Origin of the sequence: Methanoregula sp., from assembly GCF_028679125.1 — an archaeon.
GTDB lineage: Archaea > Halobacteriota > Methanomicrobia > Methanomicrobiales > Methanospirillaceae > Methanoregula.
In genome coordinates this window covers 57,672-114,374 of record NZ_JAJRCG010000008.1, presented here as the reverse complement: position 1 = coordinate 114,374, position 56,703 = coordinate 57,672, and the positions used below count along the sequence as shown (strand labels likewise).

Annotated in this window: 55 protein-coding genes (2 of these 55 running past the window's edge); 38 read left to right on the top strand and 17 right to left on the bottom strand. The window is 55.2% G+C overall.

All coding sequences use genetic code 11. The annotated features are described in order from the left end of the window. The 3 genes from LUQ43_RS07585 to LUQ43_RS07575 form a co-directional block, all read right to left on the bottom strand. A protein-coding gene (locus tag LUQ43_RS07585) for a glycosyltransferase family 2 protein (RefSeq protein WP_299965847.1) crosses the window boundary here: on the bottom strand, positions 1-393 show its 5' end (the start). Its footprint begins 723 nt before the window's first position; 393 of the gene's 1,116 nt are visible here — the first part of the coding sequence; its start codon is at positions 391-393; its stop codon lies beyond the left edge, outside the window. Between the two features lie 22 nt (positions 394-415). After that, positions 416-1,948 carry a glycosyltransferase family 39 protein gene (locus LUQ43_RS07580; RefSeq protein ID WP_299965844.1) on the bottom strand — a complete coding sequence of 511 codons (1,533 nt, stop codon included), beginning with the start codon at positions 1,946-1,948 and terminating at the stop codon, positions 416-418. A 106-nt stretch (positions 1,949-2,054) separates the two neighbouring features. Continuing rightward, positions 2,055-2,912 (bottom strand): nucleoside 2-deoxyribosyltransferase, encoded by an 858-nt coding sequence (locus LUQ43_RS07575; RefSeq protein WP_299965841.1) that lies wholly within the window; start codon positions 2,910-2,912, stop codon positions 2,055-2,057. Positions 2,913-2,943: 31 nt separating this feature from the next. Here LUQ43_RS07575 and LUQ43_RS07570 point away from each other — a divergent pair, with 31 nt between their 5' ends. The 7 genes from LUQ43_RS07570 (at position 2,944) to cgi121 (ending at position 10,330) form a co-directional block, all read left to right on the top strand. Further along, entirely contained in the window at positions 2,944-3,435 is a 492-nt protein-coding gene (locus LUQ43_RS07570; protein WP_299965838.1) for a DUF367 family protein, read from the top strand. Positions 3,436-4,049: 614 nt separating this feature from the next. Next, positions 4,050-5,081: a type II glyceraldehyde-3-phosphate dehydrogenase gene (locus LUQ43_RS07565; protein WP_299965835.1), complete on the top strand. Its 1,032-nt coding sequence runs from the start codon at positions 4,050-4,052 to the stop codon at positions 5,079-5,081. A 25-nt stretch (positions 5,082-5,106) separates the two neighbouring features. Continuing rightward, the gene (locus tag LUQ43_RS07560; RefSeq protein WP_299965832.1) at positions 5,107-6,048 is read left to right on the top strand and encodes a tyrosine--tRNA ligase; all 942 of its coding nucleotides are present in this window, start codon (positions 5,107-5,109) and stop codon (positions 6,046-6,048) included. 96 nt (positions 6,049-6,144) lie between these two features. After that, the gene (locus tag LUQ43_RS07555; protein ID WP_299965895.1) at positions 6,145-6,873 is read left to right on the top strand and encodes a serine protein kinase RIO; all 729 of its coding nucleotides are present in this window, start codon (positions 6,145-6,147) and stop codon (positions 6,871-6,873) included. Positions 6,874-6,939: 66 nt separating this feature from the next. After that, positions 6,940-7,485, top strand: coding sequence for a KH domain-containing protein (locus tag LUQ43_RS07550; protein WP_299965829.1), 546 nt, complete (start codon positions 6,940-6,942; stop codon positions 7,483-7,485). Between the two features lie 147 nt (positions 7,486-7,632). Beyond that, entirely contained in the window at positions 7,633-9,798 is a 2,166-nt protein-coding gene (locus LUQ43_RS07545; protein ID WP_299965827.1) for an ATP-dependent DNA helicase, read from the top strand. A 22-nt stretch (positions 9,799-9,820) separates the two neighbouring features. Further along, positions 9,821-10,330, top strand: coding sequence for a KEOPS complex subunit Cgi121 (gene cgi121, locus LUQ43_RS07540; protein WP_299965823.1), 510 nt, complete (start codon positions 9,821-9,823; stop codon positions 10,328-10,330). 110 nt (positions 10,331-10,440) lie between these two features. On the opposite strand, the gene LUQ43_RS07535 is transcribed toward cgi121, so the two are convergent. After that, positions 10,441-10,929 (bottom strand): MogA/MoaB family molybdenum cofactor biosynthesis protein, encoded by a 489-nt coding sequence (locus LUQ43_RS07535; RefSeq protein ID WP_299965821.1) that lies wholly within the window; start codon positions 10,927-10,929, stop codon positions 10,441-10,443. A gap of 664 nt (positions 10,930-11,593) precedes the next feature. Between LUQ43_RS07535 and LUQ43_RS07530 the strand changes: the two genes are divergently transcribed. The 11 genes from LUQ43_RS07530 to LUQ43_RS07480 all read left to right on the top strand — a co-directional run bounded on the left by LUQ43_RS07530 (position 11,594) and on the right by LUQ43_RS07480 (position 21,727). Beyond that, on the top strand, positions 11,594-12,886 hold the full coding sequence (locus LUQ43_RS07530; protein ID WP_299965819.1) for an ORC1-type DNA replication protein: 1,293 nt from the start codon (positions 11,594-11,596) through the stop codon (positions 12,884-12,886). A 6-nt stretch (positions 12,887-12,892) separates the two neighbouring features. Further along, a complete protein-coding gene (locus LUQ43_RS07525; protein ID WP_299965817.1) occupies positions 12,893-13,384 on the top strand; it encodes an Lrp/AsnC family transcriptional regulator in 492 nt (163 codons plus the stop codon). A 9-nt stretch (positions 13,385-13,393) separates the two neighbouring features. After that, the gene (locus LUQ43_RS07520; protein WP_299965815.1) at positions 13,394-14,551 is read left to right on the top strand and encodes an aminotransferase class I/II-fold pyridoxal phosphate-dependent enzyme; all 1,158 of its coding nucleotides are present in this window, start codon (positions 13,394-13,396) and stop codon (positions 14,549-14,551) included. Positions 14,552-14,661: 110 nt separating this feature from the next. Beyond that, positions 14,662-15,675 carry an adenylosuccinate synthetase gene (locus LUQ43_RS07515; RefSeq protein ID WP_299965813.1) on the top strand — a complete coding sequence of 338 codons (1,014 nt, stop codon included), beginning with the start codon at positions 14,662-14,664 and terminating at the stop codon, positions 15,673-15,675. Then, positions 15,672-15,851, top strand: coding sequence for a methytransferase partner Trm112 (locus tag LUQ43_RS07510; protein WP_299965810.1), 180 nt, complete (start codon positions 15,672-15,674; stop codon positions 15,849-15,851). The genes LUQ43_RS07515 and LUQ43_RS07510 overlap by 4 nt, the downstream gene beginning before the upstream one ends. An 11-nt stretch (positions 15,852-15,862) precedes the next feature. Continuing rightward, positions 15,863-16,423: a hypothetical protein gene (locus LUQ43_RS07505; RefSeq protein WP_299965806.1), complete on the top strand. Its 561-nt coding sequence runs from the start codon at positions 15,863-15,865 to the stop codon at positions 16,421-16,423. Further along, entirely contained in the window at positions 16,405-17,346 is a 942-nt protein-coding gene (cbiB, locus tag LUQ43_RS07500; protein WP_299965804.1) for an adenosylcobinamide-phosphate synthase CbiB, read from the top strand. The genes LUQ43_RS07505 and cbiB overlap by 19 nt, the downstream gene beginning before the upstream one ends. Then, positions 17,343-18,239, top strand: a complete 897-nt coding sequence (gene pdxS, locus LUQ43_RS07495) for a pyridoxal 5'-phosphate synthase lyase subunit PdxS (protein WP_299965802.1) — start codon at positions 17,343-17,345, stop codon at positions 18,237-18,239. The genes cbiB and pdxS overlap by 4 nt, the downstream gene beginning before the upstream one ends. Then, the gene (gene pdxT / locus LUQ43_RS07490; RefSeq protein WP_299965799.1) at positions 18,229-18,834 is read left to right on the top strand and encodes a pyridoxal 5'-phosphate synthase glutaminase subunit PdxT; all 606 of its coding nucleotides are present in this window, start codon (positions 18,229-18,231) and stop codon (positions 18,832-18,834) included. Before pdxS ends, pdxT begins: the two co-directional genes overlap by 11 nt. A 222-nt stretch (positions 18,835-19,056) precedes the next feature. Beyond that, positions 19,057-21,261: an adenosylcobalamin-dependent ribonucleoside-diphosphate reductase gene (locus LUQ43_RS07485; protein ID WP_299965798.1), complete on the top strand. Its 2,205-nt coding sequence runs from the start codon at positions 19,057-19,059 to the stop codon at positions 21,259-21,261. Between the two features lie 151 nt (positions 21,262-21,412). Beyond that, positions 21,413-21,727, top strand: a complete 315-nt coding sequence (locus tag LUQ43_RS07480; RefSeq protein ID WP_299965796.1) for a hypothetical protein — start codon at positions 21,413-21,415, stop codon at positions 21,725-21,727. A gap of 77 nt (positions 21,728-21,804) precedes the next feature. On the opposite strand, the gene LUQ43_RS07475 is transcribed toward LUQ43_RS07480, so the two are convergent. Continuing rightward, complete coding sequence (locus LUQ43_RS07475; protein ID WP_299965794.1) at positions 21,805-23,139, bottom strand: serpin family protein; 1,335 nt, start codon at positions 23,137-23,139, stop codon at positions 21,805-21,807. A 157-nt stretch (positions 23,140-23,296) separates the two neighbouring features. Here LUQ43_RS07475 and aqpZ point away from each other — a divergent pair, with 157 nt between their 5' ends. Next, positions 23,297-23,995, top strand: coding sequence for an aquaporin Z (gene aqpZ / locus LUQ43_RS07470; protein ID WP_299965792.1), 699 nt, complete (start codon positions 23,297-23,299; stop codon positions 23,993-23,995). Between the two features lie 14 nt (positions 23,996-24,009). Here the strand turns inward: aqpZ and LUQ43_RS07465 are convergent, their stop codons facing one another. Continuing rightward, on the bottom strand, positions 24,010-24,723 hold the full coding sequence (locus LUQ43_RS07465; protein WP_299965790.1) for a DNA alkylation repair protein: 714 nt from the start codon (positions 24,721-24,723) through the stop codon (positions 24,010-24,012). A gap of 278 nt (positions 24,724-25,001) precedes the next feature. On the opposite strand from LUQ43_RS07465, the gene LUQ43_RS07460 reads away from it, so the two are divergent. After that, complete coding sequence (locus LUQ43_RS07460) at positions 25,002-25,871, top strand: hypothetical protein (RefSeq protein WP_299965788.1); 870 nt, start codon at positions 25,002-25,004, stop codon at positions 25,869-25,871. A gap of 89 nt (positions 25,872-25,960) precedes the next feature. On the opposite strand, the gene LUQ43_RS07455 is transcribed toward LUQ43_RS07460, so the two are convergent. Then, complete coding sequence (locus LUQ43_RS07455; protein ID WP_299965786.1) at positions 25,961-26,335, bottom strand: helix-turn-helix domain-containing protein; 375 nt, start codon at positions 26,333-26,335, stop codon at positions 25,961-25,963. Positions 26,336-26,506: 171 nt separating this feature from the next. On the opposite strand from LUQ43_RS07455, the gene LUQ43_RS07450 reads away from it, so the two are divergent. The 10 genes from LUQ43_RS07450 to LUQ43_RS07405 all read left to right on the top strand — a co-directional run bounded on the left by LUQ43_RS07450 (position 26,507) and on the right by LUQ43_RS07405 (position 38,480). Then, positions 26,507-27,100, top strand: a complete 594-nt coding sequence (locus tag LUQ43_RS07450) for a flavin reductase family protein (protein WP_299965784.1) — start codon at positions 26,507-26,509, stop codon at positions 27,098-27,100. After that, positions 27,101-27,919, top strand: a complete 819-nt coding sequence (locus LUQ43_RS07445) for a nitroreductase family protein (RefSeq protein WP_299965782.1) — start codon at positions 27,101-27,103, stop codon at positions 27,917-27,919. Positions 27,920-27,926: 7 nt separating this feature from the next. After that, positions 27,927-28,958: an NADH:flavin oxidoreductase gene (locus LUQ43_RS07440; protein WP_299965780.1), complete on the top strand. Its 1,032-nt coding sequence runs from the start codon at positions 27,927-27,929 to the stop codon at positions 28,956-28,958. A gap of 21 nt (positions 28,959-28,979) precedes the next feature. Beyond that, positions 28,980-29,759: a carboxymuconolactone decarboxylase family protein gene (locus LUQ43_RS07435; RefSeq protein WP_299965777.1), complete on the top strand. Its 780-nt coding sequence runs from the start codon at positions 28,980-28,982 to the stop codon at positions 29,757-29,759. Between the two features lie 16 nt (positions 29,760-29,775). Continuing rightward, a complete protein-coding gene (locus LUQ43_RS07430; protein WP_299965775.1) occupies positions 29,776-30,429 on the top strand; it encodes a flavodoxin family protein in 654 nt (217 codons plus the stop codon). A gap of 37 nt (positions 30,430-30,466) precedes the next feature. Continuing rightward, positions 30,467-31,033, top strand: a complete 567-nt coding sequence (locus tag LUQ43_RS07425; RefSeq protein WP_299965773.1) for a nitroreductase family protein — start codon at positions 30,467-30,469, stop codon at positions 31,031-31,033. 20 nt (positions 31,034-31,053) lie between these two features. Continuing rightward, positions 31,054-31,623 carry a flavodoxin family protein gene (locus tag LUQ43_RS07420; RefSeq protein WP_299965770.1) on the top strand — a complete coding sequence of 190 codons (570 nt, stop codon included), beginning with the start codon at positions 31,054-31,056 and terminating at the stop codon, positions 31,621-31,623. An 838-nt stretch (positions 31,624-32,461) separates the two neighbouring features. Then, positions 32,462-33,775 (top strand): NCS2 family permease, encoded by a 1,314-nt coding sequence (locus tag LUQ43_RS07415; protein WP_299965768.1) that lies wholly within the window; start codon positions 32,462-32,464, stop codon positions 33,773-33,775. 108 nt (positions 33,776-33,883) lie between these two features. Then, positions 33,884-35,887 (top strand): M3 family metallopeptidase, encoded by a 2,004-nt coding sequence (locus tag LUQ43_RS07410; RefSeq protein WP_299965766.1) that lies wholly within the window; start codon positions 33,884-33,886, stop codon positions 35,885-35,887. Positions 35,888-35,954: 67 nt separating this feature from the next. Next, on the top strand, positions 35,955-38,480 hold the full coding sequence (locus LUQ43_RS07405) for a PAS domain S-box protein (protein WP_299965764.1): 2,526 nt from the start codon (positions 35,955-35,957) through the stop codon (positions 38,478-38,480). 303 nt (positions 38,481-38,783) lie between these two features. On the opposite strand, the gene LUQ43_RS07400 is transcribed toward LUQ43_RS07405, so the two are convergent. After that, positions 38,784-39,644: a GyrI-like domain-containing protein gene (locus tag LUQ43_RS07400; RefSeq protein ID WP_299965762.1), complete on the bottom strand. Its 861-nt coding sequence runs from the start codon at positions 39,642-39,644 to the stop codon at positions 38,784-38,786. A 139-nt stretch (positions 39,645-39,783) separates the two neighbouring features. Here LUQ43_RS07400 and LUQ43_RS07395 point away from each other — a divergent pair, with 139 nt between their 5' ends. Both LUQ43_RS07395 and LUQ43_RS07390 read left to right on the top strand, forming a co-directional pair. Further along, on the top strand, positions 39,784-39,966 hold the full coding sequence (locus tag LUQ43_RS07395) for a YHS domain-containing protein (RefSeq protein ID WP_299965760.1): 183 nt from the start codon (positions 39,784-39,786) through the stop codon (positions 39,964-39,966). Positions 39,967-40,122: 156 nt separating this feature from the next. After that, entirely contained in the window at positions 40,123-40,917 is a 795-nt protein-coding gene (locus LUQ43_RS07390) for a hypothetical protein (RefSeq protein ID WP_299965758.1), read from the top strand. Between the two features lie 497 nt (positions 40,918-41,414). Here LUQ43_RS07390 and LUQ43_RS07385 read toward each other — a convergent pair whose 3' ends face one another. The 5 genes from LUQ43_RS07385 to LUQ43_RS07365 all read right to left on the bottom strand — a co-directional run bounded on the left by LUQ43_RS07385 (position 41,415) and on the right by LUQ43_RS07365 (position 44,592). Next, on the bottom strand, positions 41,415-41,579 hold the full coding sequence (locus tag LUQ43_RS07385; protein WP_299965756.1) for a hypothetical protein: 165 nt from the start codon (positions 41,577-41,579) through the stop codon (positions 41,415-41,417). A gap of 275 nt (positions 41,580-41,854) precedes the next feature. Continuing rightward, positions 41,855-42,010, bottom strand: a complete 156-nt coding sequence (locus tag LUQ43_RS07380) for a hypothetical protein (RefSeq protein WP_299965753.1) — start codon at positions 42,008-42,010, stop codon at positions 41,855-41,857. 75 nt (positions 42,011-42,085) lie between these two features. Then, positions 42,086-44,041, bottom strand: a complete 1,956-nt coding sequence (locus LUQ43_RS07375) for a V-type ATP synthase subunit I (protein ID WP_299965750.1) — start codon at positions 44,039-44,041, stop codon at positions 42,086-42,088. 39 nt (positions 44,042-44,080) lie between these two features. Then, the gene (locus LUQ43_RS07370; protein ID WP_299965747.1) at positions 44,081-44,401 is read right to left on the bottom strand and encodes a V-type ATPase subunit subunit G family protein; all 321 of its coding nucleotides are present in this window, start codon (positions 44,399-44,401) and stop codon (positions 44,081-44,083) included. Between the two features lie 8 nt (positions 44,402-44,409). Then, positions 44,410-44,592, bottom strand: coding sequence for a hypothetical protein (locus tag LUQ43_RS07365; protein WP_299965744.1), 183 nt, complete (start codon positions 44,590-44,592; stop codon positions 44,410-44,412). A 178-nt stretch (positions 44,593-44,770) separates the two neighbouring features. Here LUQ43_RS07365 and LUQ43_RS07360 point away from each other — a divergent pair, with 178 nt between their 5' ends. Beyond that, entirely contained in the window at positions 44,771-45,889 is a 1,119-nt protein-coding gene (locus LUQ43_RS07360; protein ID WP_299965742.1) for a DUF1646 family protein, read from the top strand. A gap of 43 nt (positions 45,890-45,932) precedes the next feature. Continuing rightward, positions 45,933-46,466, top strand: a complete 534-nt coding sequence (locus LUQ43_RS07355) for a HEAT repeat domain-containing protein (protein ID WP_299965740.1) — start codon at positions 45,933-45,935, stop codon at positions 46,464-46,466. A 59-nt stretch (positions 46,467-46,525) separates the two neighbouring features. On the opposite strand, the gene LUQ43_RS07350 is transcribed toward LUQ43_RS07355, so the two are convergent. From LUQ43_RS07350 to LUQ43_RS07335, 4 genes are all read right to left on the bottom strand, one after another. Next, positions 46,526-48,886, bottom strand: a complete 2,361-nt coding sequence (locus tag LUQ43_RS07350) for a hydrophobe/amphiphile efflux-3 (HAE3) family transporter (RefSeq protein ID WP_299965738.1) — start codon at positions 48,884-48,886, stop codon at positions 46,526-46,528. A 94-nt stretch (positions 48,887-48,980) separates the two neighbouring features. Then, entirely contained in the window at positions 48,981-50,312 is a 1,332-nt protein-coding gene (locus tag LUQ43_RS07345) for an S-layer protein (RefSeq protein WP_299965736.1), read from the bottom strand. 11 nt (positions 50,313-50,323) lie between these two features. Further along, positions 50,324-51,685, bottom strand: coding sequence for an S-layer protein (locus LUQ43_RS07340; protein WP_299965734.1), 1,362 nt, complete (start codon positions 51,683-51,685; stop codon positions 50,324-50,326). A 137-nt stretch (positions 51,686-51,822) separates the two neighbouring features. Beyond that, positions 51,823-53,211, bottom strand: coding sequence for a PAS domain S-box protein (locus LUQ43_RS07335; protein ID WP_299965732.1), 1,389 nt, complete (start codon positions 53,209-53,211; stop codon positions 51,823-51,825). Positions 53,212-53,453: 242 nt separating this feature from the next. Between LUQ43_RS07335 and LUQ43_RS07330 the strand changes: the two genes are divergently transcribed. From LUQ43_RS07330 to LUQ43_RS07315, 4 genes are all read left to right on the top strand, one after another. Next, positions 53,454-54,089, top strand: coding sequence for a hypothetical protein (locus tag LUQ43_RS07330; protein ID WP_299965730.1), 636 nt, complete (start codon positions 53,454-53,456; stop codon positions 54,087-54,089). Positions 54,090-54,305: 216 nt separating this feature from the next. Next, the gene (locus LUQ43_RS07325) at positions 54,306-54,551 is read left to right on the top strand and encodes a hypothetical protein (RefSeq protein WP_299965728.1); all 246 of its coding nucleotides are present in this window, start codon (positions 54,306-54,308) and stop codon (positions 54,549-54,551) included. A gap of 215 nt (positions 54,552-54,766) precedes the next feature. Continuing rightward, positions 54,767-55,588 (top strand): PEGA domain-containing protein, encoded by an 822-nt coding sequence (locus LUQ43_RS07320; RefSeq protein ID WP_299965726.1) that lies wholly within the window; start codon positions 54,767-54,769, stop codon positions 55,586-55,588. A gap of 161 nt (positions 55,589-55,749) precedes the next feature. After that, positions 55,750-56,703: the 5' portion of a DNA-directed DNA polymerase II large subunit gene (locus LUQ43_RS07315; protein WP_299965724.1), read on the top strand. 2,964 nt of this gene lie beyond the right edge of the window; 954 of the gene's 3,918 nt are visible here — the first part of the coding sequence; its start codon is at positions 55,750-55,752; its stop codon lies beyond the right edge, outside the window.

Here is a 56,703-nt window from a genome sequence, read left to right as displayed (position 1 = left end):
CCACTTTTTGATCCCCCCGCCTTCCATGTACCGGCTGCCGATCACCACATCGTTGCCGGCCCGGATCTCATCATACATCTTCGCGATAAGGGCCGGGGGATGGGACATGTCCGCATCGATCACCACAAAGATCTCCGATGAGGCATGGAGAAACCCGTCGGCAACCGACTGCGAGAGGCCGTGATCGGAGGTCCGGACCAGCAGGTTCACGTTGGTTTTCGTTCCCTTCAGTTCATTGACAATGGCAATCGTATTGTCAGGGGAGTTATCATCAACAACCAGGATTTCGCCGTTGAGGGCGTTTTTCCGGAAGACCGCGTCTACTTCCGTGATGATGGTCCTGATATTCGCCTCTTCCTTGAATGTGGGGATGATGACGGTGAGGTCGTACATGGTGGGTCAGACGGATGATACTTCAGGAATTCGTGAACAGATAGATGCCCGAGGTCACTTGTGCACCTTTCGCATGTTCCTGCAGCCAGGCTATGGAGTCTCCCGAGGGATCGGCAGAGCTGATGTCCCCGGTCACGACATAAAATACCGTATTATTGACATTACTGCCTGCAACGGCAGCCAGCTGCTCCGCACTTGAGGCACCGTACTCGAAGGTTTCCTCAGTGGCATTGGAGTAGTAATAATCAAACGGCTGGCTGATATACCCGGGAACAAAGACTATGGCATCCCCGGGCTGGGCTGCCTGCCGGACTTGCCCGGCAAATCCTCTCCAGTCCTCCTTGGAATAGGATGTGTAATAACTGGAGAAGAACGGGGTGGTGACACTGAGCAGGACCAGTAACGCGATGAAACCATACACCACACCCCGGTTGCTGATCAACCCGTAAACGGGTTTGTAGGCAAGGGCAATCCCGATGAAATACACCGGGACCAGGATGATAAGATAGCGGGGCACCATCGGGATCTTGTACGAGAGAAACCAGCTGATGGCAAAGGGCAGGACCATGAGCGCCACAAGGAAGATGCCTTTGTTCCTGTCAAGGTGGAATGCCTGCATGACACCCACCACGAAGAGGAGCAGGAAGAGGAACATCACCATCGCAGAGAAACCGGAGAGCTGCTGGAAGGTTGTTATGATCACATCGGCACCCTGCAGGCCAAACGAGGGGCCCCCGGTTGTCCTGCTGGTAAAGAGCTGAAGTGCGACAAAGAGCAGCGGCAGGCTGACAACGACAAAGACTACCCCGGCTGCAACGAGGTATTTGATCTCCCGGATATCCTTCCTCAGGTCGGGGATCTTAACGATAAGAGCGTACAGGAGAAGGGAGCCCGTCACGACAATGGTATAGAAATGAGCCCAGAGGGCCAGTGCAGAAAGAACGCCGAAGAGCAGCCAGGATGACAGCTCATTGGTCTTCATGGCTTTGAGGAAGAAAACCATGGCGAATGCAATGAAGAAGAGCCCCAGGGAGTAGGCCCGGGCTTCCTGGGAGTAGAAGAGCAGGAACGGGGAGATGGTGCATATCGCTGCCGCAATGATGCCGACATTCCGGTCAACAAACTCCTTTCCGATGAGATAGATGAGCGGGATGGTCAGGATACCTGCAAGCGCCGGCACAAACCTGAGAACAACCTCGTTGTTCCCGAACATGAGCATGAAATGCTCGATCCAGTAGAAGAGGGGGGGGTTGAACTCCCCGCCGGTTGTTGCCTGCCAGATCGCGGGAATCGACTTGATGGCGAACTGGTAGGTCGAGGCTTCATCCAACCAGAGGGAGTTGAAGCCGAGATTGACAAACCGGAGGATGGCGCCGATGATCGTGAGGGAGAGGAGGATCTGGACGTACCGGCTGTGGATAAGGATATTTTTCACGGAGGCAAAGGAAAGGTTCCGAAACGAAAATCCGGGCGCAACAAAACCGTCATCCAGATCGCAGATACTGTTGCCGGTCTTTTTCTTCCGGTCTTCCCGCTCCTCACGTTTCTTCGCCATGACAACTCAGTATTATTGCGTAAATATTCCCATATAGTTTGTTGCACTGTGTTTTCCGGGGATTTTTAAGGATTTAATCCCGTGTCGCAGGTATCCGGTAATGATATTATCGATCTTCTTTCACCAGCAGCGGGGCGTTGAGGGCTGCCAGCAGGTGTTCCTGTGTGGTGACGACCGTGGACGCCTGTTCGAGCATCAGGTTGACCCGTTCGCAGGCACCGACATGGCGGAAATCCGTCCTGAGGGCTATCACCGGTTTCCCTTGTGCAAACGCGTATCCCATCTCCCACGCGGTGCCGGAATCAGCATCCGCACCATCGATGATGGCAACCACGATGTCGGCCTCTTCAAGGGCTTTTTTGTTGGCGGCAAAGAGCCGGTCCTGCACGTTCTGGATCCGGCCCGCTGAATCGTCACCCAGCTCCTGCGGCAGGTGGACAGAGAAGAGGTTCTCTTTCAGGAGCCTTCCAATGTGGGCATTATAGGAGCGTTCGGCTTCCGAGAAGAGCGGTGCGGCGAGATAGACCCGGTAGCGGGAGAACGTGATTGTATCGATGGCAGGGATCCCGGGAAACCGGGAGAGGAAGACACCCCGCCCGGCCCGTTTTGGAGGTTCATCGCCCCTGCTTCCGTAATACGTACTGGTCACCCCGCAGGTAGGCGATGAGTTGACCCCGATAATACAGAGCGGCGGCCCATTCTTCGAGATGATATCGCTGACCTGTTCTTCCAGATTGTCCAGCAGCCGGGAAAATGCAGGGCTGTCCAGTCGTTCAAGGAAGGTGCCCGGCTTCCGGGCAGGGCCCAGAAAGATCGTCTCCGGGCAGGGCAGCGGGATCATTGTTATCCCGAAGGCATCACAGCGTACTTTCGTGCGCTCAAATGCCTCGATATCCGAAGGTTTCGTGATGCCGTCAGCACGGAGTGTCGGGTTGAGTATGCAGGGACTGCAGAGCACGTACATTATTTAGAGTGTTGACACGCACAGATGATCAATGATACCCCTGTTTGCCTACCGGGACAACAGCTGCGATCCCCGTAAGTGCACGGTCAAGAAACTGGAGCGGGCGGGATTTCTCAAGATTTTCAAGACCCTGTCACAGGTCCCCAGGAATACCCTGATCCTCGATCCCACAGCAGAGCAGGCATTGTCTCCCGCGGACCGGTTCGTAAAATCCATTACGGTGCTGGACTGTTCGTGGGAGGTGCTGGATACCGGGGCTATCAGTTCGTGGCGGATACGCAGGGCGCTCCCGTTCCTGATGGCGGCAAATCCCGTCAATTTCGGCAAGCCCTGCAAACTCACCTCGGTTGAGGCTGTTGCAGCAGCACTCTATATCATGGGCGAACAGGAGCGGGCGGGCGAGCTCCTCTCGAAGGTGAACTGGGGAATCCGGTTCCTTGAAGTGAACAAGGAACCGCTGGAACTCTATGCTTCGGCCAGGGACAGCACGGAAGTTGTCAGGTACCAGGCGCTGTTCATCTGAGCCCATCCAGATTTTTTCTTTTTTTATTCAGGAGACCCGTATTTTACCTGCTAAAACCGCGGGGATGTTTCGTGTATTCAGGTAGATCTTCCGTGTTCCAGCGAAGAAGTTCGCCGGAAAAATCTGGGAGAAATGCTGCTACAACCCATCGTACAGGGAGAAATTTTTCTGTACCCACGCGACCCCCCTCACCCTCCAGCACCACGCCCATTCCAATTTTATGACGTGAAACTGATGCTTTTTTGTTCAAAACCAGGAACCGCTGAGGGGGGGTCGCGTGGGTACAGTTGTATCTTTGCAGTCCGCGACTGAAGGTCAGGATTAAAAATTTATGACGTAAAATCACATAACCGCCCCGGGGCCGGGCCGGAAAAGTGTACCCATGCGACCCCCCCATCACCCGTTCTTTTGATCGTGATTCTCATGGGGAAACCGGTTTCGAAACCTATGCCAGCTCCCCTCCCGCGCCAGGGTGTCTCCCGGAGGAGGCGGAGTGCGTTGGGATAGTGAGATGCAAGAATTTTCAGGATCGGATCGTATCCTGTCATTTTTGTCTGGTGGACGACGCAAACATTTCGCATAGTTTTTTCTATTCCGGCGCAATGTACGATTGTATGATCAAGGTTGCCATCAACGGGTACGGGACCATCGGTAAGCGCGTTGCCGATGCAGTGGCTGCTCAGAAAGACATGAAGGTGGTCGGCGTCTCCAAGACACGCCCGAGTGCCGAGGCCTTTGTTGCAAAACAGCGGGGATACCCGCTCTATATCGCTGATCTCTCGAAGAAGGAGGCATTCGAGAAGGCCGGCCTCAAGGTCGCCGGCAGTGTCGAGGAGATGTGCAAGGCGGCAGATGTCGTGGTCGATGCAACGCCCGGAAAAGTCGGTGCAACGAATAAGGCGATGTACGAGATGCTCGGGAAGAAGGCGCTCTGGCAGGGTGGCGAGGAGCACGAACTGGCCGGGTTCTCTTTCAACTCCTCCTGCAACTACAAGGACGCAATCGGACGGCAGTTTGTCCGGGTGGTCTCCTGCAATACCACCGGCCTCTGCCGGATCATCAATGAGATCGACAAGGAGTTCGGGGTCACCCACGTCCATGCCATCATGGTCCGGCGCGGGTCCGACCCGGGCGAGATCAAGAAGGGACCCATCGATGCAATTGTCCTGGATCCGGTCACGGTTCCGAGCCACCACGGCCCGGATGTTCTCTCAGTGCTGCCCCACATCTCCATCACCACCATGGCCATGATCGTCCCGACCACGATGATGCACATGCACGCGATCCAGATGAGCACGAAGAAGCCTGTCAGCAAAGAGCAGGTCATCGGGCTCATCAACAAGCACCCCCGTCTCGGCCTCATCAAGAAGGCTGCCGGCATCAAGAGTACCGCCGAACTCAAGGAGTTCGCCATGGACCTTGGCCGGCAGCGCTCCGATCTCTGGGAGAACTGTATCTTCGAGGACTCTATCTATGCGAGCAAGAACGAGCTCTGCTTCTTCCAGGCCATCCACCAGGAAGCAGATGTTGTTGTCGAGAACGTTGATGCGATCCGCGCAATGATGGGCGGGGAGAAGGATGCGGCCAAATCCATCGCCGCAACGAACGCAGCCCTCAATTTCAAAACCATCCAGAATAACCATTAACTCCCGGCATCACCCATATTTTTTAATGGACGCATACGAGCGTGTTACCCGGAACACTGTCGAAGTCGTCACCGATGACGATCTCCGGGCGTTACTTTTACAACCCACAAAACGGGTTTATGCCGGTTACGAGCCGAGCGGCGAGATCCATCTCGGCCACCTTGTCACGATCAACAAACTCGTGGATCTCCAGGCTGCCGGTTTTGAAGTCACCGTGCTGCTTGCCGACCTCCATGCCTTCCTGAACCGGAAAGGAACCATGGAGAAGGTCGGGGAGCTTGCCGAGTACAACAAGCGCTGTTTCGAGGGGCTGGGCCTGAAGAACGTGAAGTATGTCCTGGGATCCGAGTTCCAGCTCAACCGGGAATACCAGCTGCTGGTGCTCCGGCTCGCGCAGGAGATCACCCTGAACCGGGCCACCCGGAGCATGGACGAGGTCGGGCGGCAGATGGACAACCCGACGGTCTCACAGATGGTGTACCCGATCATGCAGATGGCCGACATCGCCCTTCTGGGCGCTGATGCTGCGGTCGGGGGGATCGACCAGCGCAAGATCCACATGCTCGCCCGCGAGCACCTGATCCACTTCGGGTACAAGGCACCGGTCTGCATTCATACGCCGATCTTAAACGGGCTTGACGGCAAGAAGATGTCCTCATCACAAGGCAATTATATCTCTGTCGCTGACACAGAAGATGAGATACGGAAGAAATGCCAGAAGGCATTCTGTCCTCCCGAGATAGCTGAGAATCCCATCCTCCAGATCTTCCAGCACCATGTCTTCCCCCGGCTACCTGAGATAACAATCAGGAGACCGGAGAAGTTCGGCGGCGACCGGGTGTTTGCCAGCTATGCTGAGCTGGAGGCTGCATATGGTAAAGGTGAGGTCCACCCGATGGATCTCAAGAAGGCCTGCGGGGAAGGGCTCGTCGAGATCCTTGCCCCAGTCCGTGACTATATCCAGTAATCCGATAGATAATCCTGATATACCCGGTGGCACCGCGTGAAAAAGGAAACCAACATTGATAAAGAACTGGACCGGTTCGACCAGCGGCTCGAAGAGATGGGGATCCGCATCAAGGATGCCAACAATTTCAAGGTGCGGGAGGATGTCTTTGATGAGGTTACCCTCCTCGCACTCTACAAACTGGTACACAAGAAGTGGTTCTCCGTTCTCGGCGGCTCGATCAGTACCGGTAAAGAAGCCAATGTCTTCTATGCTGAACGGGATGGGGTGGGCGTTGCCATCAAGATCTACCGGATCCAGACCGCCAATTTCACCACGATGAGCTCCTATATCGTGGGAGACCGGCGTTTCTCCCATGTAAAAAAGGCAAAAAAGGAGCTGATCTTTGCCTGGACAAGAAAGGAGTTCTCCAACCTTGTCCGGGCCCGGGATGCCGGGATAGATGTTCCCGAACCCCTGGTCTGGGACCGGAACATCCTGATCATGTCCTTCCTGGGCGAGGGCGAGATCCCATATCCCCAGCTCCGCAATGTTAAACTGGAGGATCCTGCGGAGACGTACGCCCAGATTATGAGTACGATCGATACTCTTTACAAGAAAGCCGAGCTGGTGCATGCTGATTTAAGCGAGTTCAATATATTATACAGCGACAAACCATATCTCATAGATATGGGCCAGTCCGTCACCCGTGATCACCCCCGTGCCCTCCCGTTCCTGATGCGGGATATCAGGAACATCAACCGGTTCTTTAAAAACCGCTGCGATGTCCGGAACGATGTTGAGATCTTCAATGCGGTGACCGGGCTGAATGCCGCGGAGCCGTGACGTTCGATCACGGGTATCGCCAGTGTATCCAGGGAATTATTACAAAATACCAAGGGGAGATTTGACATGGAGCAGGAAGTAAAAATTAACGGAACCAGGGTTGGCGTCCTGATTGGCAAGAGTGGCGCAACCAAAAAGGAACTGGAAACTCGGACCCACACGACCATCACCATCGACAGCAAGGAGGGGATTGTCAAGGTGGAAGGGACCGAAGAGAATACCATCCCGCTCCTCAGGGCTGTGGAGATCATCAATGCCATCAACCGCGGGTTCTCACCCGAGCGGGCATTCCAGATGATCGAGGATGAGGATCTCCTGCTCGAAGTGATCGATCTGTCCGGTATGGTAGACACCCCCCGGCAGCTGGACCGGCTCAGGGGCCGGATCATCGGCAAGGATGGCAGGGCCCGGGAACAGATCGAGGATATGACCGAAGTGGAGGTCTCCGTGTTCGGCAAGACGATCGCCCTGATCGGCTATCCCGAACCATTAAAGACCGCACGGGCTGCGATCGACATGTTGATCGAGGGTGTGCCCCACGAGAATGTCTTTGCATTCCTGGACAAGAAGAAGAAAGAGTCCAAGCAGGATATGATCAGTTATTACTATTGATTTGCCATTAAAATCTCGAGATCGTATATATGCGTTATGCTACATTTCCAGTGGAGAATAATTCCATTTATTCATTAGTTTTATCCAAACAAACCAAAATTCTCTTTGTTTTCAGTGGAATTGATGGGGTTTTGCACAGGGTGTGACATGCAGATTGGTGAACTCTCTCTTCCGGAAAACCTGAAACAGTACTATCTCAGTGCCGGGCTCTTAGACCTTTATCCCCCTCAGGCAGAATGTGTTGATAAGGGCATGCTCGCCGGCAAGAACCTGCTGGTTGCCATACCAACGGCAAGCGGCAAGACGCTTATCGCCGAGATGGCGATGCACTGCCAGATCGCCCGCAAGGGAAAGTGCCTGTACATTGTTCCCTTAAAGGCACTGGCCAGCGAGAAGTTCGAGGAGTTCGGCAACAAGGGGGTCCGGGTCGGCATCGCAACAGGCGACTTTGATCGCCGGGACGATATGCTGGGCAGGAACGATATCATCGTTGCCACAAGCGAGAAAGTTGACTCTCTTTTGCGCAACAATGCCCGGTGGTTATCGGATATCTCCCTGCTCGTGATCGACGAGGTCCACCTGATCGACTCCGCCAACCGCGGCCCGGTTATCGAGATGGTCATAGCAAAGATGCGGTACCGGAACCCGTCCATGCAGATCATCGGGCTCTCGGCCACCATCGGCAATCCGAAGGTCCTGGCCGGATGGCTGGACGCTGAACTGGTCACGAGCACCTGGCGCCCGGTGGATCTCCGGCAGGGGGTCTTCTGCAAGGATCGCATCCATTTCCGGGAGGGGGAGCGCAAGGTAAAGGTTGTGTCAAAGACGTTCGATGACCTGAACCTCTGCCTCGATACCATCGAGGAGGGGGGGCAGTGCCTTGTCTTTGTCTCGTCCCGCCGCAATGCCGAGGCATTTGCCAAACGGGCTGCGGGGGCCATCAAGAGCGAGGAGCCGGCGCTGAAGGAGTACGCCACGGAGCTAGAAAAGACCGCAGAGACCGAGATGGGCAAGACCCTCGCTACCTGCATTGCCCGCGGGGCGGCGTTCCACCACGCCGGCCTCAGCCGGCCGGAGCGGAAGATCGTTGAGGAAGGGTTCCGGAAAGGGTTCATCAAATGCATATCCTCCACCCCGACCCTTGCCGCGGGGCTGAACCTGCCGGCACGCCGCGTGATCATCCGCGACTATCTCCGGTTCACAGCGGGAGAGGGAATGCAGCCCATCCCGGCGAGCGAGTATCACCAGATGGCAGGACGGGCCGGAAGACCCCGGCTGGATCCCTACGGGGAGGCAGTGCTGATAGCCAAGGACGAGGGGCAGGTGGAGGAACTCTTCGACTGGTACATCGAGGCCCCGGCCGAAGAGGTCCATTCAAAGATCGCAGAGGAAAGCGCTCTCTATACGCACGTCCTCTCCCTTATCGCATCAGGGTTTGCCGGCACGCGGGGCGAACTCGCGCTGTTCATGGACCGGAGCTTCTATGTCCACGAGCACCGCCAGGGCCGGCTCATGAAGAAGGCGGTGGACGCAGCCCTGAAGTTCCTTACCGATGCCGGGATGGTGCTTGAGGTGGGTGATACGCTCGGGGCAACAGAGTTCGGTACCCTTGTCTCACGGCTGTACATCGATCCGCGGAGTGCGGCACTGATCGTCTCCACGCTCCGCGAACGGGAAGAGTATGCCGATCTCGGTCTCCTCCACCTCATCTGCAGCACGCCCGACATGCCCAAGCTCTATGTCCGGAACACGGACCGGGGAGCGCTCGATCATATGATTGAGACGCACGAAGGCGAGCTCTGGATCCCAATTCCCGAAGAGGAGGAGGACCAGGAAGCATTTTATCGTGCGCTCAAGACAGCGATGCTCCTGACCGACTGGGCTGATGAACTGCCCGATGCACGGATCTGCGAGCGGTACTCGGTGGGACCCGGCGATGTGTTCGGCATGGTGGAGAGCGTGAACTGGCTGCTGCATGCCAGCGGGGAGCTTTCAAGGATGTTTGCAGGAGCGTTTCATACTCAGATCCGGGAGTACGAGACCTGCATGAAGAACGGTATCCGGCGCGAGCTCCTGCCGCTGGTGAAACTCCGGGGCATCGGCCGGGTCCGTGCCCGCCGTCTTTTCAACAACGGTATCACCACCCCGGAAGCCACCCTTGCAGCCGGCCTTGAGGGCGTCTCAAAGATCATTGGCCGGGGTATAGCCGAGCAGGTGTTTGCCCAGCTTGAGAAGAAGCGGGTAGTCACTTCATCCACGGTGGCAGATGAAGATAGTATGGCGGGACAGTCAACACTCTCCCGGTTTAGGTGAGCTGATGAATCCAGGTACCTGTATGGTTGAGATACGGGCGGCACGGTGCACGATTGATGATAAGCCCGGCTTTCTCCTGAGACTGAAAGAGTGCGCAGAACGGTTTGGCACCCATATCATCTGTTTCAACGCGGATATGCTGGCGGGACGGCGACATGCTGAGGCAGCAGTTCATCATGCAATCCGTTCATTCGAGGCAGGAGAGGCCATTTCCAACACACTTGAGATGGAGGCGCTGTTATATGCTGCCGGATCCCGCCAGTGCAATGTGGCAGCATCGTTTGGCATCCGGGAGGGGGAGAACCGGCTGTGGGTCTGTTGTTATCCTACACACGAGGGAATTTGGGGGGCCCTTGCACCGGTAATGCAATTCCAGGAGGAAAATGGCTGGGATATCATTGATCGCAGGAGACAGGAGCTTCTGATGCAGATCTTTGGGATCACAAAGGAAGAACTGGATTCTCTCGATCATGCAGACCGGTTTACCGATCTTGTCCTGGAACGGGTCGCTCTCTTGGAGGTTATCCGGTAAACATAACACCAGAGCGGGTGCTCATGAGATCCCCTTGTGAACTCTCAAAAAATCTGTAAAAAGAGGTTCGTCTCACCGATCATTATCCGGTGTGTTGTTCTGACCCGTGTTTATTTGCTGGCATGAGAGAGGATGTGAGCAACCGTTGGCACGATCAGTTCTGTTGTGGCAAGCGTAACGGCCGGTGTTGATCCCGGGATACAGAAGATTGCTCTTCCGTTGGTGATCCCGGCAACAGCACGGGACAACATGGCAGCCATACCGATCTGCTCAATACTTTTCGTCCGGAAGAATTCACCAAACCCATCAATCTTCTTCTCCAGGAGGGGAGAGATCGCTTCAATCGTGCAGTCATCAAAAGTGAGCCCGGTTCCCCCGTTGAGAATGATACAGTTGGCTTTCTTCATTGCCTGGAACCAGGCATCCCGTATCTCACTGATCTGGTCAGGAACAATCGCGTAATATGTAACAGGAATCTTATTTTCCCTGAGAATGGTTTCTATTGTTTTTCCACTGGTATCATTCTCTTGTGTTCTTGTTGTTGAAACGGTGATGATCGCTGCTGTGATCTCCAGGGACCGGACATGGGCATGACTCATAATATTGAGAGATTGTCTGTATTGTATTAAGAGAATACTGAATCTATCCGGAGTGTCTGTTATTATGAGTGATGCTGTAGAGTTTCCCATGGGACACCCCCTTGTTTCGTGTGGAGTATATTTTCTGTTTGCTGATGTTTTTTGTATTTTCTGATGTTTTCTGTTTGGAATATCAAAAGAGAATAACTGTTAACTCTACAAATTCAGACATTGGTTCGTCGAAGAGGACCTGAGAAAAGGGGGGTTAATAGCAATCCTCATAACATTTGCTGCCAGCAACTGCAAATCAATTTCGATTAGTTTATATGCTTTAAATTTTATATTTAAGAATAGCTCTTTTTTTCAAAAATAAAACAAAGAAGGAGATGGTCTTTGTTTTCATTTCCACACGAAACAAAGGGGTGTCCCCTTTGGTTGATTCTCCATCACATACATAATGATTTTGTTGATTGTCATGCAATATTGATGCAGATATTCTGGTCAATAGTATAGATGAACAGCTGGGAAACAATCTAAAATCTAAAAATTTATTTCGTTGATTCAGGATTGTTTTTTTAAAATAATTGTAATTTAAGGTTTTTCCACACGAAATAAAGGGGTTTATATGCGGTCTGATAAACCGATCGTTTTTTAGTCTAATCCCACTAATTCTCAGCTCCTCAATATGCCTGAACCAGAAGACCCATCTATGGGATTATTCAAAAAATTTCTCACCAATAACAGGATCTTCAAGGATCGCGAAGTGCTGCGGCACTCTTACCGGCCCCAGATTCTGCCCCACCGGAAACCCCAGATTGATGAAGTCGCCTCAATCCTTGCACCTTCCCTCAGGAATGAGACACCATCGAATATTCTCATCTATGGCAAAACCGGCACCGGCAAAACCGCATGTGTCCGTTACGTGGGTTCGGAACTGGAGAAGGCCAGCAGCAAGATGGGAACGATCTGCCGGATTGTTCACCTGAACTGCGAAGTGATCGATACCCAGTACCGGGTCCTTGCCCAGATCGCAAAATGTCTCGATGTTGTCGATGAACTGTCCAGCGACAAGACCCGGACACACATCCCGATGACCGGGTGGCCGACCGACCAGGTGTACGCAGAGCTGAAGAACCAGCTGGAAGCCGGTGGCGGAGTTCTCGTCATCGTTCTTGATGAAATTGACAAGCTGGTCAAGAAGAGTGGAGATGACACGCTCTACAATCTCACGCGGATTAACTCAGACCTGAAAAATTCCAAGGTCAGTATCATCGGGATCTCCAATGACCTGAGTTTCAAGGATTTCCTTGATCCACGGGTCCTGTCCTCGCTCTCTGAAGAAGAGATCGTATTCCCTCCCTATAATGCACCTCAGCTGGTGGACATTCTTGCCCAGCGTGCCGAGGGGGCATTTGTTGCCGGTGCCCTTGCGGAAGGGGTGATTCCGCTCTGTTCTGCACTTGCCGCTCAGGAGCATGGCGATGCCCGGCGGGCTCTTGACCTCTTCAGGATCTCCGGGGAACTTGCGGACCGGGACGAATCGAGCCAGGTCTCAGAAGACCATGTCAAACAGGCCCAGGCCAAGATCGAGACTGACAGCATGATCGAATGCATTGCAACGCTGCCCACGCAGAGCAAGCTGATCCTCTTCTCGATGCTCATCCTGGAACAACTCGGACAGAATATCTTTACGAGCGGAGAAGTTTCACGTATATATCAGGATATCGCCCCGTCCATCGAGCTCGACGTGCTCACCCACCGGAGGATAACGGACCTGATCTCCGAGCTGAACATGCTTGGCGTTATCAATACCCGAGTCGTGAGCCGCGGGCGGTATGGCAGGACAAAAGAGATGTGGTTCGATGCAAACACGGGAAAGATCCGAGAGGTTGTCCTCAAGGACACCCGTCTGAACGGACTCAAGGATCTCGATATCTCCCAGATGGAAGGAAAGTGGTTGAAAACCTGGTTCAGGTGATAAAATATGGACGAAAAGGATCTCGAGCTCCTCCGCATCCTGGAGGAGAACAGCCGGCTGTCGACAGATGAAATCGCGACTATGACCAGCCTCGCAAAAGCCGAGGTTGAGCGCCGTATGGCAGCACTCGAGGCAGCCCAGATAATCAAGCGCTACTCCACGGTCATCAACTGGGAACGGGCCGGCAACGGCGAGGTCTCTGCCATCATTGAGCTGAAAGTCAGCCCCGAGCGCGATTTCGGGTACGATCGCATCGCCGAGCGCCTCTCGCGGTTCCGCCAGGTAACGAGCCTGCGCCTCATCACCGGGACCTACGATCTCCAGCTCATCGTGACCGGGAAGAATATGCAGGATGTATCCCGGTTTGTCTCTGAGCATGTGGCACCGATGGACCGGATCCGCGAAACCGCGACGCATATCATCATGAAGTCGTATAAGGAGAACGGCAACACGTTCTTTGAACAGCCGGAGACGGAACGTCTCCCCATAAGTCCGTAAGGTGAGATCATGCGGAACTTTGTCTCATCACGTGCACAGGAGATACCGCCATCAGGCATCAGGAAGTTTTTCGATCTCGTCCTCACCATGGAGGACGTGGTCTCGCTCGGTGTCGGCGAACCGGATTTTCGCACACCGTGGAACATCTGCGAATCGGGGATCTACTCGATCGAACAGGGCGTCACCTCCTACACCTCAAACCGGGGACTCCAGACCCTGCGGGATGCACTCTCGCATTACCTTGCGCAGCACTACGGCCTGAACTATAACAGCAACAACGAGATGATCATCACCACGGGCGTATCGGAAGCACTTGATATCGCAGTCCGGGCCATCACGGACCCGGGTGACGAGATCCTCATTGCCCAGCCAGGCTATGTCTCGTACGGGCCCTGTGTGACTCTTGCCGGGGGAACACCGGTCCCGCTCAGGTGTGTTGAAAAAGATCATTTCAAGGTCAATCCCGACACCCTGGCGGAACAGATCACGTCAAAGACCAAGGCGCTGATCATCAACTTCCCGAACAATCCTACGGGCGGGGTAATGACAGAGAGCGATCTCAAGGCGATCGCAGATATCGTCATCGATCACGACCTCGTGCTAATCAGTGACGAGGTCTATGCCGAGCTCACGTATGAAGGACAGCACTGCTCGGCAGCAACGGTCAGCGATCTCTGGGAACGGACCATCACCCTCAACGGGTTCAGCAAGGCGTATGCAATGACCGGGTGGCGGATCGGGTATCTCTGCGCCCCGCAGGAGCTCTGCGATGCCGCCCTCAAGATCCACCAGTACGTCATGCTCTGTGCCCCGGTAACCGGGCAGGTCGCCGCCCTCGAGGCGCTCCGGTCGGCTGAAGAGGACAAGAACAGCATGGTCAACGAGTACCGGCTTCGCCGCAACATGTTCATATCCGGCCTCAACCGGATCGGCCTCACCTGCCATGTACCGGAAGGGGCATTCTATGCATTCCCTTCAGTGGAGAAGACCGGGCTCTCTGATGAGGAGTTTGCCGAACGCCTTCTCAAGGAGCAGCGGGTTGCTGTGGTTCCCGGCAGTGTCTTTGGCACCGGTGGGGAAGGGCACGTGAGATGTTCCTATGCGGTCTCAAGAAAACAACTGACTGAAGCTCTTGAGCGGATGGATACGTTCCTCAAAAGTCTCTGATTCTGGGCAGCAGAGGCCCCGGACCCTCCTTTTTTAATAAAGTGCCACTCCTGTCGTCCGTGCTAAGGAATAGTTTATTGGGAAACTCGTGCAATACTACATGAAAGACAATGAGCTGTACTATCATCGTTGGTGGATTTTTTGGGGATGAAGGGAAGGGCAAGGTTGTTGCCCATATTGCCCACAAGGACAAACCCGTAATCATCTCCCGCGGCGGTGTGGGTCCGAATGCCGGGCACACCGTTCAGGTTGGGACCAAGGAATACGGCGTCCGCATGGTCCCGTCTGGTTTTGTGTACAAGGAAGCAAAGCTCTGTATCGGGAGCGGCGTTCTCGTCGATCCCCGGGTTCTTGAACACGAAGTTGAGATGCTTGGTGTCAGGGGACGGGTTTTCGTTGACAAGCGCTGCGGTATCATCACGGAAGATCATATTGCCCGCGACAAGGGGAGCGCTCACCTCTCCAAGAAGATCGGGAGCACCGGATCCGGGTGCGGCCCGGCAAACTCCGACCGTGTCATGCGGATCTCCCCGCAGGCCAAGGATGTTCCCGAGCTGAAGGAATATCTCCTCGATGTTCCGAAAGCGATTGACGATGCGTTGAAACTGGACCAGACCGTCCTGCTCGAAGGCACGCAGGGATTTGGGATCTCTCTCTATTACGGGACTTACCCGTTCGTGACGAGCAAGGATACGTCCGCCTCCCAGATTGCCGCGGATAATGGTGTCGGGCCGACCAAGATCGACGACGTGATCGTGGTCTTCAAGGCCTACCCGACCCGGGTCGGGGAAGGTCCGTTCAGCACCGAGATGACAGCGGCGAAGTCAGATGCGATGGGAATTCAGGAGTTCGGAACCGTTACCCACCGCAAGCGGCGTATTGGCGGCTGGGATGGGGATATGGCCCGGTATTCGGCCATGATCAACGGGTGCACCCAGGCAGCCATCACCGGGATCGACCGGATCGACAAGGCCTGCTTCGGCGTTACCGATTATAAGAAACTGACAAAGAAGGCAAAGGACTTTATCAAGCAGGCAGAAGAGGATATCGGCAGCCCCGTCACCCTGATATCCACCGGGCCGGAGATGACCCAGATCGTTGATATACGAGATGAACTGAAATGAGACGCTCGCTCATGGATATCCTCTGCTGCCCGGTCTGCAAAGGTGACCTTGCCCTCCGCGTTGAAAAGGAAGACGCTCAGGAGATCCTTGAAGGCAATCTCCACTGTGCGGCATGCAGCGCGGATTACCCCATTCATGAGGGTATCCCCAACCTCCTTCCTCCCGCAGGGCATTAGAAGGTGCCGGCATGATATCCCTGATTTCCGTTCCGGTCTTTATATCCGCAACGGATAGGGGTGATGCCAGGTATGAAGTACATCTCAACCAGAGCGGGATCAACTCCATCGATATTCCCAAAGAGACGATAACCGCCGAGCCCGGTGCAAGCCTGAACATCCGGTTCCTGAACCGGGGTGCCCCCATCCATATCACCATCTCGTCCTCCAATGCCGGGATGTTCACCGACTTTTTTCATGAAAATATGTATGTTCTTGATGAATCCCTGCTCACGATCCCGATCCGGAAAGGCTGCCCGGAAGGCATATTCGATCTTGAGGCAATCTCGGGATACGGGGGATTGAAGGCCCAGATACCGGTCCATGTTCTCAACCCACCGGTTACAAAGCCCCAGGAAGCATACCCGCTCCAGCCGGTTGCCCACGGGCGCCCCCACCTCCTGATGATCCTCATGGGGATTGCCCTGATCGTGTACTGTGCCTGGCTCTATACAGATATTGAGATCCTCAATATCGCCGCGTTTATCATCCTCATTGTCGGGGCACTCTACACATGGTACCGTCAGCAGTAACGCTCGCGGCACTTGTCCTCTGCCTCGCGCTTGTCGTGGACCGGCTGATTGGAGACCCGCACTCCCGGTACCACCCGGTTGCTCTTCTTGGGACGTTTATCGGATTATGGGGTAAACCCGGGTATTACCCGGAAAAACTCCAGCGGGCAGCCGGTGTCCTGTTCTGGGCAATCACGGTATTCCTGTTCTGCCTCCCGTTTATTCTTGTCACCACGTTTGCCCCCTGGTATCTCTATCTCCTCGGTGCCCCGTTCCTGCTCAAGTGCTGCTTTGCCTGGCGATCGCTTGAGGAGCACACCCTGGCTGTTGTATCAGCATTGAAAGATGGGGTTGAGAACGGTCGTGAAAAAGTCAGCATGCTCGTCTCCCGGGATACGGCGAAGCTTGACCGGGATCATATCCTCTCTGCCGGTTACGAGTCCATGACCGAGAACCTCAATGACAGCATCATCGCCCCGCTCTTCTGGTTCTCGATTTTTTCCCTCCCGGGAGCGGCCGCATGCCGGGCCATCAACACGATGGATGCCATGCTCGGGTACCGGGATGAGCGCGAGCGGCTTGGATGGTGTGCTGCACGCATGGATGATATCGCAAATTTTATCCCGGCCCGGATTACCGTTCTGCTGCTGCTCATCTGGTTTGCCGGCAGGGGACGATACTCCCGTGCATGGCAGGTGATGCGCCGCGACGGTCACCTGCGCCCCGGGTTCAACGGGGGGATTATAATGGCGGCGATGGCAGGAGGGACCGGCATCCGGTTCGAGAAGCCCGGGGTATATACCATTGGCGATGGTGAGCGGACCCTTGACGAAGGTGGCACCGACATCCTGAAGGCAGTCCGTGCGGTCACGCTGATGTATACAATAATTGCCTGTTGTACTCTGTTTTTATTGGGAGTCATGATCAATAATATTGGCATATGAAGCTGGAAGAACTGAGATTTGGCACTGAGCTCCTCAAGCGCGGCTTTGCATCCATGCAGAAAGGGGGTGTTATCATGGATGTCGTCAATGCCGAACAGGCGAAGATTGCCGAGGAAGCCGGGGCAGTCGCAGTCATGTCGCTGGAGCGTGTGCCGTCCGATATCAGGAAAATGGGCGGAGTCGCACGCATGGCGGATCCCGAGAAAGTCCTTGAGATCATCGATGCGGTTTCGATCCCGGTGATGGGAAAGGTGCGGATCGGACACTTTGTCGAAGCCCAGGTACTGGAAGTTCTCGGCGTTGACATGATCGACGAGAGCGAGGTTCTGACCCCCGCCGATGAACAATACCATATCGATAAGAAACAGTTCAAGGTCCCCTTTGTCTGCGGTGCACGCGATCTCGGCGAAGCACTCCGCAGGATCAACGAAGGTGCGGCAATGATCCGGACCAAGGGTGAGGCCGGTACCGGAAACGTTGTGGAAGCCGTCCGCCACATGCGCAACATCATGGGCGAGATCCGGATGCTCCGCGGCCTTGACAAGCAGGAGATGACCGATTATGCCCGCGAGATCGAAGCCCCCGCGGAACTGGTCTATGAATGTGCCGAGCGTGCCAGGCTGCCGGTCGTGAACTTCTCGGCAGGCGGTATCGCCACACCTTCGGATGCTGCCCTCATGATGCAGCTGGGTGCCGACGGTGTCTTTGTCGGGTCCGGTATCTTCAAGTCCACCAATCCCGAGCTGATGGCAAAAGCCATTGTCGAGGCGGTCAACCACTTCGATGATGCAAACGTGATCGCAAAGGTCAGCAAGGGCCTTGGCGATGCAATGCCGGGTCTCGATGTCCACAAGCTCCGTGATGACGAGGTGCTTCAGACCCGTGGACGCTAAGATCGGCGTACTGGCGCTCCAGGGAAACGTGAGCGAGCATATCGATGCGTTTCTCCGGGCGCTTGAACGGATGGGTCACGGCCCCTCATCCGAAGTCTTCGAAGTGAGGAGCCCTGCGGATCTGGTTCACTGCAATGCCCTTGCCCTGCCGGGCGGGGAATCCACCACCATCTCCCGTCTCATCGATAAGAACGGCCTCTACGAACCGATCCGCAGCTTCAACGGTGGGATCTTTGCCACCTGCGCCGGCATGGTGCTGATGGCGACAAGCGTGGATGACCCCCGGATCCACCCGCTCGGGCTCATCGATATCACCGTAGATCGGAACGCGTTCGGGAGGCAGAGAGAGTCCTTCGAGATGGATCTTGCGATAGATGGTCTGCAGGGAGCTCCATTCCATGCGATCTTTATCCGGGCTCCGGTTGTTACATCTGCAGGCACCCGGGTGAACGTGCGGGCGCGTATTGATCAGGGCATCGTTGCTGTGGAACAGGGAAAACACATGGCATTATCGTTCCATCCCGAACTCTGCGATGATACCCGCCTTCAAGAGCAGTTCCTGAAAAATCTTGGGATTACACCCATCATTCGATAAGGATAGTATTCCGGTATGTATGGCAAGGGTGTCCCTTCCGGATCTCTTTGGGTCCCGCACCTAGGAACACCTGATCGGAAACTGCTTTTAATTCAGGGATACTATCCAGATGAGAATATCCCGGTTATCATGCCCCGGATTCTCCCGGGGGTATGCCCTCATCACGGGCACTTTCCGAGCGGGAAATTTCATAAACCAGACAGAACGAATCAGGAATAACCTATGAGTGCATCACCCGTTGTTGACAGCATACTTTCTGCACGATACCTCCGCAAAGGCGAGACCAGTTTTGAGGACATCTGCCGCCGTGTAGCATCGGCTCTTGCCGAAGACCGTGACGAAGAATCCCGTTTTTTTGAGGCCATGCGCACGCTTCGCTTCCTTCCCAACTCCCCCACGCTGATGAACGCCGGGACCGAACTTGGCCAGCTCTCCGCCTGCTTCACACTCCCCGTCACGGATTCCATCGACGGGATCTTCGATGCGATGAAGCAGGGCGCGATCATTCACAAGACCGGCGGGGGAACCGGGTATAACTTCTCGCACCTCCGGCCGGAAGGATCCCCAGTCCAGTCAACTGAGGGAGTAGCATCCGGCCCGGTCTCGTTCATGCGGGTCTTCAATGCCGCAACCGATGTGATCAAGCAGGGGGGGCGCCGGCGCGGGGCGAATATGGGGATCCTCAATGTCTGGCATCCCGACATCATCCCGTTCATCACCGCAAAGACAAAGGAAGGCGAGTTCTCCAACTTCAACATCTCCGTGATGGTCAATGACCGGTTCATGGATCTTGTCTCCCGCAGGCAGTTTGAGACCGTCTGGCTCACTCACCCCCATACCGGGGATACGGTCACCGTAGGCCGGATCTGGACCGCCATTGTTGAGGGTATCTGGAAGAATGGTGAACCGGGCCTCCTCTTCTTCGATGAGATCAACCGGCGGAATCCCACCCCCCAGCTTGGTGAGATCGACACCACCAATCCCTGCGGGGAGCAACCGCTCCTCCCCTACGAGAGCTGCGTACTCGGCAGCATCAACCTTGCAACCTGCATGCACAATGGAATCCTCGATGAGAAGGAACTTGCTGACACCGCCCGTATGGCCACCCGGTTCCTCGACCTGGTTATTGACAAGAATGTCTTCCCGATCCCGCAGATCGCGGAAGCGACACGGAAGACACGGAAGATCGGCCTGGGCCTCATGGGGGTCCACGACGCGCTCCTGATGGCCGGGCTTGCGTACGATTCCGCTGAAGGCCGGGCATGGTGCGGGCGGATCATGGAGATCGTAACTTCGACGGCTATCGACGAATCCCGCCGGCGTGCCGCAAAGGTGGGATCATTCCCGGCATGGCAGGGAAGTATCTGGACGGAGTTCCCGATCAGGAATGCAGCCATGACGACGATTGCGCCCACCGGCACGATCTCTCTCCTCGCCGGCTGTTCAAGCGGGATCGAACCGATCTTCTCGTTTGCCTATACCCGGAAGAACACGGTCGGGAAGACGTTTGTTATCGTGAATCCTGTCTTCCGCGAGCATCTCAGCGTCACCCTCTCCGGCATGGGCTTTGCAGGGGACGAACGGGAGAATAAGATCGAGGAAGTGATCGCCCATGTCCATGAATCCGGAACCGTACAGGACCTGCACTGGCTCTCGGCGGAATTCCGTGCTCTCTGTAAGACCGCACTCGACATCAGCTGGAGGGATCACATCCTGATGCAGGCTGAATTCCAGAAACATGTTCACGCATCCATCAGCAAGACCATCAACATGCCATCATCCGCGACCAGAGAGGATTGTGCGGAAGCCCTCCTCATGGCCTGGTCGCTGAAGCTCAAGGGCATCACCATCTACCGGACCGGCAGCAGGGAGGACGTGGTTCTCGCCCTGAAAGATACCACACCGTCACCCGTACCTGTTCCCGTTGCCGGAAGAAATGTTCCCGAAAAGATCCCGGTGCTCTCGATAAACCGGCCCCGGGAGCTCTCCGGACGGACGTTCCTCTGCCAGTCCGGCTGCTGCCGTCTGTACGTGACCGTCAACCTCCTGGACGGGAGACCAATGGAGGTCTTCATCAGGACGGTTGGGAGCGGGGGTTGCGAGGCCAACAGCAGTGCCCTTGGTCGGGCCATCAGCACGGGTCTCCAGAACGGGGTCCCCTTCACCAAGTTCGTGAAACAGTTTGCAAAAGTCAACTGCATTGTCGCGCTTAAGAATCCCGCATCGGAAGGGCATTCCTGTGCGGATGTGGTGGGGCGCTGCATCGAGCTCTCTGCAAAGAACCAGAGCATCACAACCTTAAGGGACTGGGATATCCGCGAAGTCAATAAAAAGAATCCCTGTCCTGATTGTGGCGAGCCGCTGGATTTCGGGGAAGGCTGCAACAAGGGGATCTGTAAACACTGCGGCTGGACCGGATGCAGCTGAGCAGGAACCTTCTTTTTCGACCGTCTCTCTCATTATCTGAACTCCAGCCATCCTCTCAAAATATATATTGGCAGGGAGAACCCCCTTCACCATGTCATACGGGAAGACCCTCCTTTGCGTATATAACGCCGACGGTGGCGTATTACCGGGCATGAAGGATTATTCGTCGAAGACAGGTGGATCACATAGTAAGGACTCCTGTAACCTTACAGCAATCACGTACAGTCCTATCGGCATGAAGAAGGACTGGAAACGTTTTATCAAGGAGCTTGACATGCCGGCCCGGTTCCTGAACCGGAACGAATTCTCTTCTGAGGTTGGCACGGGCCTCACGACATTTCCCACAATTCTCGTCCAGGTGGGAAAAGATATCTTACAGGTTGCCAGCACCGATGAGATCAACCGGTGCCAGTGTCTTGAGGATCTCATGAACCTGGTTCAACAGAGGGTCGCGAGTATCGGCTGATAGTATTGTCTTTTTTCTATATCGTTGGATTGTTGTTGAGAAGAAAAGGGAATGCTGAATCCGCACCTCATCTGATATTACGCTCCTGTCGGGTTGACAACACGACCGGTAAAGAGTATCGTTCCGGAATCATTATCCTGGATCAGGAAGACGAAGGGGTGATCTGACCTGAACACGGGAATTTTTGGGTTCTCCCTGGCAGCTTCCACCACGACAACGGCGGTCGTAGCAGCAGCTTGCGTCCCCTCCTCGTTCACATCCACGTACGCTTTGTGGATTACATCGCTGATAACCAGATCCTGTTTCCCGTCCATACCCGAGAAGTCGGCAGTATCGGAAAAGGCAGCCGGCATCCCCATTACAGAAAGGACTGGCTGAAGCTGATATTTGGTCTCCAGGGTAAATTTCGGGATGTACACATCCACGCGCTGCAATGAAGCGCTCTGTTCCAGTGAGGAGAGTCTCTCCGGGTCGAGATACTGTTCTGCAGCGGACAGGTTATCTGTCGCAGGCAGAAGGACGATCATTGAAAGACCCTTACCGCTGGAGTGGGTGTACGGCATTGCCAGCCTCTGGAGATCTCCGGTAACGGCATAGGAATACACGGCCTCCTCGTCCGTCCGCTGCATCATTTTGACCGTCACGGTCTTGCCGGGTGCGACCTGAAATTCTGCATCCCGCGTCTTGTTCGCATCGAATTGTCTCACCCAGGATCCCTTGAAATAGACTGCGTTTGTTATCACGAGCCGGGTCATGGGATCGATGGAACCTGTCGGCAACAGATCCCGTATCTTGTTGGCAGTCTTGTCCTCTACCCACCGGTTGATCGTGAGGCGGGAAGTATCGGGCTGGTTGATAAAATCAAGGTTAGTGGTATTGGCTGAGTAATATGTTCCGGCAGTACTGCGATACGCCGGGAGGAATGTGTAGTTCTTCTCGGCCCAGAGTGCATTTGCCATCTTCAGCGTATACCCGGTATCGGGCTGGTTGAGATGATCAATTGTTGTGGCAAATCCGAGCCTTCGTGCAGTATCGTTTGCCGGGAGGTGAAAGACCGACCGGATCTCGTCAGCCGTTGTCCCGCGTGCCCCTTCGTACGTGATCGCAAGTGCGGATGAGATGGAGAATGATGAGAAGAAGATATTCGATCCTGAAGATGCGGGATCTGTTGCGAGCTGGCGATACAGGTCAGCCGCAAACCGGTTGTTGGCAAGCGTAACATCCGAATTACTTTCTGATGCGGGTATCCCAGGTACTGGTGTTGTATACGTGGATGAAGGGGGTTGGGTGGCGGCGGGGATAGTCTGCCCGTCTGTGCTCCCGGAAATTCCGGCACTCCAGCGAGGACCACCCCAACAAAGATCAGCACGGTGATGACAAGTCCTCTCCCTACCGCCATTTGCATAACTCACCGTAGGCGGGACGGTCAGTTAAATCTGGCGATAATTGTGGTTTTGCTCTTAGTTATGCCGCGAGAACCACCTTTACATCGGTCAGGAATCACGATACCTGTATAAACCCGGAGGTTGACAACCACTGACCGGAAAAACCGGGGTAGGTGGTATTCATTTGAATGAGTGGAAGAAGTACCTTGCCGAATTACTCGGGACCTTTATCCTGATCCTTATCGGGACAGGAAGTGCTGTCGTTGCCGGAGAACACATCGGTTTTCTCGGGATTGCGCTGGCCTTTGGACTGACCGTTGTTGCTATGGTCTATGCTATCGGGCCAATCTCGGGTTGTCATATCAACCCCGCGATAACCCTAGCGATGCTGGTGAACGGGAAGATTGGGTCAAAGGACGCGGTGATCTATATCATCGTCCAGTGCATCGGGGCGGTCATCGCCTCACTCCTGCTGCTCTCGATCATGACCGGGCACCCGGGTTATGACCTTGCCACAAACGGCCTGGGCCAGAACGGGTACGGGGTAGCTTCTCCTGACGGATATTCCATGGTGTCCGGGCTTATTGCCGAGGTCGTTCTGACCTTCGTGTTCCTGCTGGTAATCTTCGGGGTGACCAGCAAATCCGCCCCCGCCGGGTTTGCCGGGATTCCCATCGGGTTAGCGCTTACGGTCATCCTCCTGGTATGTATCCCTATCACCGGAGCATCCATCAATCCGGCCCGCAGTCTGGGACCGGCACTGGTTGTTGGCGGAACAGCGCTTGCTCAGCTCTGGCTCTTCATTATCGCCCCGATCATCGGGGCTGTGATTGCTGCCTTCGTGTGGAAGGATCTCCTTGAGGATACCGCTGCACCGGCATAATCCTCCTCCTTTTTCTACCAGTCCTTCCTCATTGCATCGGCCTTGAGCTCCTTTGGCATCAGCTCGATCGCGTACCGTAGCGCTGTCCGGGGCATCACCTGTTTGTTCTTCATCACGTACGAGAAGACCTCATTCGTGTGCTTCCGGCTCACCTCTTTGAGGAGCCAGCCATAACCTTTCTGCACCATATCATCAGGATCTGTGAGGAGCAGATCGGCGATTTCCATGGCCTCAACCGGGAACTCTCCATGTTTGGCGGGAATAATGAGAGACACCGCCGCGGCCCGGCGCATCCACCGGTTCTCCGACAGCGCCCAGTGTTTCAGTTCATCGATATATTCCGGGTACTGTTCGATGAAGTCGCCCATGGTATGATTGCAGAAACCATCGCACGACGCCCAGTTCGTGATGTAGGTATCGATCCAGCGTCGGAACACAGCGAGATCCTCTCTTTCGTAACGTCCGGAAAGGGCGTGAGCCCATTCTGAAACAATGAATGACTCCTCCATGTATCCGGACTGATAGAGTTCTTCGCACAGAGTAAAGATCTCCGGTTTTGGGCGACCTTGGATCTCTTTCCAGAACTTCTTGGCAAGCGCAATCACCGTCGCCGTCTTCATTCCATAGCACCGGATCTCTTCCTTGAAGAACCGTTTTGAGGTCTTCTGAATTTCAGGATCAGCCTGGTTTTCCAGCTCATACCGGATGCGTGCAATAACCGGGTCCATGCTGAAAGGTGGGTGGGAATCCCAGATAAGAGAAATGGAACCGGATTCCGGGCCGGGAGATCTTCATGCATGGATGCGAGGAGATCAAATCAATTCCAGGATGTACCCTCGATTTATTTCCATTCTCTGAATTGAACGTGCCGCATCTCCTCCCGGGGGTCTGATTTTAATTGTTTATTGCAATACTATTTTTAATATTAATAAACGGAGCCCAAATTTTAGTTTTTTTAAAACCGATATATTTATTAAATAAAAATAACAAATAATCGGACAACGCCATGGCTGTAAATCAAACCCAGGTTGACGACATCATTTCTGCGGCGTCAGTGGAAGATCCAGCTGTCAGGCTTCAGAGCCTCGAACGCGAGGTTGATCTCCTGAAAATTTCAATAAAACACATCCTCATGGACATCCGGGAACGGATGAATGAGATGGAGAATCCCTTTACTATTATATCGTCCCCACCAACAGATACCGGAACAGCCGTTGAAGACCCGGATTCCGTATCACGTGAATCTGAATTTGAAGCGCGGGAAGCTGCCATTAATGAGCGGGAATCGCAGCTCGAACGGGAAAAGAAACCGCTTGAACCAGAACTTCCGGTGGAGAAAAACAGCTCCCCTGATGATACTGCTGCTTCGGATTTGCAGAAATACCTGGCTTCGGGTGCCCTGTCAGGTATCCCGGCTCCTCAACTCCCTGAGATACCCCACATTGATCCGATGCCGCTCCAGAAAGCATATAATTTCTTCAAATGGACGCAGCACGGGGTGAAAAAATACGGGCACTCCCGTCTTGAGATCCTGGCGGAATCCTATTGTCTGATGGGCTATATCGGGAAAGAAACCGTTGATGAGATCCGCCAGATATCGCAACTCATGCCTATGAGTATTGGTGAAGAGAAGGAAATTGATCCGTACGATTTCGTATCTGAGATATATTCACTAAACAGGATACTCTCTCCCCATGATACCTCACTTGATCGTGGTATGATCGAAGTGATGATGACCCAGCATCAGCAGGGAGACTCAACCACGGCCGATTCTATTCCTCAGGGTATGATACCGGAGAGCGCCAGACACCCGGAACCGGAGGATGCGCTCGGTATAGGAAATGTCACTCGAAAATGGATGAATACCCGGTTCTAATCGAAAGGCCCCTTTTTTTAAATAAAAAGTGAACCGGTTTCTGGAGTGATCAGCCGTGATGGGCTGCCCATTGATCCCCCGCACCGATCTCACGATATTTTCTTCCCGGCTTTTGCCGGGCACTGCTTGCCGTTCTCATCAACACCCAGGTACTGTGCCCCCCAGGTGCAGAGCGCCTGGAGGATTGGGATCAGGGTCTTCCCGAACTCCGTGATACTGTATTCCACCCGCGGCGGTACTTCAGGATAGACGGTCCGCTTGATTACACCGTCTTCTTCCAGTTCGCGGAGCTGTTTTGTGAGCATCTTCGCATTGACACCCGGCAGATCCCTCTGCAGTTCGCTGAATCGGAGCACGTCGTCTCCAAGGTGCCAGAGGATCAGCGGCTTCCACTTGCCGCCAATAACGTCGAGGGCGGCTTCGACCGTGCAGTGGTATGTCTTTCCGTTCTTCGTGTACGCCATAGTTACCTCAATGAAAGCCTGTTACCATAATGCCCGTATATTGTATATATTCAGTTAAGGCATATTTTATCGTAATGGTTAAGATTACCATTGCAGAAGAATAGTTTGTAGTCTCTCTGTTTATGGTTTTCTGTCAGGATCCCCGCACTGTCCGGGAACGAGGTAACCAGTATGGAAAAAGAGCAGATTGGAAACAATTTTTTCATCCCGATGCCGGTGGTTCTGGTCGGGACACAGGTGAACAGGAAAGCAAACTTCATGGCCGTGGGCTGGTGTACCCGGGTGAATGGAAACCCGCCCATGATCGCCTGCGGGATCGCCAACAGCCATTATACATCAAAAGGGATTACGGAAACGAAGACCTTCTCCGTGAACATTCCCTCCACGGAGCTCCTGGAGAAGACCGATTACTGCGGTATTGTATCCGGTGCAAAGTCGGATAAATCGGGGGTCTTTGATGTCGTCTATGGCTCGCTCAAGACAGCACCGATGATAAAGGATTGTCCTGTCACCCTTGAATGCCGGCTTGTCCAGGTGGTGCCCCTCCCGACGCACGGCCTCTATATCGGGGAGATTGTAGGAGCCTATGCAGATGGTAGGGTGATCAAGGATGGCAAACCCGATTTCCCTGAAATAGACCCGCTCTTCCTGACCATGCCCGACAACCGGTACTGGTCGCTCGGGAAGTATGCCGGGGATGCCTGGAGTGCCGGAAAGAATCTGACAGAGCAGTCACAAAACAACACACAGAGAGGACGGAAATAAATGCCTGCGATACTCGTTGATCAGGATCTCTGCACCCGGTGCGGGATCTGCTCTAATGCCTGTACAATGGGGCTCATCGACCCCGCTGATGAGAACACCCTGCCAAAACTGCCGGATGCAAAAGCCGGCATGTGCATCCACTGCGGGCACTGCGAGGTCTTCTGCCCTTCGCAGGCGCTCATCCTGAACGACCGCCCGGACGAGAAGGTGCCCCTGTCGGCCGGTGCCGGCACCATATCACCCGATGACATGGCATTCTACCTGAAGAAACGCCGATCTGTCCGGCGCTTCACGAAAGACCCGGTACCGAAAGAGAAGATCCTCGAGGTCCTCGATATTGCCCGGTATGCTGCATCGGGTGGCAACGGGCAGCCGGTGGAATGGATTGTTATCCACGACAAAAAGAAGGTACAGAAGATTGCCGGGCTGACCGTTGAATGGATGAAGACGCTCGTGAACTCCACGCACCCGATGAGCGCCTACGTGCCGATGCTGATCAAGCCTTTTGAAGCCGGGTACGATGTCATCTGTCGGGGCGCTCCGCACCTTCTTATCGCCACAATTCCTGAGAACAACCCGGTTGCGCAGACCGATGCTATCATCGCTCTGACGCATTTCGATATCGCGGCGCCTGCTTACGGGATCGGGACCTGCTGGGCCGGGTTCGTTGCAATGGCGGCGACCACGTATGAACCCCTCCAGAAAGAGCTTGGCATTCCTGCTGGACGGAAATCCGCATACGTACTGATGTTCGGCAATCCGCAGTACAAAATCTACGGCATTCCCCGACGGAAGCCGTTGAATGTGACGTGGCAGTAGGAACTCCATGAAAACCCTCTTTGACGAGACCTGCATAGGGACGATGCAGCTCAGGAACCGGCTCGTCCGGTCAGCCACATGGGAGGCGATGGCCGATGAGACCGGCCTGCCGACACCCCGCCTCATCGGGGTGTACCAGGATCTGGCGCTTGGTGGTACAGGGCTCATTATCTCAAGTGCCACCACGATCACGGGAGATGCTGCCCGTATCCCCGGCATGCTGGCAATTCCCGACGATACCTGTATCCCGGCGTATCGCGAGCTGACCCGGACCGTTCACGATGCAGGCGCCCCTGTCGTCATGCAGCTCGTATTTCCCGGCAGGAACGGCATCTTCTGGACCCCGGGAGATCCCACCTGCGATGATATACAGTCCATTATCAAAGGGTTCGGGGATGCAGCGCTCCGGGCACAACAGGCTGGTTTTAACGGCGTCGAGATCCACGCAGCCCATGGGTACTTCCTGAGCCAGTTCATGAATGCCAGGAAGAATACCCGGACTGATGAGTACGGCGGGACGGTGAGGAACCGGATACGCTTCCTCCGTGAGATTATGAGTGATATCCGGGCAAAAACGGGAGAGTCATTCCCGATCCTTGTGAAAATAAACTGCTCAGACTTCGAAGAGGACGACGGGGTCTGGGATGCCTGCCGCGAGGCGTGCAGGCAGCTGGCAAAGCAGGGAATTAGTGCGATCGAAGTATCCGGGGGTATCCATGGTACGCCATTCCCTCCGGAGGGTCTGCCTTACGAGGAATCGGTATTCCGGGATCATGCTACTGAGATTGCCCGGATCACGGGTGTCCCGGTGATCCTGGTTGGCATGAACCGCACGCCAGCGGTCATGACGGAGTTACTGAATACAACTGATATCGGGTATTTCGCGCTCTCCCGACCGTTCCTGAGACAACCCGGCCTTGCCAATCACTGGAGGGAAAATCCCGATGAACCGGCTGAATGCCTCTCCTGCGATGCATGCAGGAATCAGCCTGATGGAAATGTATGTCCCTTCAGGGAATTCCCTGAAGGTGAGACATGATTACTGGAAAGGGGAGATCCTATGACAGATTACGCAACAATCGGAAGGAAAAAACTGCTTGAGATCGACGGGGAGGCGGGTGTCCGGGTAGAAGAGACCCTGAATGCCATCTGCCCTGACCTTTCCCGATACCTGATCGAATATTCGTTCGGGGAGATCTACGCCCGGGAGATTCTCGATAACAAGACCAAGGAGCAGGCCGTTGTGGCTGCTCTTACCGCCATGGGGACTGCGGCGCCCCAGCTGAAGGTCCATATCCATGCCGCACTTCATGTAGGCTGTACCCCCGAGGAGATCCGCGAAGTCATCATCCAGATGTGCGGGTATGCGGGATTCCCGGCCACCCTGAACGCGATGGGCACTCTCATGGAGGTTTTGAAAGAGACCGGCCGGACGCTCTCACGGGATTCCGTCCACGCAGGGACCGAGGGGCGGTACGAGCGCGGGAAGCAGCTGCTCTCGCAGATCGCCCCCCGGCAGGAGCAGATCCTCAGGGAGACGTACGATCCGGTAAACCCGGATATCACCCGGTATGTGATAGCGTTCGGCTACGGGGATATCTATGCCCGGGGCATCCTCCCGATCCGGAACCGGCAGGCAGCGACCATTGCGGCGCTTGCGGCAATGGGAACTGCCCCCTCCCAACTCCGGTTCCATATCGGCGGCGGGCTCCGGGCCGGCCTATCAGAGGCAGAGATCGTGGAGATCATGCTGCTCGTATCCATCTATGCCGGGTTCCCGGCATGCCTGAACGGCATCCTTGCCACCCGCGAGGTTGCCACCTCCCTGAACGGGGAATGATTACCGGAGAAACATTATGGGAACAGTCATAGCTATCAACGGAAGCCCACGGAAGACGTGGAACACGGCAACGCTGCTCGAACATGCCCTCGAAGGGGCGAAATCGCAGGGTGCGGAGACTGAACTCGTCCACCTCTACGATCTGGACTACAAGGGTTGTACCAGCTGCTTTGCCTGCAAACTGAAAGACGGGAAGAGTTACGGGAAGTGCGCTGTGAAGGACGACATCACTCCCGTTCTCGACAGGATTGCCCGGGCGGATGCGCTCATACTCGGCTCCCCGTTCTATTTCGGCACGGTGACCGGGGAGATGCGGTCCTTCATGGAACGACTGATGTTTCCGTACCTCGTGTATACCTGGCCACCGGCATCGCTCTTTACTCGGAAGGTGCCCACGGCATTTGTCTACACGATGAACGTGTCCGAAGAACAGATAAAGGAACCCCCGTATTCCGTGCATGTCGGCCTCAATGAGAGCGTGCTGGCCCGGATATTCGGGCAGGCTGAATCGTTCTTCTCGTTCGAGACGCTCCAGTTCGAGGACTACGACAGGGTGGTCTTCAGCTACTGCGACCCGGAAGAGCGGCGGAAACGGCACCGGGAGGTCTTCCCGGAGGATTGCAAAAAAGCATTCGAACTGGGAGCCCGGCTGGCACAGGCCGGCCGGTAAACGGTCCCGTGCGGAACGGAAAAACAGGAGATGAATCATGGAAGCAATTGAAACAATCATGACACGCCGCAGTGTCAGGAAGTATGAGAAGCGGCAGATACCCGATGCGGTACTTGAGAAGATCCTCAGGGCAGGGACCTATGCCCCGTCGGCTCTGGCCCTCCAGCCATGGGCGTTTGTTGTGGTACAGGACCAGGACTTCTTAAACCGGGTCTCGGATTACTGCAAGCCCCTCATGATCTCCCACATGAAGGGAGCACATGACGGGATGTCGGATGCGTTCCGGGCGCTGCTGGAGAGCCCCGGCTACTCAATCTATTACAACGCCCCGACTGTCATCATGGTCATCGGAAAAACCGGCAGCCGGTTCCGGGAGATCGACTGCTCGCTCTGCGCCGAGAACCTGATGCTCGCTGCCCACGCCCTCGGTATCGGCAGCTGTTGGATCGGCTCAACGGAAGTGGCATATGAGAACAAGGATCTCATGGCAGGGTTCCGGATCCCTGAGGGCTACAGCCCGGTCGGCACTATTGTTTTCGGGTATCCCGAAGAGAAACCCGAAGCCCACGACAAGCACCCCGCAAACGTGACGTGGGTACGGTAACGGGAGAAGATGGCGATCTCATGAAAAAAGCACTTATCCTCATCGGAAGCCCGCGGAAGAAGGGCAGCACAGCAGCTCTCGCAGCGGAAGCAGAGCGGGGGCTCAAAGAACAGGGTGTTGAAACCACCACATTCTTCCTGAACGACCTGAAGATCAAGGGTTGCCAGGCCTGTTACTGGTGCAAGAGGAATGACCTCGCGGCCTGTGCGGTCAGGGACGATATGCAGCAGATCCACCAGCTGATACAGGAATGCGACGGCCTTATCGTGGCATCGCCTATTTATTTCGGCGGGGTCACTGCCCAGACCAAGGCATGGCTCGACCGGATGTTCCCGTACATGAATATGAACCTGGTCCCGAAACTGCCCAAGACCAAAAAAGTCTCGTTCATCTTCACGCAGAACCAGCCGGATGAACGGCTCTTCAGGAGCGGGATCGAGTCCTTCATGTTCGCGGTCGGGCTCTCGGGTATGACCGTGAAGGCTCACCTGGTTGGCTGCGATCTGGATGCCGGGACCAAACCGCCGGTAACCGAGAGAAAAGAACTCATGGAGCAGGCCTGCCAGCTGGGGCGGGACCTGCTGGCATAATTCTTTTCCCAGATCCAGTACTTCACCATATTTGAGCCCGAACTAAGGAAAAGCATACGATCTCAACAGGCAGTGGGTGCCGGATACGGTCACTATAGGGTAAAAAAGCCAGCCGGATACTAAGACATCTCCCGGAACCATTGCAATCCGGTACCTGCGGACCATCATCTCGCTTCTGTACAAGAATATCCGGGTGTCTCTTCAAGGGATTTTCCTGGCCCGTGTTCTCCGTGGTCCAAGAACGATTGACGAAGATTTGTTCCGGTTTGATCTCTTCTATCTCTTCGTCCGGGAAGGGATCCGGAAAAAACCCCAATCCGTTCCTTTTGTTACGGTTCTTCGTAGTTTCAGATGATTGGGATGTGATACGGGTTGCTGACTATCCACGATTCACCGGGAAAATTTCAGAGACATAAAGGGTTCCTGCAATTTGTCTGGATTAAGGCATTCCAGAGCATTTTTTTCAGCCAGACTCTGCTGAAAAAATTTCAATCGCGATCATGAGGTGTCAGTTGATGAGGCTACAATCGGGTAATTATGCTACAAAATGCATGTACATGCTACAAAATTTTTGATTTGCCGGCGTGAGAGGGTTTGCCGATCAACCGGACCCTGCCTGAAAAATTTTTAGCAGGGGGTGAGGGGGTGGTTGAAAAAATTTTGCCGGAGATCGATTGCAATGCGAATAATGGTGGAAATATTCGTTCAGGTTTTTAGCAGGTATTTTAGCAGGTAGTGCACACTACCAAGACTCACAGAAAAATTGTGAGAGAAGTACTGAGGTCAGGAATCAAAACGCAAAACGTATTGTCGCCCCGTCTCAACCTGTTCAACAGGTATGATTGCTGAACAGGTCGATCGGATCTTTCGTTTCTCTGAACACCACACCACCCTGCGGCAGGAGGTTCTCGCAGGCATTGTCACGTTCATTGCCGTCGCCTATATCATCATCGTCAACCCGGCCATCCTAAAGGCCGCGGGGATCCCCTACGAAGCCTGCATGGCAGCAACCATCCTGTCCGCCGCGTTCGGCTGCGCTGTCATGGGAGTCTATGCCAACCGCCCGTTCGCGATCGCGACCTACGTGGGGGAGAACGCCTTCGTCGCCTATACGGTAGTCGGGGTGCTCCATTATCCGTGGCAGACGGCCCTCGGTGCGGTATTTTTGAGCGGCCTCCTCCTCTCCCTCCTGACCCTGAGCGGCTGGCGCTCGATCATGAGCAGTGCCGTTCCCGCGTCGCTGAAATACAGCTTTGCCGCCGGGATCGGGCTCTTCCTGGCTTTCATAGGATTTGTGGATTCCGGTATTGTCATCGTCGGGAGCGAGAGTGCCCCGGTGGCAATCGGGGATCTCCACCACCCCGCCGTGATCCTTGCGATCTTCGGGTTCGTCCTGACCGGGATCCTGCTTGCCCGGAAGATCCCGGCTGCTATCCTGCTCGGCATCCTTGCAACCGCAGGCCTGGCATTCGCTACCGGTATTGCACCGGCTCCTGCGGGTATCATCTCCATGCCCCCCTCCCTTGCCCCGACCTTCCTCCAGCTCGATATCGCCGGGGTCTTCACGTGGGGGATGTTCTCGATAGTCCTGACCCTCTTCACGATGGCGTTCCTTGATACGATGGGCACGCTGATCGGCATGAGTGCCCGGGCAGGTCTCCTTGACAGCAGCGGAAACCTGCCGCAGATTGAACGTCCGTTCCTTGCCGACGGGCTGGCAACAACCGCCGGTGCCCTGCTCGGTACAACCACGAACGGTGTATTCGTGGAGTCCGCTGCCGGTATTGAGCAGGGCGGCCGGACCGGGTTTGTCGCAGTTGTGTGCGGTGCGCTCTTCCTGCTGGCACTCTTCTTTGCCCCGCTCTTCTCTGCGATTCCCCTGATCGCGACCGGCCCGGCCCTGATCCTCGTGGGCCTGATGATGCTCGAGCCGGTAACCCGGCTGGACTTCTCCGACTATGCGGAGGTTATTCCGGCGTTTACCGTCATAACAATGATGAGTTTCACCTACAACATCGGGGTCGGGCTCTGTGCCGGGTTTGTTCTCTGGCCGGTCTTTGCTATCGTCCGCGGCAGGATCCGGGAAATCCAGCCGGCGTGCTGGGCGCTCTTCCTGCTCTGTCTCGCGTTCTTTGTGTTCTACCCGTACTGAGCTCAGGGCCCTACAGGGAGAAATGCGGAACCTTCCCGGCACAGGACCGGGTGCCGCATCCCGCGCCTTTATCCCCCGTAACAGTGTAAAAATGATGACTGATCTGCCATGCCGCCCGAATTTCAAACCTCCCCGCTGGCACCGATCCGGGCGCAGTACTCCCCCGGGGAAATCCCCAGGCTCAGCGCCCAGGCAGAACAGACCGCCACTACCGCGCTCAACGTGATCGTAGCCATTCCGGCACAGGACCGCACGGTCGACAACACGCTCCTTGCGTTCGACCGTATAATGACCGATTACTCGGATACAACCCAGCAACTCATCCTGATGGGCTACGTGTACCCGGATTCAAACGTTGCCTCCGAGGGGATGGCAGTCGAGGCTTTATCCCAGATCTTCATCAACGGGGTGACCACCCGGCGGGACCTGTACGATGTGCTGAAGGGCCAGGCGCCGCGAACCCCGGAAGAATCACGGCTCTATGAGGTGACAATCCGGAAATTCGAGCACAACGGGCTTAAGTTGCCGGACGACCGGCTGGCAACGGTCAGGGCCATGCGGGCGAACCTGAGCAGCCTTGAATCGCAGTTCTCGTCCAACCTGAACAACGACAATACCACGCTGGAGTTCCCGGATGAGGAACTGATCGGTGTCCCGCCCTCATCGATTGCCACCTTCACCCGTACCGCACAGGGAACCTGCCTTGTTACCACAAAATACCCGGACTATCTCGCCGTGATGATGAACGCCGACATCAGCGGGAGCCGGAAGAGGATGTACGCGGCCTACAATAACCGACAGGCTGAGGTCAACACCGCCCTTCTCGAACAGGCCATCGAACTCCGCCGGCAGGTTGCGAAGGAGCTCGGGTATAGCACATGGGCCGATTTCCAGCTGGACGGGAGGATGGCAAAGAACACCGGCGCGGTCATGGCGTTCCTCACCTCCCTGAAGGTGCCTCTGAAAGAGAAGACACAGGCCGAACTCGCTGAACTCCTCCTCATCAAGAAGGGGCTGGACCCGGATGCGACGGCGATCGATCCCTGGGATGTTGCCTGGCTGCTGGAGCGCCAGAAGAAAGAGCAGTATGCGTATAACGAGGAGGAGGTCAGGGAGTACTTCCCGGTGGACCTCGTGCTGAAGGGCCTGTTTGGCATCTGTGGCACCCTCTTTGATATCGGGTTCGATAAAGTGGAGGATGCCCCGGTCTGGTCCCCGGAGGTCCGGCTGTTTCGGGTGAGAAACAAAAGCGACAATGCAACCATCGGATACCTGTACCTGGATCTCTATCCCCGGGATGGGAAGTACGGGCATTTCTGCGCATCCCCGGTCACCAACGGGAGGCAGAAGAACGGCACGTATAATCCACCCGTTCTTGCCATCATCGGGAATTTCCATGCACCTGACGGGGATAAACCTGCACTCCTCTCCATGGAGGAGATCGAGACGCTCTTCCACGAGACCGGCCATGCCATGCACGTCCTCCTCACCACGGTGCCGTACGGCACCCAGTCGGGATTCAACGTTGAGTGGGATTTCGTTGAAACACCTTCGCAGACCCTTGAGGAATGGGCCTGGGATCCTCAGGTACTGGAATCAATATCGGGCCACTACACGGACACCTCCAGGAAGATCCCTGTGGAACTCCGGGACCGGGTCATTGCATCGCGGAATATCGGGAACGGCTATTACTATAGCCGGCAGCTGGCCAATGCGATGGTGGACATGCAATTCCACACGGCCACAGGACCGGTCAACGTGACCGATGTGGATTACCGGACATACGAGGAGATCATGGGGATCCACCCCCTTGAGAGAACCCACCCGATGGCATCGTTCGGCCACCTCATGGGCGGTTACGATGCAGGATACTACGGCTATCTCTGGTCGAAGGTGTACGCGCTCAACATCGTTGATGCGTTCAAACGTACCGGGATGACCAGCCAGGATCTCGGCATGAAGTTCCGGCAGGAGATCCTTGCCCGGGGCAACATGGAGGACGGTACGGTGCTCCTGAAAAATTTCCTCGGGAAGGAACCCGGGACGGATGCATTATACAGACACATCGGGATCAATGCGTCCCCATCGGCCAGGCACTCCCCTACTGGCTGAAAAAGTACAGATCGGTTGACATTTATTTAAAAACAACAAACATTTTCAAAGGATTCCTGTATTACCAATGTATTCCGTACTTTATGTTGACGATGAACCTGCCCTCCTGGATCTCGGCAGGATCTTCCTTGGAATGTCGGGGCACATCAGTGTGGATACCGCACTGTCGGCAAAGGAAGGAATTGAAAAAATTCACCGTCATCCCTATGACGCGATCATCTCGGATTACCAGATGTCGGGAATTGACGGTATCCAGTTCCTCCAGTACATCCGAAAGTACTTCAGGGAGCTCCCGTTCATCCTTTTTACGGGGAGGGGACGGGAAGAGATCGTCATTGAAGCCCTGAATAATGGCGCTGATTTCTACCTCCAGAAAGGCGGGGAACCAAAATCGCAGTTTACTGAACTGGAATACAAGATCCGGACTGCTATCGAACAGCGTCACGTGCACGAAGAACTGAAGACTTCCCGGAAACAGTACTCGGACCTGATCAATTTCCTGCCGGATGCAACGTTTGCCATCGACCTGAAAGGCAAGGTCATTCTCTGGAACAGGATGATGGAAGAGATGACGGGCGTGCCTCCCCAGTCGGTGATCGGCACCGGGGATCAATCCTATTCAATCCCGTTCCACGGGGATCGGCGCCTTGCCCTTGCAGACTGTATTATCCGGACAGGAGAGGATGTGGAAAAAGTATACCCGGACCTGAAACGGAGCGGCAACCGGCTCACGGCAGAAATGTCCACTCCTCAACAGCCTGACAGGAACGGGGCCCACTACCTGCTCACGGCCTCCCCTATTTTCGATGCTTCCGGAAACGTGGTCGGTGCGATTGAGTCCGTCCGCGACATTACCCAGCGCAGGGAGGCCGAGGAGAAACTAAGACGGGCGCATGAGGAGCTGAATGCAGCGTACGAACAGCTGACTGTTACCGAGGAGGAACTCCGGCAGAATTATGACGAGCTGGCAAAGAACCAGCAGGCGCTGATCCAGAGCGAGGAGCGGTACCGGGCGGTAGTCGAGGACCAGACCGAGTTCATCTGCCGGTTCAGTCCCGATGGGACTCTGACGTTCGTCAACGATGCGTACTGTCGGTATTTCGGCCTTGACCGGCAAACCTGCATCGGAAAGCCCCACACAGCCACTCTTCCGGATGAAGATCGCCCGGTCATGAAGCATCATCTCTCTCACATTTCCCCAAAGAATCCTGTAGCCGCGATCGACCATCGCATTCTCATGCCATCAGGAGAGATACGGTGGCAGCACTGGAGTGATCGCGCCATCTTCGATACATCAGGCAGGATCATCGAGTTCCAGTCCGTGGGCCGGGATATTACCGACAGAAAAACGACAGAAGAGAAACTCCAGCGGGCGTACGAGAACCTGAATGCGGCATACGAGCAACTGACTGCGACTGAAGAGGAGCTCCGGCAGAACTACGATGAACTGGGAAAGAGCCAGATGGAACTGCACTCTTCCTACGAGCAACTGACTGCAACGGAGGAGGAGCTCCGGCAGAATTATGACGAGCTGGCAAAGAACCAGCAGGCATTGATCCGAAGCGAGGAGCGGTACCGGGCGGTAGTCGAGGACCAGACCGAGTTCATCTGCCGGTTCAGTCCCGACGGGACTCTGACGTTCGTCAACGATGCGTACTGCCGTTATTTCGGCCTTGACCGGCAGACCTGCATCGGAAGACCGCACACCGTCGTGCTCCCCCAGGAGGATGCCCGGCTGATGAAGGAGCAGCTGGCCCGGTTCTCCCCAAAGAATCCTGTAGCCGCGATCGACCACCGCATCGTCATGCCCTCCGGAGAGATACGGTGGCAGCACTGGAGCGATCGTGCCATCTTCAATACATCAGGCCGGATCATTGAGTTCCAGTCCGTGGGCTGGGATATCACGGAACTCAAGCGGATAAAAGAGGTGCTGCAGGAATCGAACAAGAAACTGAACCTGTTGTCGAGCATAACCCGGCACGATATTCTCAACCAGCTGACCGTGCTCCAGGGCTCTCTCGGACTTCTCGAAGTGGAGATTGCAGACCCGGAGAACCGCCAGCTGCTGAACAAGGCGATCCATGCAAGCTCCGTGATCCAGAACCAGATAGCCTTCACCCAGCAGTACCAGGACATCGGTGTGAAGAAACCCCGGTGGCAAAACCTGCACGCTGCGGTCATGACGGTGTGCATGGACCATGGCTTTTCCTGCGTGTCCCTGGAGCACGGTCTTGAAGCCTGCGAAATATTTGCCGATCCCCTCCTGAGGATGGTGTTCCTGAATCTTTTCGAGAATGCGGCCATGCACGGGGGGAACGTGACCCGGGTTCAGGTGAGCGGGGAGGAGATCCCGGACGGGTATGTCGTCTCGGTTGAGGATGACGGGGACGGCATTCCTCAAGAAGACAAGGAGCGGATCTTCTTAAAAGGGGTAGGAAAGCACACCGGCCTGGGTCTCTTCCTTGCGCAGGAAGTGCTCGGGATCACCGGTCTTTCCATCCGGGAGACCGGTGAACCGGGCAAAGGAGCACGGTTCGAGATCCATGTCCCGAAAGGGAATTACCGGATAACCCCCGTGGCCCGGCATTCCTGACGCGTGCGGTTCTCCGTTCACGTGCAGAAAAATTTTACCGGTCAATCCCCGGTTTTTTCCGTATCCTGTCCAGCAGGGATTGTTCAGGTCGCCGGCAGAACGGCAGCTTTCCCTGTTCTGCCCGGGATGCCTCGCACTCCTCGCAGAGAGTGAAGCGGCTGCATTTGGTATTCGGGCACGGACAATCCGGTCTCACAACGGGAGGCATTATTGCTGCATAGCTTGCGTCTGGGGCGTTTAATCCTTTGGTCCATAAAAAAAATCCGTTTATCCGGGTGAAAAAAGAAGCAGGGTGATCCCCTTTCAGTTCCCTGGCCTGTCGGCACCGGTCCCGATGGGGATCTGCAGTTCAGTCAGGAGTTCGTCTTCCATAACAACATCCGGGTCCGAGAGATACACTTCGCGCTGGAGACCACAGGCAATATAATTGTGCTCCTCGGCATATGCCCCGATCCGGCACCATGCCTCGTGGAGATTGAAGTAGGATCCCTTGTGGATGAGCGAGAGGCACTTTCCGCCCGGCAGGGTCCGGACTTCCATCTCCGGGTCCGAGAGGACAATCCTGCCGGTGATCGGTGCAGCGCACTCCATGGTCGCATCCTTCTCGCGGTACTCGCAGTCATAGTACAGCGTCATGAAGGGCCCGGTCACCTTCAGCCCGTTCCTCTTGTTCTCCTCCGAGAAGATCTGGCTGCAGAGGGCAGGCATGAGCCGGGAGATAGTCTCGCTGTAGGCGCCGGTTCCCTTCTTTCCCACGATCCGCTGGGGTGGGACATCCTTGATGAGGGGTTCATTGAGTGACATGTAGATCAGCTCCAGGGAGGCATCCTCATTCTCGAGGATCGCCTCGATCTGTTGTAACCTCTGGACTTCGGACCTGATCTCCTGCCGGCGCCGCCCGAACAGCTCCCGGATGGTGCAGGCATCGTGGTGTGCTTTTGCCGCAAGGAGCATATCGATCTCGCTTAAGGAAAACCCCAGGCCGCAGAGGGTCTTGATGGAGACGCCGCGTGCGATCTGGGCTCCGGTGTAGTAGCGGTAGCCGGAGCAGAGATCCTTCACCTCCGGTACGAGGAGACCCCGCTCATCGTAGAGGCGCAGTGCTTTCTGGCTGAGCCGGGTGATGAGCGAGAACCTGCCGATAGGGATCTGGTCGTATGCCATTGTTACGGTACTATGTGCTGCCTGAGACAAAATAGGGTGTTGGAGTCTGCCACGGGGGAGGGTTATGCCCGGCGGGTTTTAAGTTCATGTGCAAGGGAATATCTGGAACCTGCACAGAAAACTGGTACAAGGAGTTCACATGGCAACCGATCCCGTCTGTCTGGCAATCGTTGATGAAGAGGATGCGAAATATACCGCCACGCATAAAAACCAGAACTATTACTTCTGCTGCAACTGGTGCAAGAAGCAGTTCGAGGAGAACCCGAAACGGTACTCCCGGATTGCGAACGATGTCTCTGTCAACCTCAAAGAGATAACCTGACGGGTATCGGCCGGGCAACATGCGCCCGATCTGCAAATAATAGCCTGATTTCGAGGGAAGAACGAACCCGGAGATCAGGCAGCGGATACTATTTTATTGCCACGCGGGCAGATACAGACACCATATCCACAAGACCAACCAGCAACCGGAATTTTTATGAAACCTGAAGATGATCCCTGGCTTAAAAGCGCCCATACCCATGCAGAACTCCTGGACCGTGAGATCAAAACTCTGGTCTCATTAACCGGCCCGATCCGGGAAGACCGCCCGATCGTAACCAAATACCAGGATTTCTGGAACAAAGCAAAGCAGATCACCGGGTTATTCAGGGAGCTCAAACCGCTCGCAAAGAGCGACCGGGACCTGCTCTGGAACCAGTTCAATGCACTCTGCGGGGAAGTGAAGGAGAAACAGAAGGCCGGGTACGGATCCCTGGAGTCCCTGTCGCAGCAGCACCTGGATGAGATCATGAAGCTCGCGGACCAGGCCCGGCTCCCGCCCGGCACTCCTGGCATCCACGATCTGGTAGAAAGGGGGCAGGCGCTCAAGAATGCCGGTGACACGCTCGGGCGATACAAGCACGCGATGATTGCGAAACACAAGAAAGCCTGTTTTGACAAAATCCAGGCGATCCGCAAGACCCACGATGCGGCATGGGACGCGGTGAAAGCGGTAAAGCCGAAGCAGCAGACAGGAACCAGGTTCCGTTCCCGGAAGAATCTTGAGGCCAATTATGAACGGCTGCAAAAAGCTGTGGGTGCACGGGAGAATTTCCAGATCGGGAGTGGCCATATCCGCACCTTCCTTACCACCTGCAAGGATCCCGTGAAGGCAGCAAAGGCTAAAATCCAGCTCACGGAGAACGAAGCCCGGATCCGGGATATCGAGGAAGGTATCCGGAAACTGAAGACATGGATTGCCGAGGATGAGCAGAACCTCAAAGAGCAGTGATCACATTTTGATCGGGAGACGTCATCGGCTATCATCTTCCTGCCTCATCTTTTCAGAATCGTGAACCGGTTTACCTGACTTGCTGAAAAATTCTCAATCGATTGTTGATTTTAAAATTATCATCGCGATCACGATCGCGATTGAAAATCTGATCCGGATCAATCAGGGTTTGATTTTTATTTTTCAACCAGACTCTGGTAAAAATTTTTTCAGCAGACCTTGATGGAAAATTTTCAAGCGGACCTTGATTGAAAAAGGGTAAGTGCGCCCCCTATTTCATCGTGAACTGTCGGATTGAACTGCTACAGATCCGTTTAACTTTTGGCAACCAGACCATGATTAAAAATTTTCAGGCAGACCTTGCTTGAAATTTTTTCATCAAACCCTGATTTTAAAAAATTCATCGCGATCATGATCGCGATTGAAAATCCGATCCGGATCAATCAGGGTTTGATTTTATTTTTCAACCGGACCCTGTCGGAGCGTAAGTACGGGGATCACGTGATGCCGGGTGTGCCTGCGACACCCCGTTTCTTCATGCGGGCTGAATACACGAACAATGCCAGTTCGCCCTCAGGGCTGATGCTGTACAGCGTCTCTTCTCCATGATCCGGAGAGGTCTCTTCGGTAATAAGATTCCAGCCAGCCAGCGCCGCTACCATGCGGGAGAAGTCTGCCGGCGAGAGATCCAGCCCCCTGGTTTCACCGTCAGCCGTTCACCGTGGCCGTCCCGGATGTGAACCTGCCCGGATGGCGGACTCTTCAGTATCATAGATACGTATGACCTGCGTGAACCCATACATGGTGAAGATATGGTCCACAAACGGGGTGAGCGGAAAGATCCCGAAGTGGCCTCCTGCAGCTTTTGCAGTCTTTTGAGGTTGCGAGGATAACCCGGAGCCCGGAACTGGAGATGTATTCTGTCGGTGAAAAATCGCTAGAGCAGGGCTTTTGATTCACGTGTAGCAGGTTCCCGGATCTCGTACTCCAGCGTCAATGCAGCGACATGGTCAATCCGGACGGGCATGATACCCGTGATAATCTCCCCGGTGGTTCGTACTCCGTACAAAACCATATTCTGACGTTTCTCCATGATCGTTCCCGGCACTCTTTTTTCGTTCTAAAAATAACGGGAGGGAATCCTTAAGGAAAAGAGGATGCAGGAGACTCACGAAGGTTCCTGCACGCCGGGATCCGGTCCCGTCCCTTTCTGCTCCCCTTCGGTAACTGCCCGGGCAAACGGCTGGTAAGCCGTCCCTCCCCCCTCATAGAACTTCGAGAAGAACTCGACGAGATGGAGACGCACCGAGTGGATCGAGGGGGAGAACATCGCGAGCACGACATTGAGCGTGTGCAGCAGGATGGCAACGATCACCCCGATGATGGCAATCTCGAAGGCTCCCCCCAGCCGGTTGGCTACCATCGCGAGGATTACCGAGGCCATGCCGATCGCCATCAGCCTCGCGTACGAGAGGATGTTTCCCACCGTGCTCATCACCTCGATGGTGCCGAACACCCCTGCTCCCAGAAGGATGAGAGGGAGGGCAATAACCATGAGGGCAACCGCCGGATAGATGGCAGCCTCCGGCAGGAACCCCGCGAGCATGCAGACAAGGACAATCAGTCCCACGATCATCATCAGCATCCCGCACTTCTCGTACAGGTGCTTCCTCTTCTTCGTGATGATCGCGTTCCGGATACCGATAAAGAGCCCGAGGAAGACGTGGATGACGCCGATCGAGATGGCGAAGATGAGCATCGGGATCATCGCATCCACGCGGTTCCACGTGATGCCAAGGAAGTGCACCGGGTGGAGCCATCCCATCATCTCCCCGAGATCCCCGAAAAACTCGCCGAACAGGTATCCGAAGATGATGGTCGGGATCGAGGAGATGAGGAGGATGTCGGCCAGGTTCTTGGCAAACGCGATAGCCGCAAAGCGGTACCGGATCACGAGCGCGAAGGCGAGGATGATGAGCCCGTACCCGATGTCGCCGACCATGATCCCGAAGAAGAGCGGGAAGAAGATCGCGAGGATGGGTGAAGGATCCACCTCGCGGTACCGCGGCGGGGAGACGAGCTGCATGATGAACTCGAAGGGCTTCACCCAGAAGGGATTGTCGTAAAAGATCGGGGCATCCTCCATGTCCTTCTCTGTTGTCGGGAGTTCGCAGACAACCACGCGGTCACCGAATGCCTCGAGCAGGGCCTGTCTTGTCTTCTTCAGGAACTTCTTCGGGATCCAGCCCATGATGACGAAGGTATACTCCGAGACCCCGAAGTTCCGGTACGCACCCAGCTCGCAGTGGATATTCTCCAGCTGCTTCCTGAGGACAACAAGTTCCTGGTACCACGTGTTCGAGAGCGTGAGCAGTTCGCGGTCGATCTTCGCGATCTCCTCCTGCGCTTTGATCCGGCTCTCTTCGAGCAGGGCGTACATCTCGTAGAACGGCCGGCCGGCATACTCCTTCGGGAGCCGCACCTCGTTCACGTTCACGGAATAGATGAATGCGTGGACCTCCTCGGAATGCCGCTTGGGAAAGACCATGATGGCGGCAAGGGTCTCGGCATCGACCGTTGTTGCGGTCATCTCGCACCGGTCATTGGTGATGGTGACCAGTTCCTGCCGGATCAGGTCGAGGACGTCCCGGTGCTCCTCCTGGATGAGGAGGATCGTGACCTCGAATCCCTCCAGCACCGGCAGTTCACTCTCCAGAGGATGGATGATGTCGAGGACTTTCTGGTACCGGTTCAGCGTGGCAACCGAGAGCGCAAGCTCGCCCTTCTTTCCCGCCAGTTCCCGGGTTGTTGTCTCAAGGGTGCGGATGATCTCCTTTGCCCTCGCAACGAGCCCGGTATGGGTCCTCTCTTCAAGGGAGTCGCGGATCTGCTCCTGCCGTCCGGCATCATCTGCAATAACCGGAAGCGTGGAGAAGATGGCGCTGATGGTGGAAAGGACTATTGAGACCTCATCCGCCTCGTCCTGCCGGACGTTCCCGAGCCAGATCTCGGTCTTCTTGACCTGCCCGGGTGCGCTCTCAAGGTGAACGGTGCCTGCCCGGTACAGGAGATCGACAGCCCGGCCCAGATCCTCTTTTGGCCCGATCACCTGGATGCGTTTCATCACCTGGAGCATACCAATCCCTGCCGGGCGCTCCCGGCCTCATTCCATAGTCACGTACCTGACGATCCGTTCCGCAGCAGCGGGAACGTTTCGCTCACCCTGCACTGAAGAGGTCTCCCGCCCCAGTCCAGCCGATGTTTTCAGGGCAGCAATCTCGGTCTCTGTCCTGCCTTTCTCCTTCCAGTACACCTGCTCGGCGGCAGTCTTTGCCTGGGTGTCTGCCGTGCAGAGCAGGTCGCCCGCCTCGTTCCGGGCTGCGGCAACGAGGGCTTCCGCCCCGATCCGGGCCGCCTCTACTTCCTGTGCAAGTTCCTGCTCCTTATCCCGGATCTGCTGCAGGAGTGTTTTTTCCGAATCCATAGTCCCCCCTAAAGCCCGTGCTTCCGCTTCAGGATTGCCGTCACACCGCACGGGGGTTTCCCGCAGGGATGTGGTGTCTCTTCACCCGGGGGTTCGCTCCCCATGATCCCCTTTGCCTTCAGTGCCGCATCCGCTATCCGTTTGCGGCAGCGCCCTACTGCCGCGTTCTGCAGTGCACTGATGGTTTTCATGAGATCCTGTGCCATCCCCCGATCCCCCCCTCAGAGATGATCAATTGCCTATACCGTCTATGATGGATATATACTTTCTTGCCCCGTTCCGGGGGTATCTTGAGAAAAGGAACTCATTAATTCTCCGGGCAACCATATTTCCGGTAATAACCGGCTGTATGCCGGGTGGAGATGGCATATGGATATTCTGGCGAACATCGGGCTGCTCATCATCTTTGCGCTGGTCCTGATCCTCCCGTTCCGGGTGAAGTGCGTTGAGCAGAACCTTGAGGTATTCCTCTTTACCTGCGGGATTTGCGCCCTTACCCTTTCCGGATTCATCACCATTGCCGGTGAGCAGACCGGCTGGAGCAGCGCGATCGTCCAGGAAGCGCTCCTCTCCCCGCTCCAGATAACGAGTATCTTCGGCATCCCGATCGGTATTGTCCAGATCGTGCTCGTCTTCGGCCTTTTGATCTATGTCTTCTACCACCGGATGCAGGAAACGATCGTCGGCCTGATCGACCGGTTCTCGCTGAAATGGATTGTCTTCCTGCTCATCGTTGTCCTCGGTCTTGTCTCAAGCATCATCTCCGCCATCCTTGCGGCAATCATCCTTGTCGAGATCCTCAATGCCCTGCCCGTGGTGAAGAAGGCCAAGATCGAGATCGCGGTGGTCTCCTGCTTCTCCATCGGCCTTGGGGCCGGCCTCACCCCGCTGGGTGAGCCTCTCACAACGATCGTGATCTCCAAGCTCTCCGGCGCACCCTATAACGCCGGCTTCACCTTCCTCTTTGACCGGCTCGCGATCTATATCATCCCGACCATCCTTGCTCTCGGGATTGTCGGGGTTGTCCTCTTCACCCGGAGCCACGCGGGCGACCAGAAACTCGAGTGCATTGTGGAACGCGAGTCGATCCGGGAGATCCTCATCCGCGCCGGGAAAGTCTATCTCTTCATCATGGCGCTGGTCTTCCTTGGCGAGGGGTTCAAGCCGCTCATCCTTGAGTATATCATCATGATCCCGTCTGCCGGGCTCTACTGGATCAACATCGTCTCCGCGGTGCTCGACAATGCAACCCTTGCCGCAGCGGAGATCAGCCCCGCCCTCTCATCGCAGCAGATCACGAGCGCCCTCATGGGCCTGCTCATTGCCGGCGGGATGCTCATCCCCGGCAACATCCCCAATATCATTGCCGCCGGCAAACTCAATATCAGCAGCAGCGAATGGGCGAAAGTCGGCTTGCCGCTCGGGATGGCGCTGATGCTCGTCTTCTTTGCCATTCTCTTTGTCCCGGGCTGGCTGGGCTTTGCATAAAAGAAAACAACCTTAAGGAACAGTACCCAGATCAGTGATATCTATGGATCCAGCGGGCGGGAAAACGGGTACGGATACGGGGATTGCAGGACAGATCGCGGCACTGGCAGATCCGTCTGTTGATGTGCGGCACCGGGCGGTTGCAGCGCTCCGGGAGATCGGCGAACCTGCAGTCGCCCCCCTGCTCCAGGCTCTTGCCGGGGCGACGGATAATGACCGGCGTTGGTATGCGGCTATTGCCCTCTCCCGCATCGGGGAACCGGCAATCGGCTCCCTGATCACCGCGATGAACGGGAATCCCAATAAGGAGTTCCGGCGCTATGCAGCAGCAGCGCTGGGCGAGATCGGCAGGCCCGCAGTTGAGCCCCTCATCCTGGCGATGAAAAGCGATGACCCGGCGCTGCGGGGATTCCTGTCGCAGGCACTCTGCCGGATCGGTGAACCCGCCGTGGAATCCCTCAGGCAGCGGCTCGATGACCCGGACGACCTGCTCCGTGCGTGTGCCAACCTCACGCTCTGGAAGATGGGAGAGACCGGCCTGCCGGTCATTATTGAGAACGCGAAAAAAGAGACGTGACTTTTCAGGCTCTTATAAAAAAAGGGGAATGGCAGCGAAGATCTCCCGCGTTCATTCCCTTATGAAGATCCTTCGCTGCTATGGGTGGTCTCGTCAGCAGGTGTCTCTGCCCCGTGTCCGGCAGCCGGTTTTTTTCGTGCCTTGAGCTTTTCATCGAGACCCCCCACAAGGGAGAGTACTGCCGGCATGATGAAGATTGCGCCGATCAGCGAGAACGCGACTGCAATCAGGGTCGAGATACCAAAGTTGCTGATGATCGGGAATGTCGCGAGGCAGAGTGCCGAGAACCCGAAGAATGTGGCAAGGCCTGATACTGTAATGGCGCTGCCGATCTTCTGGACGCTCTCCTGGATGGCGGCAATGGGATCATGCAGACGCTCTTCCTCTTCGGCATACCGCTCCATGACAAGGATGGTGTATTCCGCGGCCACCCCTATCGTCATCGATCCCAGTGTCGCCGTGAGCGGGTTGTACGTGAGGCCGATGATATACATCATGACGGCGTTCCAGCCCACAACGAAAATGATCGGGATCATTGGGGATATCGCGTGGAGGTGCCGGTATACCAGGATCAGGAAGATACCGACAAAGATGAACCCGAGTATGGTCATCGTATCTTTCGATTCTGACATAGCTCCCAGGAGACTGGTGTACAGCTCGAAACTACCTGCCGGAGCTACCGTGATACCCACAGGAGGTTCGAGAAACTCGATATCCTTGATCACCTGCTCTTTCAGGCTGTTCTGCTGGATCATCGAAATGTCCCCGGTGCTGAACCGGATGATCCCGCACATCGGGTCGCTAAGAACCGATGTCCGCGTATCCTCCGGTATGCTTGCCAGCACGGTATCGAGCTGGGCCTGGGTCTCCGGCATCACACCGCCATTATATTCGAGGATATACGTGACGATACTGGTTGCACCGGTCATTTCCGTATGGTGCGCTAATTCGTAATCCTGGAACTCCTTGATCCAGATCACCGTATCGAGATCGGTTACCCGGCCGCCTTGTATCAGCAGGTCAGCGGTGCTGGTTGCCCCGATGATACGGGTGACCTTATCGATGTTGATCTTGGCCGGCATATCCGAGGGGACAAACGAGTTTTCATCGGAACTGACCGGGATGGTCGGGTCGATCTGGAACCCGATAAGGGCGATAAGCCCGGCAACGAGCAGTACCGGGATCGGGTTCTTTGCAATCTTTACCGAGGTACTGGTCAGGAACTCCCCATAGGAGAAAGAACTCTTCTTCTTGTTCTTTGCCTGGTTTTTCGGGTTATCGATGATGGTGTCGCACGCATTCGTCCCCACAGCATAGCACTGTCCGGTCTGCTGCGGTTTGGGCTTGTAATTCACCAGGAGGGCGAGCGTGGGCATGCCGATACAGGATATCCAGAAGCAGGTGTTGATGCCGATGATGGATACAATCCCAAACGAACGGATCATCGGGACGGTCGAGACCATCATGGCCAGAAATCCCATGGATGTGGCCAGCATGGCGTACATGACTGCCGGGCCGGTCCGGGTTACGGTCATGAAGACCGCATCCTCAAGGGATCCCTTGCGGGCTTCCTCATCAAACCGGGCGTGGAACTGGATCGCGTAATCGATCCCAAGACCGATCAGGACCGGGAATGCCCCGATCACCGCCATGTTCAGGCTGATACCGGCAAGGCCCATCAGGCCAAGGGAGGTGACAAGACCGAGCGCCACGAGCAGGACCGGCATGAACCGGTGGCGGACATAGGAAAAGAGGATGCCCATCGTGATGATCATCAGGATAAGCGCACCGCCAATCAGGATGCCCATGTTGCTCGTAAGCCCTTCGCCCATCTGCTTGGTGAAGGCCGGGGAGCCGGACATTTCAACGGTAACCCCGGGTGGCGGGGAGGAGGTGTCCACAACGGACTGCATATTGTTCAGTACGGACTTCTGGACCTTATCGGACAATCCCGGAGTGAGCTTGATCTGGACGAGGGTCAGCACATTGGAAGGATAGAGCAGGGCGCGGGTGCTCTCGGGAAGTGCATTGACAATCTTCAGCGTGTCAGCCTCCGATGTCGGTAGAGTCCCTCCATTGTACGCTTTCAGGACATCGGGGAGGCTTTGCACGCTCTTGATATTCTGCTGCTGACGGATATCGGTTTCAAGATTATCGACATAGGCCAGGACATCCGGGCTCAGCGGGTCCCCGGCTTCAACAATGAGGATGATCGTATCTGCCTTGTAGTCCTCGTTGTATTTTGCCTCAAGGGCACCGGCGGGAGAGTCCTTGAAAACATAGGTCTCCCACCCTGTCGCCATGGAAAGCGAGGTCATGCCATAGAGCCCGAGGCAGAAGAGGGCGATGACCAGGCAGGCAACGAGTCTGGGCTTTTTGATGATGGAATGTGCTATGAATTCAAAAATTTCCTTAATCATTCGTCGTCTCCCTCCCGAATCCGTTGTTCGCGATATATCTGAAGCCTCTCCTGGGTTGGTGGAATATATATCCCGGTAGGGGAGTCATGGTAACTCACTGCATGCTCTTTTTGCGCCGGTATGCGAACAGCCCGATCCCGGCAATGATCCCCACGATGATGATCCCGACAACGATTGTGCTGATCGGAAGACCTGCAATGGAGTCCCCTTTCGCCGGGAGGATCTGGATGGTTACGGGAATCGTATCCGATTCCTGGCTGTTGCCGAGTACGTCGCGGTACCGGAGTTTGCTGTCGAATGTGTATTCGCCGGTCTCTGCTGCTTTGTCGACCTGAATATCATAGCGGGCCGTGACGGATTCACCGGGCCTGATGGTCCCGAGGTATTCCACATTGTTATCCAGCGTGACAAGGCCGTGGGGGGTGAGTCGTGACTGGGCATCGAAAACGGTCAGGTTCCCGTTGTTCCGGTAGGTCACGTCCACCTTACTGAGCGTTCCGGCTGCAATGGACGGAACCGGGGATGTAATCGAGAAGCTGGTCTTGGCATTGACCGGGATGCCGATGGTCTCGGTATCTGTATTGATGATCTGGCCCTCCCGGTTCGTGTAGGTTACAAGGACGTTCACCGGGTAGATCTGGTTGGTTGCGTCAGTAGATGCGGAGATCTTGAAACTGCAGTTGGCAATCCCGCCGCTCGGGAAATTCCCGATGAAGACCGTGCTGTCGGTCGGGATGATGGCGCTGCTCCCGATCCGGACCAGTTTCACGGTAGCCATGCTGCCATCTTCAGGGCCTATGTTCTGGATCGTTAAGCGGAGGTATCCCTCGGTTCCCGTAGCTATCGTGTCCGGGTCGGATTTCACGATCGCGATCTTCACTTCCGGTTTGATCCGGATCGTGACGGGGATCGTGTCTTCTGCATCGACATACACGTAATCGTATACATCGGCCTTCTCCTGGCGGAGGTCATTGGAATATTTGTAGTTGATGGTGAGCGGCAGCGGGTATTCCCCGGTGGTTGCATTTGCCGAGATCTTGGCCTTGAACTGCACGGCAACGCCGGTTCCGCTGGCGGGAATCGTCCCGATCATCTGCGGGTCGCTCTTGATGATAATGTCATCTGTGGGCGAGGCCAGGCTGACTGTCACGAATTTTGCCGTTGTGGGAAGGTCTTCGTAATCAATCGTGCCGAGGTCAAGCTGTTTCATGGTGCTGACACCGGTATTTTTCACAAGGATACTAATCGTGGCATCCTGTCCCGGTGTAAACTCGTTGACACCGGTTACGCTGGCAGAGAGCACCGGGGTTCCCCCGAGGTACTTGGTTGCCGCTGAGACCGGTGCCATTATGGCGGCACCGCAGATGATCAGGACGATCACTGCGAAAGCCGTGCAGGCATTGCTGGAAAGGCTGGTTGAGGCCATGCTTTCCCCCGTTACTGGAGTTTCTTCCTGCGGTAGAGGAGATATCCGCCAATGGCGATGATGAGGACTGCAAGTGCGGCGAGGAGGGCCGGGTTATCGGTCAGCACGGAAGTGACACTTTTGCCCTGGACAACGGTTACATCCAGTTTCATTGAATCAGAGATTACCGAATTGTCAAGGGCATCGCGGTACCGGACCTCGGAATCGATACCATAGTTTTTCACGGTTGCCGTGCTCTCAGCGGTAACCAGGAATGATGCCTCTTTGGTCTCCCCGGGTGCAAGATCACCAAGGAATGCCGAGTCATCGTTACTGGAGAAGGGATCGACCATGCTGATCCGGGCGACCGCCTGGTAAGCCGTTGCATCGCCGGCGTTCTTGAATTTGGCCGTGATCACTTTCTTCTGGCCGGGCGAGATGGTCTGCGGATCAGAGATGATCTCAAACTCTATCTTCCCTCCGACCGGTACGCCTATGGTCTCGATATCGGATGAGACGGTATCTCCGTCGGTGTTCTCATATTTCACGTACACATCGAGGGGATAAGTCTGGGCCTCTGCGCTTGAATCTACCGAGGTCCTGAAGATGCCGGTTGCGATTCCATTAGCGGGGAAATCACCGATATAGGCACTGCCCTGGGTAGGGATAACCGGGCTCTTGCCGTTCTGTGCAATGACAAGGATGGCTTTCTTTGCATCCTCGTGGCCGACATTTTTCACCTTGAGCGTGATGTACCCCTCTGTCCCGGCGTTTAAGTGCTGGATGTCGGAAGAGATGACATCGATCTGGGCATCCTCCTTGATTTTGATGGGGAGTTCCAAGGTCTCGTTCATGGACTTGTATCTGTACTCAATAGTGTCAGTACCGTACTGGTCAGCAGTGTAGAGATAGGTATAATTCAGTATCACCGGAAGCACGTATGTTCCTGCTGTGGCATCGGATGGGACTCTGACGGTGAATGTTGCAGTAGACTTGCCGCTTGCCAGGAGATCCCCGAGCATCTGCGGATCAGACTTCACAATCATAGATGTGTTGCCTGCACCCAAGGAAACCGTGAGGAATTTTGCGGTACTTGGGATGTCATCGCGGTTGACAATGGTGGATTTTACAAACTTGAACTGGTTGATACCGGTATTCTGGATGACAACCTTAAGCTGGACTTCCTTACCCGGAGAGAGTTCATTGCTGCCATCAATAGCAGCAGACAATTCCGGGCTTCCTGCCAGATATTGTGTTCCATCGCCGGCACTCACCGGGGACACTGTAATAAGTGCCACCGCAATGCCGGTCAGGATGATGAAGGCCAGGATATTGCAGCCCAGACCAAGTCGGTTTCCAGGAGTGGGGGGGGTAGTATTTTCTCGCACAGTCATGATTATTTCACGCCATAATTTACAAATGTTTCATAAATGTTGAAAGTCATTGTATTAAATCATTTTTCCAATGGGTTATACATACGAATAATTAATACCAAACGAAGTCCCGGGGAAAAACAAGAGAGGCGGGATCTTTAATCCAGGATTTGCTGGAGCGCATCGATCCGCTCACGCAGGGTCTTCTCCCGCTCTGCAAACACGGTGATATCAGCGATGGTGATGTAAGTACTGGTCACGTCCCCGTGCCGGGCGGCGGTGACCTTCCCCTGGATAAACCGCGGCGTGCCATCCTTGCGCGTTATCCATATCTTGAACTCCCCGGGTGTACCTGAATCTGGTTTGACACTCTTGACAATCTCCTCGAGTTTTGTCTTGTCTGAATGAGGAATGAGTCCCGCAGCCGCCATCCCCGAAGATACCTCCTCAACAATGATGGTCCCGTGGAGCCCGATTGAGATCATCTCCTCATCAGAATACCCGGTTATTTCGTTGATGCGGTGGTTCGAATATACGACCTGCTCGTTCTCCACGATGATGAGCCCGTCCTGGATGTTCTCGGCCATCATCCGGAAGCGCTGCTCGCTCTCCCGCACCTTCGCCTCCTGGGTCTTGAGTTCCGTGATATCGGTGAATATAATGAAATTATAGCGTATGTCGCTGTGCCGCACAGCGCTGAAACGGAGGTAGACAAACCGCCGCTCCCCGTCTTTCCTGATGATCCACATCTGGAGGCTGGCGGGTTTGTCAGGATTTGTTTCGATATCATGGATCCGCTTCAACACTGCATCCTGGCATTCCGTCGGGACGATAGAAACCGTGTTCATTGCCCAGAGTTCTTCAAGAGAGTACCCCGTGATCTCCGATATACGGTTGTTGGCATACACGGTTTTGCCGTTCTCTAATATGATGAGGCCATCGTGGATGTTCTCGGCCATCATCCGGAACCGCTCCTCGTTCTCCCGGATCTCCCGCTCGGCAAGGATATGCTCCGTGACATCTTCGAGGATCAGGGTAATGCCTTTCCGGCCATCATCAAAAACCGTGGGAACACATTTCTGGTTGAAGATCCGCTCGCCCTTGCCCCTGACATTGAACGTGACCGTGCTCTCGCGCTCTTCCCTGTCGGTTGCCTGGATGCTGATGAGATCATGGACATCCACTTCGGGGGACTGGAGGTAAGTGAGGTTTTTCCCTATGGTCTCTTCGCGCGAAAGGTGCAGGAGGGTGAGGAAATTCGCGTTCACATCGATGATCCGGGACTCGGTGTCGAATACCATGATCAGTTCTTTTGAATAACTGAGCATGGCCGAGAGCGGAACCCGCTGGGAGAGGGAGTATACCTTTGCCATCCCGTACGTCCGCATATCAACCTGTCCGGAGATGAGCAGGATGTCGAGATATCGTCCGATAGTGTTCTTGTTCTTCTTTAACGCCTTTGAGATATCGGTGACACTCATCCCGTTCGGGTTTTTCTTTAAGAGATCCCGTATTACGTTGAGTTCCTGCTGGTAATCCTGCATCATGGTGGTTTTGGCCGGGCTCGTGGCTCTTGTAAAATTTATGGATTGCTGAATTTATAAGTGTTATGAATCACCATGTTGTATAATTGATTAGGAACAATTTTAAATACTATTCTCATCAATGCTTTTAATAGAGTAACCGCAACATGAATTGTTGCCACTCTATAATCAGAATTGTGCGGTATTAACAGGAGTTAAAAAACATGGTTTCAATGGACATAGTTTCCCGTGGAATGGAAAATGTAATGGCAGTACTTCCTGCCATTATCGGTGCACTTATTGTGCTTCTTGTCGGGTGGATTGTAGGCCGGCTGCTCGGAAAAGCGGTCCGTATCATCATTGACAAGGTCACGGCTACGGCAATATCCACTCCGGTGATCGGGGAATCTGACGTGGGAAAATCCGTCATAAAGTCTAACGTCTCCCTTGGGCACGTAGGCGATATCCTCGTGCGCGTCATCGTCTACCTGATCGCCATCCTTGCGGCAGTCGACATCCTCAATATGGATTACCTCAGCGCGTTCATGACCAGGGTCATCGAGTACATCCCTCATGTCGTTGCGTTCCTTATCATCCTCGTGGTAGGTATCATCCTCATTGATTACTTCATCGACCTCTTCAAGAATTACTCGAAGACTGCCGATATCGAACTGCTCAGGCCAGTACTCTTACTGCTCCGCGTGTTCCTGTATTTCGTGGTTATCATGCTGGCGCTCTCACAGCTGCTGCTTGACCTGACCATCATCTACACGATCATCACCCCGATCTTCTGGGGTATCGGTATCGGCCTTGGCGCCTCGATTGCGATCGTTGTCTGGTTCGGCATGAAGAACCGGAGCGAGCAGATCATGGACAAAGTGATGGAAGTGATATCAAAATAAGTACCTTGCAGCCCATTGTTTGCATATTACATCAGGATGAAACCCATCAATAGATTCGGGGGGTTTTTAAACCCTCTCAATCATCCCCCCCGTTTTCGTAACCAGCAGGTCTCTCCGGGCCGGTTAAACGTGTATTCATTCAGGAATCAGATCTCTTATGTATGATTCTTCCCTGAATACCTGCCCGGCCGGAGGGTGTAATCATCGGGTTGAGGAATGACCGTGGCAAATGATGGTATGATGAACGGATTTGTGGCAACCTATCTCGCCTCCCCGCAGGGACAGGAGATGGTCCACCGGTATCTCTCATCCCCTGAAGGACAGAGAGCGATGAGAGAATATCTGTTAACCCCAAAAGGAAAGCAGACGGCACAGGTGCTCCTGCCCGCGCTGCTGGAGGCAATCGATCTGCCGGAGGGGGTCCGGAAAGCATTGGAGGAGATCGCAGGAAGGAAAGCGTGAACGGCATCTCCCGGATCCGCACCCTGGGCAGACCGGGGCGTAGATACTCTCCGGGGAATACCGCAGGATCCCGGCTCTGGCAACATTCATCAGGCCGGACCACGCAATAGTTTCCTGAAGCATTTACTCTGCCCGCAGGCACCGATAATGGAGAAAACCCTTTCGGACCCTGTCAGGACAGAGATTCGTGAACGAAGAGCAATATGGAGCCTATCATGAAGAAGATCTGCACGCTGCTCATCATCCTTGTTGTAGTTGTGTCCATGGCTGTGCCTGTTTCCGCGGATAGCGGCAATATCTCGAACACCACCACGGTTCCAACGTCTGCTGAGACAACAGTTACCTCCGTGGTTACCACGCAGGCAACCGCCGTACCGACAACCACCACGGCAGCGGTATCTGCCACTACCACGGTTCCTGCGACCACGACAACAACGGTACCGGTAACAACTGTACTGTCCACAACAGTACCGACAACAACGGTACCGGTAACAACTGTACTGACCACAACAGTACCGACAACAACTATGACCACTACTGCCACGGTCTCCCAGACAACGGCGCCTACCACCGGCAACATTACGGTTGCCTCGTCTCCTGCTGGCGCTGCCATCCTGATTGATGGTGTATATTACGGGACAACCCCGGGAGACCTGACCGGCATCTCTGCCGGGACCCATATGCTGCAACTGGAACTGAGCGGGTACATTGATTACGAGGGGACAATCTATGTCGTTGCCGGGCAGAACACCCCGGTATACGGGACGCTCCATCCCCTGAGCGGCTATTCGTCCTCGTCATCAACGAGCGTGGCAACCCCCATGACAGCGATCCCCACGGCGGCACCTATTGTGATCGTGCAGACCGTGGAGCCTACCGCTACCGCGACCTCCTCTGCCGGGGTTATGGAGAACCCGACGGTCATCGCGGCCATAATCGGGATTATTACGGCCGGCATCGGGGCAGGTGCAACCGTGTACACGCATAAATCATCCGCACAGCCAAAGGAAGAGCCAAAGATAGAGAAGAAAGAGTAAACCAGCCGGTGAGATCCCGGGATTCGTGCAGAGGATCCCGGGCCTCGTTTTCCCTGCAACCGGCGGGTTACCCGAGAGCAGGAATTACAGTTCTTTTCTTTTCCCGCTCCCGATCGGCCCAAACAGTATCCATAAATCCCCGTGCCGCTTAACCCTACAGTATGCTCAAGCTCTCGCCCATGATGGAGGCCTATGAGAAGTCCCTCCTGGACGAGCTCTATCGTGAAATTGCGATTGCAAAGGAGGCGCGTTCCCGGGGGCTCGATCCGAGCCTCGATGTCGAGATCCCGATTGCCAGCGATCTCGCGGACCGGGTCGAGGTGCTGGTCGGGATCAAGGGCGTGGCGGCGCGGATCCGTGAACTCGAATCACAGATGTCCCGTGAGGAGATCGCCCTTCGGATCGGCGATGATTTTGTTGCGAAAAAGTTTGGCGAGAAGGACACCATGGAGGTGCTCGACCACGCGATCCGCACTGCAATGGCCCTCCTGACAGAAGGTGTCGTCTCCGCACCAACGGAAGGTATCGCAAAGGTTGCGCTCGGCAGGAACGATGATGGCAGCGATTACCTGCTGATCTTCTACGCCGGCCCGATCCGGAGTGCCGGAGGCACGGCACAGGCCATGTCGGTGCTCGTAGGGGATTACGTGCGCCAGAAACTCGGGATCAACCGCTACATCGCCCGGGACGAGGAGGTCGAGCGGTATATCGAGGAGATCCGCCAGTACAACTCGATCATGAACCTCCAGTACCTCCCGAGCGAGAAGGAGATCCGGATCATCATCGAGAACTGCCCGGTCTGTGTCGATGGCGAAGCCACCGAGCAGGAGGAGGTCTCGGGTCACCGCAACCTTCCCCGGGTGGAGACGAATGCCGTCCGCGGTGGCATGGCGCTCGTCATCGGGGAAGGGATTGCCGGCAAGGCCCGCAAGCTCAAGAGCCGGGTCGAGAAGATGAAGATGGAGGGCTGGGACTGGCTCGACAAGCTGATCGCCGGGGCAGCTAAGAGCGGCGATGGTGAGAAGACCGTAGGCATCAAGCCGCTCGACAAGTACCTCCGCGACCTGATCGGCGGCCGTCCGGTCTTCTCCTATCCGATGAGGAAAGGTGGCTTC

What these genes read in the sequence shown, in the direction of transcription:
- LUQ43_RS07580 (WP_299965844.1), bottom strand. Translation starts at nt 1,948, where the DNA reads ATGGCGAAGAAACGTGAGGAGCGGGAAGACCGGAAGAAAAAGACCGGC.
- LUQ43_RS07575 (WP_299965841.1), bottom strand. Translation starts at nt 2,912, where the DNA reads ATGTACGTGCTCTGCAGTCCCTGCATACTCAACCCGACACTCCGTGCT.
- LUQ43_RS07570 (WP_299965838.1), top strand. Translation starts at nt 2,944, where the DNA reads ATGATACCCCTGTTTGCCTACCGGGACAACAGCTGCGATCCCCGTAAG.
- LUQ43_RS07565 (WP_299965835.1), top strand. Translation starts at nt 4,050, where the DNA reads ATGATCAAGGTTGCCATCAACGGGTACGGGACCATCGGTAAGCGCGTT.
- LUQ43_RS07560 (WP_299965832.1), top strand. Translation starts at nt 5,107, where the DNA reads ATGGACGCATACGAGCGTGTTACCCGGAACACTGTCGAAGTCGTCACC.
- LUQ43_RS07555 (WP_299965895.1), top strand. Translation starts at nt 6,145, where the DNA reads ATGGGGATCCGCATCAAGGATGCCAACAATTTCAAGGTGCGGGAGGAT.
- LUQ43_RS07550 (WP_299965829.1), top strand. Translation starts at nt 6,940, where the DNA reads ATGGAGCAGGAAGTAAAAATTAACGGAACCAGGGTTGGCGTCCTGATT.
- LUQ43_RS07545 (WP_299965827.1), top strand. Translation starts at nt 7,633, where the DNA reads ATGCAGATTGGTGAACTCTCTCTTCCGGAAAACCTGAAACAGTACTAT.
- cgi121 (WP_299965823.1), top strand. Translation starts at nt 9,821, where the DNA reads ATGGTTGAGATACGGGCGGCACGGTGCACGATTGATGATAAGCCCGGC.
- LUQ43_RS07535 (WP_299965821.1), bottom strand. Translation starts at nt 10,929, where the DNA reads ATGAGTCATGCCCATGTCCGGTCCCTGGAGATCACAGCAGCGATCATC.
- LUQ43_RS07530 (WP_299965819.1), top strand. Translation starts at nt 11,594, where the DNA reads ATGCCTGAACCAGAAGACCCATCTATGGGATTATTCAAAAAATTTCTC.
- LUQ43_RS07525 (WP_299965817.1), top strand. Translation starts at nt 12,893, where the DNA reads ATGGACGAAAAGGATCTCGAGCTCCTCCGCATCCTGGAGGAGAACAGC.
- LUQ43_RS07520 (WP_299965815.1), top strand. Translation starts at nt 13,394, where the DNA reads ATGCGGAACTTTGTCTCATCACGTGCACAGGAGATACCGCCATCAGGC.
- LUQ43_RS07515 (WP_299965813.1), top strand. Translation starts at nt 14,662, where the DNA reads ATGAGCTGTACTATCATCGTTGGTGGATTTTTTGGGGATGAAGGGAAG.
- LUQ43_RS07510 (WP_299965810.1), top strand. Translation starts at nt 15,672, where the DNA reads ATGAGACGCTCGCTCATGGATATCCTCTGCTGCCCGGTCTGCAAAGGT.
- LUQ43_RS07505 (WP_299965806.1), top strand. Translation starts at nt 15,863, where the DNA reads ATGATATCCCTGATTTCCGTTCCGGTCTTTATATCCGCAACGGATAGG.
- cbiB (WP_299965804.1), top strand. Translation starts at nt 16,405, where the DNA reads ATGGTACCGTCAGCAGTAACGCTCGCGGCACTTGTCCTCTGCCTCGCG.
- pdxS (WP_299965802.1), top strand. Translation starts at nt 17,343, where the DNA reads ATGAAGCTGGAAGAACTGAGATTTGGCACTGAGCTCCTCAAGCGCGGC.
- LUQ43_RS07485 (WP_299965798.1), top strand. Translation starts at nt 19,057, where the DNA reads ATGAGTGCATCACCCGTTGTTGACAGCATACTTTCTGCACGATACCTC.
- LUQ43_RS07480 (WP_299965796.1), top strand. Translation starts at nt 21,413, where the DNA reads ATGAAGGATTATTCGTCGAAGACAGGTGGATCACATAGTAAGGACTCC.
- LUQ43_RS07465 (WP_299965790.1), bottom strand. Translation starts at nt 24,723, where the DNA reads ATGGACCCGGTTATTGCACGCATCCGGTATGAGCTGGAAAACCAGGCT.
- LUQ43_RS07460 (WP_299965788.1), top strand. Translation starts at nt 25,002, where the DNA reads ATGGCTGTAAATCAAACCCAGGTTGACGACATCATTTCTGCGGCGTCA.
- LUQ43_RS07455 (WP_299965786.1), bottom strand. Translation starts at nt 26,335, where the DNA reads ATGGCGTACACGAAGAACGGAAAGACATACCACTGCACGGTCGAAGCC.
- LUQ43_RS07450 (WP_299965784.1), top strand. Translation starts at nt 26,507, where the DNA reads ATGGAAAAAGAGCAGATTGGAAACAATTTTTTCATCCCGATGCCGGTG.
- LUQ43_RS07445 (WP_299965782.1), top strand. Translation starts at nt 27,101, where the DNA reads ATGCCTGCGATACTCGTTGATCAGGATCTCTGCACCCGGTGCGGGATC.
- LUQ43_RS07440 (WP_299965780.1), top strand. Translation starts at nt 27,927, where the DNA reads ATGAAAACCCTCTTTGACGAGACCTGCATAGGGACGATGCAGCTCAGG.
- LUQ43_RS07435 (WP_299965777.1), top strand. Translation starts at nt 28,980, where the DNA reads ATGACAGATTACGCAACAATCGGAAGGAAAAAACTGCTTGAGATCGAC.
- LUQ43_RS07430 (WP_299965775.1), top strand. Translation starts at nt 29,776, where the DNA reads ATGGGAACAGTCATAGCTATCAACGGAAGCCCACGGAAGACGTGGAAC.
- LUQ43_RS07425 (WP_299965773.1), top strand. Translation starts at nt 30,467, where the DNA reads ATGGAAGCAATTGAAACAATCATGACACGCCGCAGTGTCAGGAAGTAT.
- LUQ43_RS07420 (WP_299965770.1), top strand. Translation starts at nt 31,054, where the DNA reads ATGAAAAAAGCACTTATCCTCATCGGAAGCCCGCGGAAGAAGGGCAGC.
- LUQ43_RS07415 (WP_299965768.1), top strand. Translation starts at nt 32,462, where the DNA reads ATGATTGCTGAACAGGTCGATCGGATCTTTCGTTTCTCTGAACACCAC.
- LUQ43_RS07410 (WP_299965766.1), top strand. Translation starts at nt 33,884, where the DNA reads ATGCCGCCCGAATTTCAAACCTCCCCGCTGGCACCGATCCGGGCGCAG.
- LUQ43_RS07405 (WP_299965764.1), top strand. Translation starts at nt 35,955, where the DNA reads ATGTATTCCGTACTTTATGTTGACGATGAACCTGCCCTCCTGGATCTC.
- LUQ43_RS07400 (WP_299965762.1), bottom strand. Translation starts at nt 39,644, where the DNA reads ATGGCATACGACCAGATCCCTATCGGCAGGTTCTCGCTCATCACCCGG.
- LUQ43_RS07395 (WP_299965760.1), top strand. Translation starts at nt 39,784, where the DNA reads ATGGCAACCGATCCCGTCTGTCTGGCAATCGTTGATGAAGAGGATGCG.
- LUQ43_RS07390 (WP_299965758.1), top strand. Translation starts at nt 40,123, where the DNA reads ATGAAACCTGAAGATGATCCCTGGCTTAAAAGCGCCCATACCCATGCA.
- LUQ43_RS07385 (WP_299965756.1), bottom strand. Translation starts at nt 41,579, where the DNA reads ATGGTAGCGGCGCTGGCTGGCTGGAATCTTATTACCGAAGAGACCTCT.
- LUQ43_RS07380 (WP_299965753.1), bottom strand. Translation starts at nt 42,010, where the DNA reads ATGGAGAAACGTCAGAATATGGTTTTGTACGGAGTACGAACCACCGGG.
- LUQ43_RS07375 (WP_299965750.1), bottom strand. Translation starts at nt 44,041, where the DNA reads ATGAAACGCATCCAGGTGATCGGGCCAAAAGAGGATCTGGGCCGGGCT.
- LUQ43_RS07370 (WP_299965747.1), bottom strand. Translation starts at nt 44,401, where the DNA reads ATGGATTCGGAAAAAACACTCCTGCAGCAGATCCGGGATAAGGAGCAG.
- LUQ43_RS07365 (WP_299965744.1), bottom strand. Translation starts at nt 44,592, where the DNA reads ATGAAAACCATCAGTGCACTGCAGAACGCGGCAGTAGGGCGCTGCCGC.
- LUQ43_RS07360 (WP_299965742.1), top strand. Translation starts at nt 44,771, where the DNA reads ATGGATATTCTGGCGAACATCGGGCTGCTCATCATCTTTGCGCTGGTC.
- LUQ43_RS07355 (WP_299965740.1), top strand. Translation starts at nt 45,933, where the DNA reads ATGGATCCAGCGGGCGGGAAAACGGGTACGGATACGGGGATTGCAGGA.
- LUQ43_RS07350 (WP_299965738.1), bottom strand. Translation starts at nt 48,886, where the DNA reads ATGATTAAGGAAATTTTTGAATTCATAGCACATTCCATCATCAAAAAG.
- LUQ43_RS07345 (WP_299965736.1), bottom strand. Translation starts at nt 50,312, where the DNA reads ATGGCCTCAACCAGCCTTTCCAGCAATGCCTGCACGGCTTTCGCAGTG.
- LUQ43_RS07340 (WP_299965734.1), bottom strand. Translation starts at nt 51,685, where the DNA reads ATGACTGTGCGAGAAAATACTACCCCCCCCACTCCTGGAAACCGACTT.
- LUQ43_RS07335 (WP_299965732.1), bottom strand. Translation starts at nt 53,211, where the DNA reads ATGATGCAGGATTACCAGCAGGAACTCAACGTAATACGGGATCTCTTA.
- LUQ43_RS07330 (WP_299965730.1), top strand. Translation starts at nt 53,454, where the DNA reads ATGGCAGTACTTCCTGCCATTATCGGTGCACTTATTGTGCTTCTTGTC.
- LUQ43_RS07325 (WP_299965728.1), top strand. Translation starts at nt 54,306, where the DNA reads ATGACCGTGGCAAATGATGGTATGATGAACGGATTTGTGGCAACCTAT.
- LUQ43_RS07320 (WP_299965726.1), top strand. Translation starts at nt 54,767, where the DNA reads ATGAAGAAGATCTGCACGCTGCTCATCATCCTTGTTGTAGTTGTGTCC.